Genomic DNA, 50,960 nt, shown 5'->3' with positions numbered 1-50,960 from the left:
CGAGAGGTTGTTCCGGCGGCTCAAGGGCTACCGCCGAATCTTCTCCCGGTTCGAAAAGCTTGATGCGATGTTTCTCGGCTTTCTCAGCTTCGTGCTCGTGGTCGATGGGCTTCGCAGTTTGTGTTAACAGGCCCTACCTGACCCTGACCTCCGAGCCCTGGCGCCTGGTGACCGGCATGTTCATGCACGGCGACTGGATGCACCTGCTCATGAACCTCGCCGTGCTCGCCTATGTCGGGCCGCTGGCCGAGGCCGTCTTCGGTGGCCGAGGCTCGCTGGCCGTGTTCCTGGCAGGCGGGCTGCTCGCAGGGCTGGCCAGCGCCATCGGTGGCGTGGCCATGGCCGAGCAGGTCAACATCCTGGGTCAGGTTCGGTACAACCTGATCGTCGGCGTTGGTGCATCGGGTGCCGTGATGGCGCTGTGCGGTGCTTTGTTCGCGGCCTACATGCTCGATGAGAGCGATCAACGCCATGAACTGCTGCAAGACAAGGCGGCGATCTCCGGCCTGCTGCCGACCGTGGGCCTGACGCTGGCCTTCGGGTTCATCCGGCCCTCGAACGATCAGGTGGCGCACATCGGGGGCCTCGTCGCAGGGGCGATCCTGGGCGGTTGCCTGCTGCAAACCATGCACTCGCCCAAGCGCCTGGTGCGCGCGCTGGGGCACGTGGGCTGCGCGATGCTGGCCATTTTGCCGATCGCCTTGTGGGTGCCGGACCCGGCTGCCGTCGAGCTCAAGGCCATCGCCGAGACGATCGCCGAGCAAGAAAGGCTGGAGGCGGTCAAGCCGGATTTCAGCGAGCCGCCGAGCCGCGAAGAGCCGGCCCAGCCCCTGCTGCCCGAGGCGCCCGCCACGCAAGGCGTTGGCAAGATGTGGAGCAGCCAGGCCGGCGAGTTTTGAGCCTCGCCTCAACCATCTGGCCCCCGCGTCCGCCCTCGTCGAGCGCCATGCCCTTCGCATAAACTACAGCGCAATACGGCAGGGGCCCGAAGCGGGCAGCCACAGCGCCGTGCTTCAAACAGAAGGGGAGAAGGCCGTGAAAGGAATGATGAGCCTGCTCGAGAAGGCTGGCCTGGTCAGCCGTGTCGAGGATGTTTCACACGAAGCAGGCGCGCTGGATGCGTCGCACGAGGCGTCGACCGCAGAGCCGTCCGACTTGGGCGGCGCCTTGCCAGCTGGCACCGACGTGGCCGCGCTGTCGCCCGGTCTGTCGCTGGATCAGGTCTACGAGAACGCGGGGGTGCCCGCCAGCCCGTACCCGGCAGAGCGGCTGCTGCGCCTGCTCGATGGCCTCAAGGCCATGGACGACGGGCTTCGCAGGCAGACCATCCAGGCCATCGACGCCGCCGACGACACCTGGACCATCCAGGACCCGATCTCCGACGCCACGCACAAGGTGCGCGCCATGAACGAGCACGCTGCGGCCCTGCGCGCCGGGGTCTCGGCCTCACAGGCCGAAACCGAAGCGCAATTGGCCGCCATCCGGGCCCGGCAGGAGGACGCGCTCAAAACCATCCGCCAGCAGATCTCCGACCTGGAGGCCCTGATGGCACGGGAGATCGCGCGCGGGGCCCAGGAGTGTGCCGCGCTCGAAGCCGATCACCAGACGCGCCGCCACGCCGCCGAACGGGACCTGGAGCAGCTGTCCCGCACCTCGGCGGACATGCAGGCGCTCATCCATCAATTTGGCCTGGCCAACGGGCAGTAAAGGGAGAACAACATGGCGTATCAGATGACCGGGCTGACCAAGGCCCTTTTGGCGTTGACCGCGCTGGGGGCCATCGGCTCCGCAGCATGGCACCTGGTGGTCAAGGACAAGGTCCAAGGCTCGGCCCAGGACACCGCGATCACCACCCCTGGTCAGGCCAGACCGGCTGCGGCTTCCCGCCAGGGCGCCCTCGGCTCTGCCAGCAACCCGCTGCGGGTCAGCCTGGTGAGCTTTCACGGCTACGCCCCCGCCGTGCTGGCCAACGGCAACAGCCTGAAAACGGCCGCGGGCTCCATTTACGAGCGGCTGGGCTTGCACGTCGAGTTCGTCATCAACGACGACATCCCGACCATCCCGACCTTGTTCGAAGCCAAGAGCGCGCAGTGCGTGTGGCGCACCTCTGACTTCTGGGCGCAAGAGCACCCCAATGTACGCAACGCCGGTCACGACGGCAAGGCCATCCTGATCGTCGACAACACCCAGGGTGGTGACGCCGTCATCGCCCGCGACCCGGCCATCAAGACCATCGAAGACCTGTCCGGCAAGAACGTGGGCCTGGTCCAGTTCACGCCGTCGCACGGCATGCTGATCGACGCCATCGAGAACTCGTCGATGACCGCTCGCGCCAAGCAACAGGTGCGCACGGTCTTCATCAAGCCGGAAGAAGGCACCGCAGGCGTGCGTGCTGCGTTCGTCTCGGGCGACGTGAACGCCGCCGTCCTCTGGGACCCCGACCTTTCCCTGGCCCTGCGCGACGTCAAGGGTGCCCACGTGGTGTACTCCACCAAAACCGCCACCAACCTGATCTACGACGTGATCGTGTGCGATCAGCGCGAGCTCAAGAAGCCCGAGAACGAAGCGGTCTTTCAGAAATTCGTCGATGGCTGGCTGCAAGGCGTGAAGGTGGCGAAGGCCAACCCCGATCAAGCCGTTGAGGGCCTCATCAATTCGATGGAGTTCTTCAAGGTGCTGGCCGGCACCGAAGGCAAGCCCTTCCTCAAGCAACTGTTCGGCAACGTCGTCTGGACCGATCTGTCCGACAACGCCCGCGTGCTGGGCCTGGTCGGTGGCGTGAACCACTACGAGCGCGTGTACACGCGCTTCGACCAGATCTACCGTGGCGCCGGCGCCCTGGCCAACCCCAACTCTCCGGTGATCCCCGCCCAGGAGAGCTTTGACCTGCGCTTCATCAAGGCGGCGCTGGCCAAGGACACGGCGGCCAAGGTCGAGGCCGCCAAGCCCCAGGCCGAGTTCACGGACACGGGCCGCGCCAGCGCCATGGCCAGCCCGGCTGCGGTCACCAAGCCGGTGGCCGTCAACTTCAGCTCCGGCTCGAGCGAGTTGACCAAGCGCGCGCAACGTGTCATCGACACCGAGATGATCCCCTTCATCGAGAACAACGGCAGCGCTTACTTCGAGCTCAGCGGCAACACCGACAGCGTGGGTTCGGCCAACACCAACCAGGCGCTGTCTGTGGCGCGCGCCAAGGCCGTGGCGGAGTACCTGGAAAAGCAATGGGAGATCCCCAAGGCACGGCTGCGCGTCGTGGGCTTTGGCCCCACTCGCCCGCTGTGTGACGAGGCCAACCCTGGCTCGGCCGGCATGAACCTCGACGAGTGCCGTGCCCTGAATCGCTCCACTCGCTTGGCCGTGTTCGCAAAGTAAAGCCTGCGCACGCTGCACGCATGAACGACTTCTGGAACCCCTACCTGCGCCTGCCCCGGGCGCAACAACGCTGGCTCGCGCTCGCCTCGGTGCTGACCGTGCTGCTCGTTTGGGCCGCGGTGTCGGCCTCGGGCCTGCTCAGCAAGAACCAGCTGCCTTCGCCGATGGCCGTGGGCGAAGCCTTCGCCTACCTGGCCTGGTACGAGGGGCGCAGCCAGCTGGGCGTGGCCACGATGTGGTCCGTCGGACGCGTGGCGGTGGCCTCCGCGCTGGTGATGCTGATCGGCATCCCGCTGGGGGTGTTGATGGGGGCATCGCCGCGCATCAACGCCGTGCTGTCTCCATTGATCGACCCCTTCCGCTCGGCCCCGGTGGCAGCCCTGTTGCCCATCATGGTGATGTGGTTCGGCATCGGTGAATTCATGAAGATCGCCTTCCTGTTCGTGGGCTCGATCGTCTACCTGACACCGCTGGTGCGGGACGCGGTGCGCGCCGTTCCCGAGGGCTACCTCACGAGCGCGCGGGACATCGGCGCCACGCCGTGGGAATGCGTGACCAAGGTGCTGCTGCCCCTGGCCATGCCCCGCATCATGGACGCCGTCATCGTGGGCGTGTCGGTCAGCTGGACCTACATCACCGTGGCCGAGTACGTGAACGCCCAGGAAGGCCTGGGACAGTTGATCGCCAACGCCCGGCGCCTGAGCGCCATGGACCAGGTCTTCGCCGGCATCATCGTGATCATCGGCGTGGCGCTGGCCACTTACCAGGCGCTGATGTGGCTCAAGACCAGCCTGTTCAAGTGGGAGACCAAAGCGTGAACGCCCCCGCTGCAACGGCCAAGCTGCCGCCGCCCATGGTCGAGGCCATCGACATCGTTCAGAACTACGCGCAACCCGATGGCTCGACGCTGTGCGTGCTCGACAACGTCAGCCTCAGGTTCGAGCGCCCCGGCATCAACATGCTGCTGGGGCCTTCGGGCTGCGGCAAGTCCACGCTGCTGAAGATGCTGGGTGGTGTGCGCCCCTGGAACGTCAAGACCCCTTCTTCAGGCCAGATCAAGATCGAAGGTGCCTTGTGCGAAGACGCGCACCCGGACACCGTGATGGTCTTCCAGCACTACAACAACCGGCCCGACCTGACGGTGCGCGAGAACGTGCTCTACCCGTTCCAGTTCCATGAGTGGAAGCGCCGGGTCAGCCACCAGGAGGCCGAAGCCCGGGTGGACGCCATGCTGGAAGAGGTGGGCCTGAGCGACAAGCGCGACCAGTACCCCTCGCAGCTCTCGGGCGGGCAGAACCAGCGCGTGGCCCTGGCCAGGGCCCTGGTGCTTCGCCCCAAGGTCTTGCTGATGGACGAGCCCTTTGGTGCCCTCGATGCCCAAACCCGCTCGGCCATGCAGACCCTGCTGGTCAGGCTGCACCAGGCCCACCCCTGCCTGATCGTCTTCGTGACCCACGATGTCACCGAGGCCTTGCTGCTGGGTGACCGGGTCATCGTGTTGTCGACGCAACCGGCCAAAATCATCGACGACTTCCAGATCCCCAAGCTCCAGCCTCGCAGCAGCGAATGGCTGATGGGCGCCGAGGTGCGTGAATGGCATGACCGCGTCGTCGGTCACCTGCGCGCCAGCGGGGGGCGTGGTTCCTTGCGGGTGAGCGTGTGAGCGACAAACCTCGTTACTGGCTGGAATTCCTCAAGCACCCCAGGAACCAGCTGGTGGCCGCTGGCGTTGCCGGCGTGTCGGTGATGCTGTCCTTTCCCTGGGGCGGCGACGCGCTGATCCTCGGCGGGCTGGCCCTGGCGGCCATCGAGGTCCTGGGCCTGGCGGTGGTGCCGGGTCTGCCTTCGTTCCAGCAGGCGGTGAACCGTCGATCGCGGGTGGCGGACCGCGAAGATCGCCGTCAGCGGCTGCTGCGGGAGATCGACATCCACGGCGGCTCGCGCTACCTCTCGCAATACCAGACGATGTGGAACCGGGTGCAGTCGCTCTACCGCACGGCGGGCGACGCCAGCACCCGGCTGTCGCCAGCCGAGGTGGAGCAGCTCGACGACCTGACGGTCAACTACCTGACCCTTTGCCTGAGCGACGCGGTCATGAGCTCGTCGTCCAACGAGCAGTTGCTCGAGGGCGTTCGCAAGAAGTTGGCCGCCGTCGAGCGCCGCCTGGCCAACGCCGAGCCCGGCAGCGACGAAGCGCAGTCGGCCCTCGGGCTGCAGGCCGAGTACGAGGACGTCCTCGAGCGTGGCAGTCGCCTGAGTGCGCGCCGCTCCACGCTGGAGGCCGCGCTGGTGGGCATGCCGGTTCGCTTCGAAGAGGTGTACCAGATGGTCATGACGGCGCCGAATGCAGGCAACCTGGCCGAGATGCTCGAAGAATCGGTCTCCAGGCTCCAGCTCAGCGAAAAGGCCGCCATGGACATCAGCATGTCCACCTCCGACCTGGCGATCGCCTTGTCGCAGGCGGTCACGTCCCCTGAGCCTGGCGCAGAAAAATCCAAGGCCTCCAGGCGAGCGCCAAGACAGGCGGTCGCCAACGCCGCAGGCCGGCGCGAACACCCCGGCGGGCGTTGACCCAGGCCCCGGGCAAGCACCCCAGCAGACACAACACACCAACACAGGAACATCAGATCATGGCAAACCATCAAATCGCAGCCCGTCTGTGGAATCTGGTGAGTGGCTTCGTGGCCCTCTTCGTCACCAACGTCGAAAAAGAGCACCCTGAGATCGCCTACCAGAACGCGATCCAGTCGATGACCGAGAAGTACGGCAAGCTCAAGGCGGCAACGGGTCGCATCATCGCCAGGCGCATGGACCTGGAACAACAGATGGCGACGGCACAGTCCGAGCTGAGCAAGGTGCAGAGTCAGCTCAACGCCGCCCTGGCCACGAACCAGGACGACCTGGCGCTGGTGCTGCTTCAAAAGAAGAACGCCCTGGAAGAACAAATCACCGACCTGACATCGGACCTGGCCGAGGCGCAAAAGGACGCCGAAGAGGCAAAGGACTCGCTGCTGGAAATCAAGAGCGAGATCGACCGCCTCAAAGCCGAGAAAGAGCGCATGCTGGCGAAGTTCCAGAGCGCGGAAGCCCGCATCAAGATCCAGGAGTCGCTCGACGGCCTGTCGATCGATGCCGAGGTGCAAGCGCTGGCCGGCGTGCGCGAGCACATAAAGGGCCGCGTGGCCGAGGCCAAACTGGGCAACGAGCTGAGGTCCTCGGACCTCGACACACGCCTGGCCGCCTTGAACCGCTCGGCCGGCGCCGTCAACGCGCGGGCGCAGCTCGATGCGCTCAAGAAGGAACGCGCGAACGCCGCAGCCGTTGGCAGCAAGACGCTCTGACATGAGCGCGACGCTGAACGAGCGCGATGCCCTGCCGGACTGGGCGGCAGAGCTGCGCGACAAGTACCTCGCGGGCGAAGCCTCCACCTTCGTGCTGTACCGCAACGTCTTCGATGTGGTCTTGCACCAAGGTCAGTTGCTCGACCTCAAGACCTTCGTGGCCAGCGTGCTGGTGGGCGCCACCAAACAGACGGTGGTCGAGATCTCCGCCGAGTTCGGTGTGACGGTCACCCGAGGCGAGTTGCTGCTGCCCGAACAAGGTGACCTGGTCGACAAGCTGCACGCGCTGGAGGTGCAGTTGCGCACGCGCCAGGGCATGGGCCTGATCGTGCCTTATGCGGACCTGCTGATGCCAGGCGAAGGCGGCGGTCTGCTCAGCACGCAGGAGCGCCTGGTCTCGACGGTCTTTCACCGCTGGTCGCTGGACCGGGCCATGATGGCGGCCGACAACATCACCATCCTGATCACCGAAAGCCTGGGCGCGCTGGACCAGGCCTTGCTCAACAGCCCCAAGGTCTCGGCCATCGAGGTACCCATGCCCGAGCTCGCGGCGCGCACGGCCCTGGTCAAGCACCTGGACGCCCAGCTCAGCGAGCAACAGGTCGCGCTCTACGCGCAGCGCATGTCGGGTCTGCGCGCGGTGCAGATCGAAGGCCTGATGAAGGCCTCGGGTGGACACGGCATCGAGGCCAGCGAACGTGAATCGCTGATCCGGCAGTTGCTGGGTCAGGCGCCGGATGCCGAAGAACGGGCCAGGCGCTTTGCCGCCATCACCGCCGGCATGACCCGGTGGGAGATCGTCAAGCTGATCCAGCCCACGCTGGATGTGCCGTCGGCCGACCCTGACGAAGACGTGCTTCGACTGATCCAGGCCCGCAAGCGCGAGCTCATCGAGAAAGAGTGCGATGGCCTGATCGAGTTCGTCGAGCCCAAACATGGCCTGAGTGCGGTGGGCGGTGCACAGCACATCAAGGGCGAGCTCGAACAGGTCGCCAAGAGCCTGCGAGAAGGCGACACGGCGCTCACCCCCATGGGCCTGCTGGCCGTGGGCCCCATGGGCGCAGGCAAGACCTTCGTCATCAAGGCCTTCCTCAAGGAGGCCGGTCTGTCGGCCGTGGCGCTCAAGAACTTCCGCTCCAAGTGGGTGGGCTCGACCGAACGCAACCTCGAGCGCGTGCTGGCCACGGTCAAGGCCATGGGCCCGATCGCGGTGCTGATCGACGAGGGCGATCGCAGCTTCGGCAAAGATGGCGGCGAGGGCGGAGACGATGGCACGAGCTCACGCGTGATCGCGCGCCTCAAGGAGTTCATGTCGGACACCGACAACCGCGGGCGCGTGCTGTTCATCCTGCTGACCAACCGCCCCGACAAGCTCGACACCGACATCAAACGACCAGGCCGACTGGACCGCAAGATCCCCTTCTTCTACGCCGAGACGGCGGCCGAGCGAGCGCAGGTCATGAAGGCCGTGCTGGGCCGCCACACCCGCGCCGATGCGCTGGACGACGCAGGGCTGCAAGCCGTTTGCGAGCCCCTGGCTGGCTATTCCAACGCCGACCTGGAGGCCGTTGCCCTGCTGGGGCTCGAGTTCGCACACCGACGTCAGGGCCTGGCCCTGCTCGATGCGCTCACCGAAGCGCGGGAGGACTTCATCCCTCCGCAAGAGCGGGACATGATCGCTTTCATGGAGATGCTGGCGGTGTCCGAGACCTCGCGCCGCTCGCTGCTGCCGGAGCGCTTTCAAAAGATGCCCGTCCAGGACATTCAACTGCAACTGACGCAAGCGCGTGCACGCGCGCTGATGCGTTGAACCCAAATCAGGAGCCCAACGATGACCGACACAAACAAGCTGAACCTGAGCACCGAACAAGTCCAGGCGCTCGTGGCCGCGATGTTGTCTGTGGCACGCATCGACGGCGTGCACCCGGCAGAGGAAGCCTTGATCGCCTCATTTCACCAGGAGCAGGCGGGCAGCCCGGCAGCCGACCTGAACGCCTTGCTGCCCCTCGTTGAAGGCGAGCAGCCTTTGGCCAAGCTGGCGGCCGATCAAGATTTTGCCGAGACCCTGGTGCGCCTGTGCGTGATGACCGGATACGCCGACGGGCACCTGAGCGAGCCCGAGTGGTCGCACATCCAGGCGCTCGCGCAACGCAGCCAGGTGTCGAGCGAGCGCGCGCAGGAGATCCGCACCGAGGTCAAGGACCTGCTGGTTGCTTCCTTGTCGCACTTGCCCGACCCCGAGTCGGTGGCCAACGTCGCCAAGACGCTCTGACGCGAACGTCGTCACCAGCTCGTGCTGGCGCCTCCGCCACCCGAGCTGCCACCACCCCAGCTGCTCGACGACGAGCTGCTCGATGAGCTGGACGACGACGAGCCGAAGCTCGGCGAGCCCGAGCCGCCGGACGACGACGATTCGGTGCGCGAAATGAGGTAGGTCTCCTTGCGCTGATGCCCGCAGTGACGGCAGACGTGTTTGCGCACGCCCTTGCCTTGCAAGGTGGCCGTGGCACCCGTCAGCACGGTGTCACTCTCCAGGCTCATCGCCACCGTGTGGCACTTCGGGCAGGCCTCGAAGTCGGCGTCGTCGTTGACGAAGCTCACCCTTTGCGTGGCCCCGCACCCGCCGCACAACCAGACGTCGTGGTCGACCGAGCCCAGGCGCTCTTCGGTCTGGCGGGCGGCCGACAGGTGGGCATCCTCTTGCTGCTCACTCAGCAATCGGGTGGGCTGACCGCAGGCCTCGCAGGGCCGCACGCGGCGACGGTAGCGCCAGCGCAAGGTCAGCACCCAGGGCAGGTAGAGCAAAAATGGAAATGGCAGCCAGATGGCCATCCAGACCCAGAAGGCCCGCTGCTGGCCCAGCAGCTGATGCAGGCGCACATGGGCCTGCTCGGCGAACAATGAGCGGGCACACCGGTGCAGGCGCCAGGCCTTGAGCGTCACCATCAGGATGAAGTAGGCATAAAGCAGCAGGGCCGCCGAGCCAACCCGGTGTGCGGGGGGCAGCCAGCCCACCGCGATCACGATGCCCACCGGCATCACCACGAATCGCAGCAGCCAGCCCACTCGTCCGTGCCGCATGGACAACGGGGGCAAGGCAGGGCTGGCGTCATCGTGCTTGAAGTAGCCGCGCACGGTGCGCACGGCAAACAGCACCAGGCCGATGAAGGCAATGGGGATGCCCATGACCCATTGCACCGTGGCCCAGTCGTCGACCTGCTCTGGCACCGAAGCGATCGCCTGCGCCGCAGCCGCCGGGTCGCGCGCCAGGCGGTCGACCTCGATCAGTCCCAGCAGCAAGCCCTCGCCATACCGCCCTTCCTTGAACGCGGGCTTCATGAACTGCGCCTGGATGCGCAGGCACAGCACGTCGGGCAGCAAGCCCTCCAGGCCGTAGCCCGTGTGCATGCGAACCGTTCGCCGATCGCGCACCAGCAGCACGAGCAGGCCGTCGTCGCGCGCGCGGTCGCCAATGCCCCAGAGCTCGAAGAGCCGCTGCGCGAAATCGAACACGTCAGCCGGCGATTCGATGTCGGCCAGGGCCACCACGGCCACCTGGACCCCCTTGTCGGTTTCCAGGCGTGTGAGCAGTTGCTCGATCCGAGCCTGGTGTTCGACGTCGATGATGCCGTCCGGGTTGGCGATGTGCCCCGAACCCGCAGAGCGGGGGTTGGGCACGCTGTCAGGCGCGTGTGCCGCCCACACGCCCAAGCTGCTCGCAAGCAGCAGCCCGCAGGCCAGCCAGCGGGCCAGGGTTCCCCTGATGAAATGGTTCATGGGACGTGAGTCTGCCCGCCTTGCGTGCCCAGAAACCACGTTGCGAAGCAAGCTCCCCGCAATGAGGGGCCTGAGCCCCTCATTGGCCGAATACACGGGGCTGCAACGCTACAGTCACGGCCACAAAAACCATCAGGAAGGCGGGCCCCTTGCGCCCTTTTGCATTCGCCACCACCGTGGGGGTCCTCGAAGGCTTGCTGTGCTTGGGCGGCCTGTCCGGGATGCTCGCGGGCGGCTCCTTCGTTTGGCACAAGGCCCTGCCCTTCATCCTGGGCGTGGCCTTGCCCGTGAGCGCCTTCGTCGGCTGGCAGTCGTTCAAATCGGTGCTGGCGCTGCTCGGCTCTGGTCCGTCCTTCTTCAGAACCCTGGCTGCGGGCATCGTCGGGGGGGCCTTCATCGGGGTCGCGTTCATCTTGGTGATGCCCTTTCTCGCGCAGGAAAAAGGCCCCAGCCTGTCCACCCTGCTCAGCGTGGCCATCCCCAGCTGGCTGGCCATCGGGATGGTGTTGGGGCTGCTCTACGCAGCAGCCACCTGGCTGGTCAACGCCCTGCTGGTCAAGCTGGCCTCGGCCTGGTTCACCACACCCCAGGACGCCGACACGCCGCTTGCCAACCCACCGACACACAAGCCAACGCTGGTGCTGGCCGCGCTGCTGCTCACCGGCTTGGTCGTCGCGACACTCGTTCGCCAAGGCTGGCGAGATGGGGAACCTGTCGAGCTCGAGTTCGTGCCCCAAGCCACCGTCACCACCAACGCGAAGGGCCTGCAAGGCGCGGTTCGCGAGGATGGCAAGGAAATCATCCCGCACCAGTTCGCCTACGTCAGCCAAGTTGGCATGCAATTCTTCCTGGTGCGGGCCGCGCCGCCCGACGAGGACAGCCCACCGCTGTATGGTGTCTGGTCAATCGAAGGGCGAGAGGTGATCGAGCCCCGCTACCAAGGCATCCAGTACCACTCGCTGCACCAGCGCTTTCGGGTCTCGCTGGGCGAGGCCTCACCGAAATTCGGCTACCTCGACGAAGAAGGGCGCGAGGTTCTGCCGCTGGTCTACGACCAGCTTGAGCGCATCTCCAACCAGGGTGATGAGCCGACCAACGTGGCCCGTCAGGGCGATGGCTACGGCTACGTGGACATCCGCTCGGGACAGGTGCTCATCGAGCCGGTGCACGAGTCCATCCACGTCTCAGAGCAACTGGTGGACGCCAACGGCCGGGGCATCGTGCTGGCGCGGCAAGGTGGCAAATGGGGCGTGCTCGACACACAAGGGCGCCCACTCACCGCTTTCCAGTACGACGAGCTCGACGTGCTGGACCACGAGACCCTGCGGGGCCGACAAGGCGAGACCGTGCGGAGCTTGCGATTTCAAGCCGGCAAGATCCTGCCTTGAAGACGCGGCTTCAACGCAGCACGCAGCCTTTGTCGCCACAGTCGAAACGCGCGGCCCGCTGCAACATGTGCTGCTTGCGGTCTGCCAGCGCCTTGATTTGTGCCAGCCGCCCGGCGGCCATCTCGCGCAGGTACTTGGCATCCTGCTTGAACCAGAAGCCGTTGTAGCGTCCCATCTCGTCGATGGCGGCCTCCACCGACAGGCCTTCTTCGATGATCCGGTAGGCCGCCACCATCACGCCCGTGCGGTTCTGACCGGATCGGCAGTGCACGTACACGGGACGGGGCTGCGTGCGCACGATGGCGATGAACTCGGCCACGCTGTCATCCACCCAGCCTGGGGCGATGATGACGTTGGGCTCCCACTCGGGCACCTCGAAGTAATCGACCTGCCGAGACGACGCCACCGTTGCCTGCTGGAAGGAGCCCTTGTCGCTGTGCAGCATCTCGAGGTTGACCACGGTGCCCACCCCTTTGCTCAGCAGCGCCGAGGCACCTTGCTCATCGGGCTTGCCTCCGCGCCACAGCACGCCAGGGCTGACGATGCAGGCGTTGACCACGTCGGTCGTCAAAGCCTGTTTGCAGGCATCGGGATGAGGTTGGGGACCAGCGCAAGCGCTGAGCAAGGAAGCAAGGGCAACCGAGCCAAAAAGGGTTCGCAAATTCATCGATGGCCAGCCTGAAACCAGGCTCCGCAAGAAGGGGTTCTTCACCCAACCCACGACACAAGCTGTCACAGGCAACGGGGGTGGGCGACAGTAACATCGCCCCACTTCAATCCACATTCAGGGACCACCCAATGCGCAACATCTTGTTGCTGGGCGCGTGCGTCAGCGCCTTGTTCGCTCCGCTCGCCGCTTCGGCTGCCGACACCAGCTTTCACTTCACCTTCCAAGGTGGCGCCAATGCCGCCAGCGGGCAGCTGGAGGTCACGGACCTGGGCGATGGCCGCTTCCTGGCCACCTCCGGCGAGATGAGCGTCACGCTCGGTGAGGCCATCGGCTCTTACACCCTGCTGCCTGGTGGCCCCTCTGCGGGCCTGAGCCCCAGCGGCACCTACCTCTTCGACAACATCGTCGAGCCAGGTGCTGCCAGCGTCTTCACCAACGGCGGGCTCGTCTTTGGTGGCGCGGGCTTCGAGATCAACCTCTACAGCGTGGCGCCCGGCGAGTTCAAGTTCGATTACTTCACCGCAGGCGTCAACACCATCGATCCGACCACCGGCACGGTGGTGCTGAGCGCGGTGCCCGAGCCGAGCGCGCTGATGCTGGGTGCGATCGGCTTGTCGGCCCTGGTGGCAGCGCGCAGACGTCAGCGCTGACGCGAGCGCCTGGGCCCGCGCGATTTGAATGCACAGATCGCGCGGCTCAGCAGCCGCTCGTGACGGTGGTGACCACGGGCGGCACGCCCCAACTCATGGACTCGGTGTACTCCACCTTGCAGTTGGACGGGTCTCTCGCACGGTCAAGCCTGAACTGCGTTTTGTAAACCTCGGTGACATGGGCCGAGAAGCCGTTGAGCGTGAGCGCCCCATCGACCTCGCCCGTGCCCACCGCACCCCCGGCATCCAGGTAGCCTCGGTACATGCGGTAGGTGCTGCCATCGGTGGTGAGCATGAAAGCGCCGTTGTGAAAACAGCCCGAGGTGACCATGCACTTCATGAAGAAGATGTTCGAAGCTGACTGCAGCTGACCGGCCATGCCTTCGACGGCGCTGGCAGCGGCTTCGGTGCGCAGGTCCACGAAACGGGGCAAGGCGGAAGCAGACAGCAACCCAGGATCACGATGACGCAGATGAGCTCGACCATCGTGAAGCCCACGGACCGGGGTCGCCCAAGTCGACGCCGGCTTGCTTCAAGCCCGCGCATGGCTGTCAGCTGATGGTTTCCTGCTCGCCGATGTCGGTCGCCTGCCAGGCCGACTTGCGCGAACGGACATGCAGGCCTTGCTCCATCGCCCAGACCAGCAAGCTCGAGCAGGTCATGGCCGGGCCGAAGAAGTCACCCTGCATCATGGGTGCGCCTTGCTGCTTGAGCCAACGCACCTGAGCCAAGGTGTGAACGCCCTGCACGACGATCTTGAGGTCGAGCTTTTGCGCCAGACCGATCATCAGCTCCAGCAAAGCAGGGTTGAAGCCGGGCTGGCCAATGGCCTGCACGAACATCGGGTCGGTCTTGATCTTGTCGACCTTGAGGTCGATGAGTCGGGCCAGCGAAGACTGCCCGGCACCGAAGCCATCGATGGCGATGCGGAAACCCATCTCCTGCAGCTGGCGCAGGGTCGCGTTTTCCTTGCTCACCTGGCCGACCACGGTGGTGCCTTCGGTCACCTCGAACTCGAAGTCGGCCACGCGCAGGCCGTGGCGCTGCAACGTCTCCTGCAGGTCTTCGATGAGGGCCTTGTCGGCCAGCTGGCGGATCGAGACGTCCAGGCTGACGTAAGGCAGGATCAGGCCTTCCTTGCGCAGGCGCACCAGGTCTTCGCACGCCAGGCCGATGATGTGTTTGCCCATCGGCACGATCAGGCCGCTTTGCTCAGCCACCGGCATGAACTCTTCGGGCGGGATCAGGCCGCGCTGCGGGTGACGCCAGCGCACCATGGCTTCGATGCCGCGGACCTCGTCGTTGACATCGAACTGGGGTTGGTAGACCAGGAAGAACTGACCGGCGTCGATGGCGTGCTTGAGCTCGCCCTGGATCTGCGCGCGGCTGCGGGCGGCGTCTTCCATCGACTCGTGATAGAAAACCAGCCGCCCACGACCGGCGCGCTTGGCCTCGTACATGGCCAGGTCGGCGCGGTGCAGCATCTCGCCGACGGTGAGCGTGCCGCGCTTGAGCATGTGCGCGCCGATGCTCAGGCCCACCCACTCCTTGACGTCGTCGATGGGGATGGGCTTGGAGACCTGCTCGATGAGCACGCGGCAGATGGTTTCGATGTTGCCGCGCGAGGACACGTCGGTGATGAGCGCGGCGAACTCGTCGCCACCCAGGCGGCCGATCAGCACGCCGCCACCCAGGGTGTAGCGCAGGCGTTGCGAGACGGTGCGCAGCACGGTGTCGCCAGCGATGTGGCCGTAGGTGTCGTTGATGAGCTTGAAGCGGTCGAGGTCGAAGTACAGAAGGCAGCCATCGACTTCGAGGGCGCTGAGGTTCTCGGCTTCGTTGTGGCGCTTGAGCGCGGTCTCGAAGGCCACGCGGTTGAGCAGGCCGGTGAGCGCGTCGCGCTCGTTGGACTTGGTGGCCGCGCCACCGCTTTCACCTGGCGCGGCGGCGGACTGGCTCGCCGATGCGTTGGGCGCGCGCGAGGTGCGGACCTTGGCGAAGGCCCACAGCACGCCCACCATCATCAGCAGGCAGGCCAGCGACTGTTCGGCCGCCGTCACCCACATCGCGCCGAGCGAGTAACTCACGCGCACGGTGTCCTCGGGCCGCGACAGCGAAGGCACGGCGGTGCACAGGGTCGCGAGGCTGAAGCCCGGCGAGCAGGCCTGGGCCTCTTCGCGGGCAAAGAGGGTTTCGCAGGAGGCCGAGGCAGCGTTGGCGGCGTTGGCTGCACAGAAGGCCACGGCCTGCACGGCCACGTGCGGCTCCACCGCCGCGCCCACGGCCGGCAGCGTGACAGACGTCACACCCTGGGCGGCGTCCACCAGGTTGACCACGGTGGCGCCCACCGCTCGGGCCTGGCGTTTGGCGTCCATCCAGCGCAGGCCGGTCAGGGCCAGGCAGAACACCACGGTCAGCGCGATGCTCACGCGGGTGGCGCGCAGCCAGCTGCGCTTGACCGCCGGGTCCAGCAGGACCGGCGCCGCCGGCGTGGGTTGCTCAGCGGGTGAGGTGGGGGTCGGGTCGGAAGCCATGGGTGGATATCGGCCCCGGTTTGCCGCAAGTTGAGGGCGGCAGGCCCCACGGTGGTACAAATTCGCCCCATGCCTGCCAAGCCGCCTTCGCTCGACTTCCTCAGCTTCGACGCCAGCTCCGACACCGGGGGCGTTCACACCTTCGACGCCATGGCCTCGACCTCGCGCGAGCGCCACCCTGCGGTGCTGGCCGAGGTGGACCAGGTGCTGGCCTGGGCCGAGCGGCGCTTCCCCGATGGCCAGGGCGACCTGGACGAGGGCGCGAGCTGGTGCCACGACCTGCAGGTCATGCCCGAAGGCGACTGGGTGACGGTGAACCTGTCGCTCAGCGGCACGCCCGCTTTCGGCGAGGCCTTTGCCCGCGCCTTCGCTGGCGCGATCGGTCAGGGCGAAGACTGACCTGCCCCCTCGGAGGCGGTGGGGGCGTGCGCCGGCACCGAGCCGGCGCGCAAGGCCGCGTCGTGCTCGTTGAGCAGCGAGACGAACTTCTCCCCCGCTCCGCCCAGGGTGCGACCGCGCAACCAGGCCGCCCCGAAGCGCACGGACTGCGTCAGCGCCGGCACAGACAGGGTCGTCAGGCGGCCCGAGCGCAGGTCGCCCTCGACCATGAAGCGCGGCATGAAGGACAGGGCATCGCTTTCCTGCAGCACCTGGCGCAGGATGCCCGAGCTGTCGCAGGTCACGCCCAGCAGGCCGGGGCGAAGGCGCTCGGGGGGCACGTGGGCGGCAACGGCCAGCGCGGTCAGGGCCTGCAAGGCGGTTTCGGGCAGGTTCGGGCCGGCCAGGGGCCAGTCGAAGAGGTCGGCGGCGCGCAGCTCCCGCTTTGACGCCAAGGGGTGACCGGCGCGGGCCACCACGCAGACCTCGTGCGCGCTCAGCGGGGCGCACTCGAAGTCGGGCAGCTGTTCGATCTCGCGCAGCTCGCCCAGCACCACGTCGACCTCGCGGGCGCGGGCGCGCTCGGGCAGCTCTTGCCAAGGCGCCAGCACGAGTTTGAGCTGCAGTCCCGGGTGCAGGGCGTTCAGGCGCCCGACCACCGGCCCCACGAGCACCTGGATGCTGCGCGTCAGCGCAGGCTGGGTCAGGTGCAGGGCCTCGGCCGCGCGGTGGAAGTTGCCATGCTGGACGAGGGCCGTGAGGTGGCGCAGGCGCTTGAGGTCGATCACGATGCACTCCAGTCATCATGCAAATGAGAACAATGCATTGGACACATTGTGCGCCCGCACCCAGGATGCGGGCAGGGCCTCGGCCGCTTCAGGGCGCCGGCGACCCGCGTGACGCACAACACCTGGAGACACCCATGGCGCTTCGCTCTCAGCACCCCCTCCTTCGCCCATCGCACGCGAGCGGCCGCACCAGGACCAGGCACCCGGCCTGGCACCCGGCCTGGCACCTGGCCTGGCTGAGCGGGCTGTGCCTGCTCGCCGCCGGCTGCGGCACGGTGGGCCAACCCTCTGCCAGCACACCTTCATCGCACGGCGGCCCGGTGCACCCTGCGGTGCAGCGCGCGCAAGCGGAGGTGGCCCACCAGCTCCAGCACGCCGACGCGAGCGACTTCGCCGACGCCCGACGTGGCTTCATCGCCGCCCCCAGCGGGCAGGTGCGCAACGAAGCCGACCAGGTCATCTGGGACCACGACGCTTTTGCCTTCCAGAAAGCCGAGGCGGCACCCGACAGCGTCAACCCCAGCTTGTGGCGCCAGGCCCGCCTGAACAACCAGACCGGCCTGTTCCAGGTGCGCGAGGGCATCTGGCAGCTGCGCGGTTTCGATCTGTCCAACATCACGCTGATCCAGGGCAAGACGGGCTGGATCGTGGTGGACACCGGCACCTCGCGCGAAACCGCTGCGGCGGCGTTGGCCTTCGCGCGGCAGCACCTGGGTGCGCAGCAGGTCTCGGCGGTGGTCTACACGCACAGCCACGTCGACCACTTCGGTGGCGTGCTGGGCGTGATCTCGGCCGAGGAGGCCAAGGCCCGCAACGTGCCCATCGTGGCGCCCGCCGGCTTCATGGAAGAGGCCACCAGCGAGAACGTGCTGATGGGCACGGCCATGGCCCGCCGCGCCATGTACATGTACGGCAGCCGCCTGCCGGCCCACGCCACCGGCGTGGTCGACAACGGCCTGGGCAAGGCCGTGCCGTTCGGGCGCGTCGGCATCCTGCCGCCCACGCTGCTGGTGCACAAGCCCAGCGAAGAGCACGTGATCGACGGCGTGCGCTTCGTCTTCTTCAACGTGCCGGGCAGCGAGGCGCCTTCGGAGTTCACCTTCGCCCTGCCTGACCTCAAGGCCTTCTGCGGCGCCGAGCTCATGGGCCACACGCTGCACAACCTCTACACCCTGCGCGGCGCCAAGGTGCGCGACGCCACGCGCTGGGCCGGCTACCTCGACGAGGCGCTGACGCAGGTGCAAGGCAGCGAGGTGGTCTTCACCCAGCACCACTGGCCGGTGTGGGGCGCCGAGCGCATCCGCACCTTCATCGAACACCAGCGCGACGCCTACCAGTTCATCCACGACCAGACGGTGCGTGGCATGAACGCGGGCCTGACCGCGCCCGAGATCGCCGAGACGCTGAAGATGCCGACCGCCTTGCAGCGCGACTTCGCGGTGCACGGCTACTACGGCACCGTCAGGCACAACGTCAAAGCCGTCTACCAGTTCTACCTGGGCTGGTACGACGCGAACCCCGCCAACCTGGACGCGCTGCCGCCGGTGGCAGCGGCCAAGGGTTACGTGGCGCTGGCCGGTGGGGCCGATGCCTTGCGCGCCACCGCGCAGAAAGCCTTCGATGCGGGCGACTTCCGCTGGTCGGCCGAGCTGCTCAAGCACGCCGTCTACGCCGACGCAAAGGACACCGCCTCGCGCGAGCTGCTGGCACGTTGCTTCGAGCAACTGGGCTACCTGGCCGAGTCGGCGCCGTGGCGCAACGTGTACCTCAGCGGCGCGCTGGAGCTGCGCGACGGCCCGCCTGCGCAAACGCAATCGCGCGTGCTGTTCGCCGACCTGCTGCAGCACACGCCCATCGAGCGCTTTTGGGAATCGATGGCCGCCTCGCTCAACGCCGAGAAGGCGGGCGACGGCAAGCTGACGATCAAGATGGTCTTCTCTGACCTGAAGCAGGCCTACGTGCTGCGCGTGGCCAACGGCGTGCTGCGCCACGAGGCCATCGACCCCGCCAAGCCGGTGGCCGATGCCGACGCCACGCTCACGGTCACGCACCCCTTCTTCATCCGCATGGTCACGGGCCAGGCGGGGGCGATGGCGCTGCTGACCTCGAATGAAACGAGCATCGACGGCAGCCGCCTGGCGCTGGGGCGCTTCTTCGGTTGGCTGGACAAGCCGACGGGGGTGTTCCCGATCGTCACGCGGTGAGTGACGCGGTGGTCACGCGCCCACCGCGCACCGCCACCTGACGATGCACGGCGAACGCGCCTGCAGCCATCAAGCCGGCGTGATCGGCACCACGCCGCGCGCACCGGGCCTGGCCAGCTTGTGCGCCGGCAACACGCTCTCGCGCGCACGCAGCTGGCCGCAGCCGCCATCCACATCCTGCCCAGCCGAATGGCGCAGCTTGGTGAGCACGCCGCGGCGGTGCAGCCAGCGCGCCATCTCGGCGGCGCGCTCCCAGCTCGGGCGCTTGAAGTCCAGCGACTCGACCTCGTTGTACGGGATGAAGTTCATCAGCGCGTACTTGCCCTTGAGCAAGCGCTCGATGCCTTCGAGCTCGTCGTCGCCGTCGTTGATGCCTTCGAGCAGCGTCCACTGGTACTGGATGGGGTAGCCGGTGGCGCGTGCGTAGCGCTCCCCCGCTTCCACCAGCTCTTCGGGCGACATGGGCGTGGCGCGCGGCAGCAGCTCGCGGCGCAGTTCGGCCTTGCTCGAATGCAATGACAGCGCCAACGCAGGCTTGACGCGGCCTCGCAGCAGGCGCTCGAACACGCGCGGGTCGCCCACGGTCGAGAACACCAGGTTCTTGTGGCCGATGTTGCCCACCGTGCCCAGCAGCTCGATGGCTTCGAGCACGTTGTCGAGGTTGTGCGAGGGCTCGCCCATGCCCATGAAGACGACCTTCTTGACCGCGCGGCGCGTGCGCGCCAGGGCCACCTGCGCGACGATCTCGGCGCTGCCGATCTGGCGCAGCAGGCCGTCCTTGCCGGTCATGCAGAACACACAGCCCACGGCGCAGCCCACTTGCGAGGACACGCACAGGCCATCGCGCGGCAGCAGCACGCTCTCGCACGTCTGGCCGTCTTGCAGGCCCACCAGCAGGCGCTCCGATCCATCAGAGCCGGGGTGGGCAGAGCGCAGCGTGGCGAGGTTCATGACCTCGGCCATGAGCGCATCGAGCCCCTCGCGCACGGGCTGGGGCAGGAAGTCTTCGGGGCGGCGCTTGCCGCTGTCTTGCGGCAAGGCCTGGGCCCACAGGCGCAGCACGCGCTGCTCGTGGATGGGCTTGGCGCCGAGCGCGCGCAGGCGCTGGCGGATGTGTTCGATGCGCATGGGGAAAAAGGACGATGCAGGCGCAAGTGTAGTCAGGCGGCCCCGCGCACGCCCAGGGCCCGAGGCGTAAAGTGACTGACCATGACCGCCACGACCCTGCCCTCACCGGCCTCCCCGGACGCCCGCCAGGACGCCACCACCATCGGCCTGATCGGCCTGGCCCACGGCACCTCGCACTTCCACCACATGCTGCTGCCGCCGCTGTTCCCGGTGTTCATCCGCGACTTCGGGCTGAGCTACGCCGAGCTGGGCCTGCTGGTCACCGTGTTCTTCATCATTTCGGGCGTGGGGCAGGCGCTGGCCGGCTTCGTGGTCGACCGCTTCGGCGCACGGCCGGTGTTGTTTGCGGGGCTGGCGTGCTTCGTGGGCGCGGGCTTGAGCGCCTCGCTGGCCACAGGCTACGCGGGGCTGATGCTGGCGGCGGCGCTGGCCGGGCTGGGCAACGCCCCGTTTCACCCGGTCGATTTCACCATCCTGAACAAGCGGGTATCGATGGCACGCATCGGGCACGCGTTCTCGGTCCACGGCATCAGTGGCAACCTGGGCTGGGCGGCGGCGCCGGTGTTCCTGATCGGACTGAGCTCGGCCGCCGGCAGCTGGCGCATCGCCTGTGCCTGCGCGGCGCTGGTGTCGCTGTCGGTGATCGCCTTGCTGTGGTGGCAGCGCGAGGCCATCGACGACCACCATGCGGCGCACCGGGCGGCGGCGGCGCAAACACCGGTGAGCGAGCACCCGATGGCGTTCCTGAAGCTGCCCTCCGTGTGGCTGTGCTTCTCGTTCTTCTTCTTCACGACCGCGGCGCTGAGCGCCATCCAGGGTTTCGCCAGCCCGGCCTTGCAGCAGCTGGCGGGGCTGCCTGAGACGATCACCGCGTTCGTGGTGACGGGCTACATGCTGTGTGGCGCGGCGGGCATGGTGATCGGCGGCTTCCTGGTACAGCGGGCCGAGCGGCTGGAGCGGCTGATCGCGGCGGCGATGTCGCTGGCAGCGGGGCTGCTGGTGCTGGCGGCGACGGGTTGGCTGCCGCCTGTGTGGTGCGCCGCCAGCGTGGCCCTGGCCGGTTTCGGGACCGGGCTGGCCGGGCCCTCGCGGGACATGCTGATCAAGCGGGCGGCGCCACCTGGGGCCACCGGGCGCGTGTACGGCACGGTGTATTCAGGGTTGGACGTGGGCTTCGCCCTGGCGGCGCCGGTGTTCGGTTGGCTGATGGACCACGGGCACCCTTCGGGGGTGTTTGCCGGGGCGGCGCTGGTCCTGATGCTGGGTGTGCTGGCAGCGTCGGCGGTGGGGGGCCGGGTGCATCGGCAGGGACTGCTTGCGTCCACCTGACGGAACGCGAACCCAGGGGTCAAGGTTCAGGGTTGCACCACGTTGCTGACCGCCTCCCCCTCGGACTTGCAACGTTCAGCCTTCTTCTTGACGGCCTCATCGTAGGCTCCATGCCGCTTGAGCTGCTCGGCTGAGACACCCCGGACGAGCACATCCGATGAACAGTAGGCGGCCGGTGGGCCCGCTTCTCCTGAGAAGCCGGTTTCTTTGCCAAATTCATTGGTGAAGACCGCCCCGGACCAGACCACACGGCCCTTGCCGGCATCCCCTCGAATCACGTCGATGCGAACGCGGCCGGTCATGGCGACATCACACACCGCCTTTTTCGCGTGTCTCGCACTGAGCTCGGCGCCCTCTCGCTTCACCGTCTCGTTGTCGAAGCCCGGGAGCCACACCTCCGACTTGCAATAACTTGGCAAGTTGTCCGAACACACTCGGCCGGGCTCGGAGTGTTTGGCTCCCAGCACATTCCAGGTGATCAGGTACCCGCAGACACGGGGTTGGTCTCGCCACGTGTCGGACAGGTAGACATAGGCCATGGCGTCTGCGCAGCTGCCACCACGCCCCAACCCTGAGAACTCGCACACGCTGCCCCCGGATCCGCCGCCATTCATGACGGCCAAACTCTTGGACAGCGGCGCGCACCCGGTCATGGTGAACAGGAGCAGAAGCAGAGACAGAGGCAGAGGCAGCGCATGCATCGCCCTCTGAGCGACCGCACCCACTTCAGATCGAACAGGAGGCATCTCGCGCCTGGGCATGCGCCAGTTGAAACGGTTCAACAAAGAACTCCCGAGGCACGAGCGCCCCTCACTTCGCAACAACCAGAAGGAAGATGCCAAGGCCAGCGATGCAACCCAGCCAGAAGCTGTCGACGGCCAGCCAGGACAAGCCCCCGAAAAACATCGCCACGATGGCCATGTTGACCCCGTAAGCGAGCCCCAAGATGCCCTTCTCGCCCGCCCCAAATTGTTCTTCTTCGTTCATGTTCGATCGCATGTTCGAGATGGTTGGCGCGCCGTGAAAGCGCACCCGACACCCTCCAACCGGCCACGCCCATCAATGCGGCTTGCGCGGCCCCTTGTTGAACGCATCCGGCTTGATCACGTTGCCGTCGCGCTCCACCGTCGTCTTGCGCGCCCGCTCGATCGCATCCCGCGCCAGGCGTTCGGCATCCACCCGGTGACGCCGTCCATGCCGCAAAGCATGCCAGCGACGTCTGACAAGCTGCGGCCCGTCGCGCCACACCCGCTGCAAGCGATGGTCCAGCCGGGCACGGCGCGGCGCCGGCAAGGCGAGCCTCACCAGCATGAACACACACACGGCCACGATCAGCACCGAGGCCCAACGGGTCAGGTCCACCAAAGCCTCCAGAGAGCTTGGACGAAAACGAACAAACGAGACGCCATCATGGTGCCCCAGAAGTCGTCTTCGCGCCACGGGCCACGATGTTGACCCCGGGCGGCACATCGGCTTCCTCCAGGTAGCCAATGGCCCCCGGGTTGGCCTGCACGTGCGCGATCACCTCGGCGACGTTGCCCACTTCCTTCGGTGGCGCGCCCTTGCCCACGTAGCGTCGCACCGTCCAGTACGCCAGGTAGCTGGGCTCGTCGCGCTGCATGAAGTCCTTCAGAAAGCGCTGGCGCCAGGGGTGCTGGGGCGGCAGGTTCACGGGCACCACGGGCTGGCCATCGAGTTCAACGACCTTGCCTGAGTAGATGCGCTCGACCGTGGCCACATCGAGCTTGCGGACCCCGGCATGCGCCACCACCACGACCGCCGCCTGGGTCACCGAGGCCACGAGCCCCAGCGCCACCGACAGCGCGATCAGGACGGGGTGAAGTCGCTTGGGCAACAACGTGGGTCCTTCAGAAGGCAAAGCTGTAGTTCAGCGACCAGACCTGGACGCTGTCGTCGTGAACCCGCTGCCCGCGTGGGCTGTCGATCAACGCCGAGCCCTCGCCGATGCGCGTGTGCACCCACTCGGCCTTCAGCTGGCTGCGCGGGCCCACAGCCCAGGCAGCGCCCACGCCCAGGCTGGTCTGGTCGTAGACCTGCACGGCGGTTTCGGCGGCGGCACGCTGCGCCACCGACAGGGCCGGATCGAGGCCCAGGTCGGCCGCCGCCCGCAGGCGCTTGGCGATCAGGCGCCCCGGACCCATGCTCTGCTGACGGGCCACCAGCACATAGGGCGTGACCTCACCCATGTCATGCAGCACCGCCAGGTAGGCACCGGCCAGGTCGGTGCCCAGCGACGTGCGGCGCTGGAAGACCCGCGCGAACTCGGCCACCACGCGCCACTTCGGCGCCAACTCGGCGTCGACGGCCAGGTTCAGCACCTGGTTGACGATGGCGTCGGTGGTGGGCACCGGCACCGCCCCCGGCAGGGCATCGGACACGCGGTAGTAGCCCAGGCCCCCACCCAGGTCGACAAAGGGGAAGTCCTTGGGCAGCGGCTGGCCATTGGCCAGCTTCGAGCGCGCGTGGTGCGCCCCCAGCCGCCAGGTCAGCGCCGGTGCGCGCCAGGTCAGAACGGCGCCGGCCAGATCGGTGTCGGTCGAGCGGTAGCTGCTGCCGAGGTCGCTGCTGTGGCCCCGAACATTGATTTGCGCACGGCCACCGTAGACGTCGGCCGACAGCTCGCCCGCGCCGCGCTGCCAGGTGCGCGTCAGCGACAGGCCGGTGAAGTCATTGGTGGGCGACAGCGCATACACCTCCACCGGCAGGCGCGCCAGCGCGTAGGTCTGACCCACGTCGAGGTTCTCGGAGTTCAGGAACATGGGCACGCGCTGCTTGCCCGCGCGCACCTGCCAGTCATTGTCGGGACGCCAGGCCGCGAAGGCCCAGGCCACCTCGGCTGCCCACCGGCGGTCGTGGCGCGTGGACGGGGCCAGCGTGAGCTGCAAGGTGGCCGACCAGGTCGGGGTGAAGCGGGCGTCGAGCTGAGCACCCAGCCGCGTGTCACGCCACACGGTGCCGTCGTCGTCGATGTGGCCCTGGTAGGTCCAGTCCTGGTCTGACACGGCGTAGCCCACCGTGCCGAAGCCCGAGACCGTCCAGTCGACGGCCTGGGCCGAGCCGGTGAGGGCCAGCAGGCCGGTGCAGAGCAGTCCTTGGAACGATCGCGCGCGCATCATGGGGCCTCGGTGTCCGCCCAGGTCAGGGCAATGCGCTCGAACTCCGGCAGGCAGGCCTCGAGCGCGGCGACCACGGCCGGATCGAAGTGGGTGCCACAGCCGTCGCGGATGATCTGCAGGGCCTTGTCCAGGTTCATGGGGGGCTTGTAGGGGCGGGCGCTGATGAGGGCGTCGAACACGTCTGCCACGGCCATCAGCCGCGCGGACAACGGGATCTGCTCACCCACCAGGCCGTCGGGGTACCCGCTGCCATCCCACTTCTCATGGTGGTGACGGGCGATGTCCATGGCGTGGTGGAGGAAATCGGCGTCGCCGGCCATGCGGTCGGCGGCGCGCCGGAGCATCTCCCAGCCCGCCTTCGCGTGCTGGCGCATGATGACCGTTTCTTCGGCTGTGTGGCGCCCGGGCTTGAGCAGGATGTGATCGGGCGTGGCCACTTTGCCCAGGTCGTGCAGCGGCGCCGACTTGGCGATGTGGTCGATCGAGGCCGGGTTGAGCACGTCGAGGTGCAACCCACGGTCGTGGAAGTGCTGCGCCAGCGTGCGCACGTACTCCTGGGTGCGGCGCACGTGGTGGCCGGTGGCCTCGTCGCGGAACTCGGCGAACGAGATCATCACGTGCAGCGTGGCTTCGCGCAGCAGATCGACCTGCTGCAGGCGCTGCCCGAGTTCGTCCTGCAGCCAGGCATTGCGGTCGCGCAGCTCGTCCTGGTAGGCCTTGACCTGCAGGTGGGTGCGCACGCGGGCCTGCAGCACCATCGGGTTGATGGGCTTCTGGATGAAATCGGCGGCCCCGACCTGGAAGCCACGGGCTTCGTCTTCGGTCTGGGTCATGGCCGTCAGGAACAGCACAGGGATGGCGCGCGTGGTGACGTCGGCCTTGAGACGGCGGCAGACTTCGTAGCCATCCATCTCCGGCATCATCACGTCGAGCAGGACGAGGTCGGGGGCCGAGCGTTGCACCAGGTCAAGGGCCTTGGCCCCGGAGGCCGCGAGCTTCACGCGGTAGTCGGTTTGCAGCAGACCGGCCAGGAGATTGAGGTTGGCCGGGGCATCGTCGACCACCAGCACGGTCGGCATGTCTTCGGAACGGCTCATGAAACGGGGACTTCCTGAATGGGTTGTTCTGGTTCGTTGCGCGACCATTCTCCCAGCAGGCCGCAGGCCGCATCGAAATCACAGCGTGCAAGGGCGTCGTCCAGCCGGGCGAAGATGGAAGGCGGCAGCCCCCCCGCGAAGGCGGTGCGATGCCGCTGCCACAGCGACAGGGCCTGGCCGTCGGACTCCGCCACCAGCTGACCGAGCTGCGTCATCATGCCTGCATCCAGGCCGCTCGGGGCCGAGGCCGGCGCCGTGCCACCTTGAACGCAGGCACGCAAACGCGGGTTCAGCCGGTGGATGTCGGTCAGCAGCGTGCGCAAGGTGTCGAGCAGGGTCACGGCCGCGTGCTGGATGGCTTCGTTGTCGGGTGAGGCCGGCGGCTGGGCCTGAGCGGCCAGCAGCTCCAGCGCCCGGGCCTGGTCGCTCAGGGTGGCGTGGCCCAGGGTCCGACCCAGGCCTTTGAACGTGTGGGCCTCTCGGTGGATCTCGGGCCAGGCGTGGCGCGCGAGGGCATCCGGCAGCAGGGCCAGCACCGACTGGGCGTGCTCACCAAAAGCGAGCACGGTCTGCGCATACAGGCTGGCGTCTCCCGCGAAGTAGGCCTGCACCTGGCGCAGGTCCAGGCCCGGCACCTGGGGCCAGTCGGCGCCGATCGCCTGCGACACATCGGGCTCCACCACGCGCTCGGCGGCCGGCGCCCCAGCCGGACAGAAGGGCCGCAGCGCCGCGTACAAGGTGCCCGGGTCCAGCGGCTTGGAGAGGTGGTTCTGCATGCCCAGTTCCAGGCAGCGCTCGCGCTCCTCGACCATGGCATGGGCCGTCATGGCCAGCACCGGCAACGTGCGCAGGGCCGGATCCTCACGCATCAGGCGCGTGGTCTGGTAGCCGTCCATCACGGGCATCTGCAGGTCCATCAGCACCACGTCGAAAACCGCACCGGGGGTGCGCAGCCGCTCGAGCGCGGCCTGCCCGTGCGGGGCCACCGTGACGACAGCCCCCTGGCGCCCCAGCAGCTCGCTGGCGAGTTGCTGGTTGAGTGCGTTGTCCTCGACCAGCAGCACGCGCAACCCATCGAGGCGCTGGCGCTCGTCGAGCGGGGTCAAGCGGTGGCGGTCCCGGTGCAGGGCCCCACCCAGCAGGCGCGCCGGCTCGACCGGCAGGGTGATGCGAAAGCAGCTGCCCCGGCCTGGTTTGCTGTCGACCTCGATCTCACCGCCCATCAGGTGGATGAGCCGGCGCGTGATGCTCAGGCCCAGGCCGGTGCCGCCATAGCGCCGCGTGGTCGAGCCGTCGGCCTGCGTGAACTCGCTGAAGAGCTGGCTCATCTGCTCGCGGCTCATGCCGATGCCGGTGTCCTCGACCTCGATCTGCAAGGTCGCTGCATGGGCCTGCCAGGCCAGGAAGCGCACGCGCAGCGTCACGTGGCCGCGCTCGGTGAACTTCACGGCGTTGGACAGCAAGTTGGTGAGCACCTGGCCCAGGCGCAGGTCGTCGCCGTGGATGAGGCCCTGCTCGCCGAGGATCTCGGGCGAGGCGAACTCGCAGCGCAGCTCGATGCCTTTGTCTTGCGCAGGCTGGCGCACCATCATCATCGCGTTGTTGACGACGTCGTCGATGCGCATGGGTGCGAGCTCGAGCTTGAGCTTGCCGGCCTCGATCTTGGAGAAGTCCAGGATGTCGTTGATGACGCCCAGCAGCATGGCCGAAGCCGACTGCACCTTGCCCAGGTAGTCGCGCTGCTGCACGCTCAAAGGGGTTTGCAGCGCCAGGTGCGTCATGCCGACGATGGCGTTCATCGGGGTGCGGATCTCGTGGCTCATGTTGGCCAGGAACATGGACTTGGCGCGGGTGGCGGCCTCGGCCTGGTCGCGCGCTTCCTGCAGCTCGAGCTGGGCGCGCGCTCGCTGGTTGACGTCGTCCTGCACGGCGTGGGCCATGACGTTGAGCGTCACGCCCAGGGTGTCGAGCTCTTCGGCCCATTTGTCGCGGCCACCGGCGCGGGTGGCGTAGTCGCCTCGCGCCAGGCGCCGCGCCACGTGGCCCAGGCGGTCGATGGGGCGCAGCACCCGCGTGCGCACCACGAACATGCCCGCCAGCAAGCCGGGCAGCAGGGCCAGGTCCACCGCCAGGGCCAGCACGATGTAGCGTTGCAGGTCGGCTTCGCTGCGCTGCAGGTGCTCGGCGGTGCGCTGGTCGGTGATGTGGCTGAGCCGGGACAGGGCTCGGGCCAGCTCGGCGGACTGGGTCTCGTAGGCCGGCGAATGCACCAGCTGCGAGGCGTAGGCCAGGTCGGGCACGCCTTCTGAGACGTAGGCCTGGGTGCGCCGGTCATAAAGCCCCTGGGTGGCGGCAAAGGCCACTTGTTCGGTCTTCATGAGGCGCTCGGTCGCGGCCAGCACCACCCCGGCGGCGTCGATCTCGGCGCGGCTGAACGCCAGCGCCTCCATGCGCGCGCGCAGCGACCGACCGGGCACCCCGTCTGGCAGGGCGTGGGGCCGCAGGCCTGCGATCACCTCGTTCCAGTAAAGCAAGGCGTCGCCCGCATCGGGCTGGGGCTTGCTGCCCTCTCGGATGGCCAGCAGGTCGTAGTAGTACAGCAGGTAACGCGGCGCAGCCGTGCCCGTGTAGGCGCTCACCAGCCGGCGCAACAGCAGTGATTCGTTTTGCAAGTCGGAGACGAGGCGCAGGGTTTCGGCCCGCCTCTGGCCCGCCTGCTCGGCCGACAGATAGGCCGTGCGGATGAGCAGCAGGAAGACGAAGTTGGCCACCAGGGCGGCCACCACCAGGACGAAAAACCAGCGCGACACCGTTCGGAGTTTCATCGTGGGGTCGCTACACAGCCCAAGCTGGGCGTTTGACATCTTCAGGGAAAGCAACGGATGCCACCATCCGGTCCCTCCCTGCCTGTTTGGCTTGGTAGAGGTTGCGATCGGCCATCCGCAAGGCCTGGTCCAGGTCCCCCTCCACCACCTGGGCAATGCCCACGCTTTGCGTCACATGGAAGCCCTGGTCGCCCACGGTAAAGCGCTCCTGGCGCAGCCGAACGGCGATCTTCTCGGCAACCAGGCAGGCCTCGTTGACGCCCGTGTCCGGCAACAGCAGCACGAACTCCTCGCCGCCGTAGCGCGCAGCGGTGTCGACCTGGTCGCGCGTGTGGGCCTTGAGCAGCGCACCGATGCGCGCCAGCACCTCGTCGCCTGCCGGGTGCCCCCAGCGGTCGTTGACTTGCTTGAAATGGTCCACGTCGAACAGCACGACCGACATGGGCCGGCCGCTGCGCGCCTGGCGGTGCGCCTCGCGCTCGAGCTGGGTCATGAACTCGCGGCGGTTGGCCAGGCCCGTGAGCGCATCGGTGCGCACCAGGGTTTCGAGCTCGGCGCGGCGGCGCTGCACCGCCACCGCCAGGCAGAACAGCACCAGCGACATCAACACCGCCGCCAGCACGAACAACACCCGCACCCACAGCGCCCACCACGGGTGCAAGGCAGCCCCGGTGAAGACGGGGGCGCTCAGCAAGGGGGCGTAAGGCATGTGCCCGCTGCCCGTCAACCACTCGGAGGCCAGCACCAGCAACACCGACAGGGCCAGCGCCCAGCGCACCTCGCGCCAGGCAAACAGGCCGCGAGCAAACACCAGCACGTTGAGGATCAGCATGGGCACAGGTGTGTCGTGCAGGCCGTGCGCCACGCCCAGCACGACGATGCCGCCCAAGGCAGGCACCAGCGCCAGCTGCACGGCCCACGGGTGCGACGCACGCGCATCACGCGCCCTTTTGCCCCAGGCGGCCATGCCCAGCAACCAGGCGATCAAGCCGGCCTGCCACACCAGCGTGGGGCCCCACCAACCCGGTCGGTACAGGGCGTTCAGGTCCTCGCGCCAGCCGGCCAGCCATTGCAAGCACCAGATCACCGACAGCACGGCGGCAAAGCCCAGGCAGAACACCCGGATGTTGGCCGCGTGGCGACGCTCCACCAGGTGAGCCTCGATCGCATCGATGCCCCGCCACCACCAGCGGTGCAAACGAGCCAGGACATGCTCGTTCGTCATGGCGCCCGCTCCACGGCCTCGACCACGCGGTTGCGGCCGGTTTCCTTGGCGCGGTAGAGCGCCAGGTCGGCTTGCTGCAGCAAGGTCGCCAGGTTCATGTCGCGCGCCACCACCAGGCCAACGCTGACCGTCACCCGCAGGCGTTGGTCCCCGTCCTGGAACACGTGCGTGGCCACCTGCTCGCGCAGCCTCTCGGCCACGCGGCGGGCCTCGTCGAGGCGGGTGTCGGGCAGCACCACGGCGAACTCTTCGCCCCCCAGGCGTGCAGGCAGGTCGGTCGGCGTTCGAACCGACGCCATGAGGATGCGACCCAGGTCCCGCAGGACCGCGTCCCCCGCGTGGTGCCCGTGGCGGTCGTTGACTTCCTTGAAATGGTCCACATCGATCAGCAGCAGGCACAAGGCCTGGCCCTGACGGGCCTGACGCGCCAGCTCCGTGCCCAGCACGTCCATGAAGCGCCGCCGATTGGCCAGTCCCGTCAGGCCATCGGTGTAAGACAGGCGCGTGAGGTTGTCGTGCAGGTGATCGAGGCGGGCCAGCAGGAACAGCAGCAGGCCGATCATCACGACCCAACCCGCGTACAACACGTACTGGCGCCACCAGACGAACCACCAGACCGGCTTGCCGCCTGAGAAAAGGCCCTCGCTCAGGGCCGGCGCATAAGGCAACCAGCCCGCCATCACCGCGACGTCCTGGCCCACCAGCAAGACGGCGCACACCAGGTAGGCCACCACCATGGGCTGCAACTCGAAAAGCAACAGGCCGATCGCCAGCACCCCCACCAGGATCAGGTTGGTGCCCGAGGTGAAGGTGCCCGAGAGCATGCACAGCAGGGTGTAGGCAAGCCCGATCGACAGGCAAGCCAGTTGCGTCAGGTCGTCGGCGGGCTCGTTCACCCAGCGCCTGGGCCACAGCTTCACCCCGATGCCCAGGTTGACGACCGAACACAGCAGGAACAGGGCCTGCAAGCCCACCACGGGGCCGGCGTGAAGCCCTTGGCGGAACTCTTCGTGCCGCAGGGCCATGCCATGCAAAACGAAGTAGACGATCAGGAAAGGCGTGGCCGCACCCACAGCCACCAGGACCCGGGCGTTCGGCGTGAACTCTTCAAAGATGCGTTCGAGCAGCCGACGCATGCCAAGCCTTCAATGGGTGGGACCACTTCAAACGCCCCGACCGCACCCATCCAGCAGCCGGCAGCTTTCATCCTGCATCACCTTCGGCCGGCCCTCCGCAAAGTTGAACCCGACGCGGGTAAACCCGGTCGATTTGCACGGCCCGCAGCCCGCCTGGGCTATCCTTGGGGCATGAAAGTGATCGTCCGCTGGCTGCTGCTGGCAGCCGCCCTCCTCCTGCTGACCCAATGGAACATCGGCATTTCCGTCAGCACCTTCGGCAGCGCGATGTGGGCCGCCTTCGTCATCGGGCTGCTCAACGCCTTCGTGCGCCCCCTGCTCATCGTGCTGACCTTGCCGGTGACGGTGCTGACGCTGGGGCTGTTCCTGTTCGTCGTCAACGCCCTGATGTTCCAGTTCGCCGGCTACCTGCTCGACGACTTCCAGGTGCAGGGCTTCTGGCAGGCGCTGCTGGGCTCGATCCTCTACAGCCTGTGGGGCATGGTCATCGACGTGGCGCTGGAGCGCCTGATGGGACCGCGCCTGCCGACGATGCCGCCTCGGGCCTGAGCCGCGCATCGCAGCCCGCCGGGTTCGCCATCGCGCGCTGGGCGGCTCAACACTTCAAAGTGGCACCAGGCGGTTGCGCACCCCGGCCAGGGCGTGTGCCACGGTGGCACCACGAACGGCCCGGCGGTCCCCCGGGAACCACATTTTTTCGGCGTGCACGGCCACCGTGCCCAGGTTGTCGCCCAGGTTGCCATCTCGGCTTCGCTCGGCCCACGCCAGCCACACGGTGCCCACCGGCTTGGCCTCGCTGCCCCCGGAAGGGCCCGCCACACCCGTGACGGCCACGGCGATGTCGGCGCGCGAGTGAGCCAGGGCACCCGCCGCCATCGCCTTGGCCACCTCTTCGCTGACCGCGCCATGCTCGGCGATGAGGGCCGCCGGCACGCCCAGCAGCTCCGTCTTGGACTCGTTGCTGTAGGTCACGAAGCCGCGCTCGAACCAGGCGCTGGAGCCGGCCAGCTCGGTGCAACTGGCCGCGATCAGCCCGCCCGTGCAGGACTCGGCCGTGGCCAGCAACCGCCCGCGCGCCAGCAACAAGCTGGCAAGGGCCTCGACGGTGACGTGCAGGGATGCGGTGTCCATGGGGCGGTCTCCAGATGAGGTGGATGCGGCTCAGCCCAGCACCCCGGCGGTGACGCCCCCTTGGCGCACCACCACGGCCAAGGCCAGCACGAACAGGGTGCAGGCGGCGGCCACCAGGTCATCGAACATGATGCCCACGCCCTGGCCCCAACCAATGGGCTGGCCCGGCATGGGTTTGAAAAGCCGATCGGCCCAGCCCACCGGCCCGGGTTTGACAGCGTCGAAAAACCGGAAGGCCACGAAGGCCAGCACCTGCCCGGCGACATCCACCGGCGACATCACCCAAAGCACCAGCCAGAAGGCCCAGATCTCGTCAAAGACCACCGAGCCCGGGTCGGCCACGCGCATGGCCTGGGCCGTTCGGGTGCAGGCCCAGCAGCCGATCAACCAGCCCACGGCCAGGATCAAGGCCCAGGCCACGTCCAGCAACGGGCCGGACAGGCTTTGCGCCAGGGCCTGCTGGATGACCAGGAAGCTGACCCAGCCCCAAAGCGTGCCGACGGTGCCGGGCGCGATGGGGCTCAGGCCGCTGCCGGCCCCCAGGGCCAGCACGTGGGCGGGGTGAGCGAACATCAGGCGCACGCTGGCACGCCGAGGCGCCTGGGCCACGCCGAAGTCATCCGTGCTCATGCCTGCTCCTTGAAGTGATCGAAGCTGGCCCAGCGGTCGAGCAAGGCGGGGCCCCCTTCGGCCGACCAGATCGTTCGCCCCACCTCGGCACGGGTGCGCCCGATGCGGCTCAGGGGCAGGCCCAGGTCGACGCCCAGCGCCTCGATGGCCGGGCGGTGGGCAGGCGGCGCCGTGAACAGCAGTTCGTAGTCATCGCCGCCAGCCAGCAGGCAATCGAGTTGTTCGGCTTGCGAGCGCGTGCGCAACCAGTTGCCGCGCGGCAGGTCGTCGGCGAACAGGTCAGCGCCCACGCGGCTGCGCGCCAGGATGTGGCCCAGGTCACCCAACACCCCATCGGAGACGTCGATGGCCGCGCTCGCCAGGCCACGCAAGCCGGCACCCAGCGCCACGCGCGGGTCGGGGGACTCCAGCGCCAGTCGGCAGGCCTCGAAAGCCTCGGCGTCCAGGGGCGGGTGAAGGCTGCCCCGAAAGGCCTCCAGCGCCAGGCGGGCCTGACCCGGCTGACCGCTGACCCAGATGTCGTCGCCCGCCTGCGCACCACTGCGCAAGATGGCCTGGCCGGCAGGGACCTCGCCGAACACGGTGATGCCGATGGCCAGCGGCCCGGCCGTGGTGTCGCCCCCCACCAGCTCGCACTCGTGCTCGTCGGCCAGCTCCAGCAGGCCCCGGGCAAAGCCCGCCAGCCACGCCTGGTCAACGCGCGGCAGGGTCAGCGCCAATGTGAAGCCCAGCGGGCGGGCACCACAGGCCGCGAGGTCGGATAGGTTGACCGCCAGCGCCTTGTGGCCCAGCCGCGCCGGGTTGACGGTGGACAGGAAATGCCGCCCCTCGACGAGGGTGTCGGTCGACACGGCCAGTTGCATGCCGGCGGCGGGCGCGATGACGGCGCAGTCGTCGCCATTGCCCACGATGGCGCGGCGCGGGCCGACGCCGGCAGGGCGCTGGAAGTAGCGGGCGATCAGGTCGAATTCACCGAGGCTCATGCGCGGCATTGTCGCGCCAATGCCGAAGCGGCCACCGGCAGCTCAGGCCGAGGGCTGGGGCGATTCAAAGGGGGGGAAGGGAAAGGGAGGCCTCAAGCCGGGCGCCTGTGCCCGAATCAGCCACCCGCCAGGATTGCCTGGCAGGTGGCTTCACGAGGGCGGCGCAAGCGCCACCATTTCCCTGAGCAGATGCCTTTTTGGTCTGTTTTTGCTTCACAGCGTGAAGAAATTTGCATCTGTCCCGAACGTTACACCCGCACCCGGGATCCCCCCCTCATCGGATGGCTAAACCGACGTTTAGGCCATTTCAGGGATCAGGGCCTTCGGTAACATCCGGTCATGAATTCCGGCATGCGCGTCCTCCTGGTCGATGACCACCCCCTGTTCCGCGAGGGCCTCAAAGGCCTGCTGCTGGGGCTGGACCCTGCCGTTCAGGTGGAACAGGCCGGCTCGGTGGCCGCTGCCGAGGCCCTGCGAGGCCAGGTTTTCGACCTCGTTCTGATGGACCTGAACATGCCAGGCAGCCAGGGCATGGCGGCGCTGTCGGGCATCAAGGCCTTGTTCGAAGAATCCGCCGTGGTGGTGGTCTCGGGCGACGAATCGCCCAGCACCATCCAGCGCGCCATCCAGCATGGCGCGGCCGGCTACGTGCCCAAGACGACCGACCCCAGCGTGACCATCCAGGCCTTGCGGCTGGTGCTCGCCCAGGGCACCTACCTGCCCCCCGAAGCCCTGCGCCAGCCGGGCACCGGCGTTGACGCCGCCCCTGCCGCACCCGAGCCCGCGTCTCACTCGCCCGACTGGCCCCAGGCGCTCAGCCCGCGCCAGCTGGCCGTGCTGCGTTGCCTGCTGCAAGGCAAGCCCAACAAGGTCATCGCCCGAGACATCGGCATCGCCGAGGGCACCGTCAAAGCCCACCTGTGGGCTGTCTACCAGTTGCTGGGAGTGAACAACCGCGCCCAGGCCATGTACCGCGCGCACGAGCTGCAACTGTTCAGCGCGCTGGGCTCGCCGGCGCCCGCCACCCCATCTGCTCCAATGGCCTCTCACCCCTGAGGCCGCGCCATGTCCCCGCAGCACCCGCCGGCCACCCCACCCAGTGGCCACGCCCCCCTCAACGCCGAAGTCGAAGTCCTGGAGCTGATCGCCAGGCAGGTCAACAAAGTGCCCTGGCCCGTCGGGCTCGCGGCGCTGTACGTGCTGGCCATGGCCTGGCACCAGGTGCCGCAATGGGCCTTGCTCACCTGGACGCTGACCGTGATCGGCATCCAGGCCGTGCGCTGGAAGGTGCTGCGCACCCTGCCCACGTCTGCGCTCGCTCATGCCAAGCGCGTGAACGTGGCGGTGTTGCTGAGCGGCCTCAACGGGCTGGCCCAAGGCAGCGCGGTGCTGTTTTTCTACGGCATGACCGACCTGCAGCGCTCCGTGGTGTCCATCCTGCTGGCCGGCATCACGGCCGGGGCGGTGGGCACGACCAACGGTCACCCGCGCATCTTCAAGGCCTTTGCGCTGCCCGTGATGCTGGGGATGTCGCTGGCCTGGGCGTTTGCGCCCCACCAAGGCGCCAGCCTGCTGGTCGATGGCGCCATGTCCTTTTTGTGCCTGGCCTTCCTGGCCGTGCAGAACGGACTGGCTCGGGACAACTACCGCGCCCTGGTCGACTCGGTCGAGATGCGCAACCAGCAGTTCCGCCTCAACGAACAGCTTCGCTCGGCCTTGGCGCTGGCCGAAGACGCCAACGCCGCCAAGACGCGCTTCCTGGCATCGGCCAGCCATGACCTGCGCCAGCCCCTGCACACCCTGACCCTGTTCTGCGCGGCGCTGATGACGCACCCGCTCGATGAGTCGGCGCGGCGCATCCTCACGCACATGGACGCCGCGCTCAGTGCGCTGCGCTCCCAGCTCACCGCCCTGCTGGACATGTCCAAGCTCGATGCGGGCATCGTGACGGTGCGCGCCCGGGCCTGCGACATCGGGCCCATGCTCAGGCGCTTGTGCGACGCCAAACGCGAGGAGGCCCACACCAAGGGGCTGCAGCTGACCTGCGCCGTGGATGGCGCCCTGGTGGTGCACACCGACCCGCTTCACCTCGAACGCATCGTCAGCAACCTGCTGGACAACGCCATCAAGTACTGCGATGCAGGCCAGGTGTGGTTGCTGGCACAGCGCGACGGCGAGCAGCTGCACCTGTGCGTCAAGGACACGGGGCGCGGCATTGCCGAAAAAGACCTGGGCAAGGTCTTCGAAGAGTTCTACCAGGTCGACAACCCGGAGCGCGACCGCACACGTGGCCTGGGCCTGGGCCTGTCGATCGTGCAACGCCTGGGTCGCCTGCTTGAGTTGCCCGTCAAGCTCACGTCAGAGCTGGGCGTGGGCACCACCGTTTCCATGGCCCTGCCGCTGGCGCAGGCCTCCGAGGCCGAGCCGCCCGAAGAGCCCATCGAGTCGGGTGCCATGCCGCTGTGCCACATGCTCGTGCTCGACGACGAAGCCGGCGTGCGCATGGCCATGAAGACGCTGCTTGAGTCGCTGGGTTGCCGCGTGACGCTGGCGGCCTGCACCGACGAAGCCATGCGCCTGGCCAGCCTCGACCCGCCTGATGTGGTGCTGGCCGACTTCCGCCTGCGTGGCGAAGAAAGCGGCATCAAAGCCATCCGAAAACTGCGTCAGCAACAGCCCGACCTGCCGGCCATGCTGATCAGCGGCGACACCGCACAAGACCGCCTGCTGGAGGCCCAACAGGCCGGCCTGCGCATGCTGCACAAGCCCGTCTCGGTGGACGTGCTGCTCAAGGCGGTGATGGACACACTGGAGCAAGGAGTACTGGATGCCCCCGTGGAGTCAAGCGAGGAAAGGCTCGCCTGAGGAACCTGAGACACCCGCACAGCCGACTGCGCCCCCCCAGGCACGCTGGCTCTCACAGGGCTGGGAGAGCGTGCTGCATGGTTTGCGCTCGGGCGAGCTGCCACCCGACGAAGCGGGCTGTCACTGTGATGTGCTGATCCTGGGCAGCGGCTATGGCGGCGCGATGGCGGCCGCCGAGCTGGCCGGCAGCCGCCTGCCCGATGGCCGCCCGGCGCGCGTTTGGGTGCTCGAGCGAGGGCAGGAACACCTGCCTGGCTCTTTCCCCTCGGAGCTGGGCGAGCTGCCCGGGCATGTGCGCATCAGCCGGGCGGGTCGCAGCGGGGTCAGCGGCCGGCGCGACGGCCTCTTCGACCTGCGCATCCAGCCAGACGTGTGCGCGCTCGTCGGCAATGGGCTCGGCGGCGGCTCGCTCATCAACGCCGGTGTGATGGACTGGCCCGATGCCGCCGTCTTCGCGCAGGCGCATTGGCCCGCCGCCATCCGCGCAGAACGAGCAGAGCTGGCGCAGCAAGCTGGCGAGATCGCACAGCGGCTGGGTGCCCGCGTGGCCGGGCAGCCCAATGGCGTGGCCTCGGCGGGCTGTGCCCCACAGCGCTTTCGGGCGTTCGAGGCGCTGTCGGGCCCAGGCGCCTTGCGCGAGGCCCCGATCACCGTGGCGCTCAAGCCCCAGGCCAGCGGCGATGGTGTGCAGCTCGATGCCTGCCTGCATTGCGGCGACTGCGCCACCGGCTGCAACCACAACGCCAAGGTCTCGCTCGACACCAACCTGTTGGCCCGCGCCAGGCGCCTGGGCGCCCGCGTGGTGACCGGTGCCACCGCCTGCCAGCTGAGCCCTGCCGCAGGTGCTTGGGACGTGGCCGTGGTCCACACCGACGAGCAGGCACAGCGGCGCGAAGGCCGGCCGCACACCCTGCGCGCCAGGCGCGTGATCGTGGCCGCCGGCACCCTGGGCTCCACCGAGCTGTTGCTGCGATCGCGCAGCGCCGGGCTGCCACTGTCGCCACGGCTGGGCGAGCGCTTCTCAGGCAATGGCGACATGATCGCCGTGCTGCACGATGTGCACGACCAGCACGGTCAAGGCGTCCAAGTCAACGGCGTGGCCGACGAATCCAGCGCTCCGCTCTCGCGCTGTGTGGGCCCGACCATCACCGGCATCCTCGATCAAAGGGCAGCTGGCGACTTGCCTCAGGTGATAGAGGACCTGGCTGTGCCTGGGCCGCTGCGCCGCGTCTTCGAGGAGGTCTTTCAGACCGCGCACGCGCTGCACACGCTCGGCGAGGGCGACCACAGCGAACACACCGGCCACGCTGAAGAGCCCGACCCCCTGGCCCCATCAAAGGCCGTGACCCAACGCACCATGGCGGTGGCCATGATCGGCCACGACAGCGCCGACGGGTGGTTGCGCCTGCGGACACCCACTCCCGAACCCACCGCAGCAGACGGCCAACTCGACATCGCGTGGCCCGCCTTGCGCCACGACCCGCGCTTCGAAGCGCGCCAGCGGGCCCTGCAGGCGCACTGCGAGCAAAGGGGCTGGCGCACCCGCGTGCTGCCCAACCCCGCCTGGCGCCCCCTGCCCGACACCCTGGAAGACCTGTTCGGCCGGCAACGCGGCCCGCTGCTGACGGTGCACCCCTTGGGCGGCTGCGCCATGAGCGAGGACGCGACGCGCGGCGTCGTCAACGACCTGGGCGAGGTCTTCGACCCACGCGTGGACGGAGGGCGAGGGGTGCACGCAGGCCTGGTCGTGCTCGATGGCGCCATCGTGCCGGGCTCGCTGGGCACCAACCCTGCGCTGACCATCGCGACCCTGGCGCACCGCGGCGTCACCCGGCTGCGCGAGCGCTGGGGCTGGCAGCCCGCCGACGCCGCACCCGGCCCCTTGCGACAACGCCCTCGCCTGCGAGCCATGCCCGACCCGGTGCCGCACGAGCGCACTCGGGTCGAACTCGGCGAGCGACTGCGCGGTTGGTGGGGCGACACCGGCATCGAACTCACGCTGCGCTTCGGCCCCCAGGACCTGCAGGCCCTGGTGCGAGGTGAACCCGGTGCCCGCACCCTGCGCGTGAGCCCGGGCCACAGCGAAGTCAGGCGCGTGCGCCGCGCGCCCCAGGCCGAGCTCGATGCCCTGGGCGGCGACCCCTGGCACGACGCCTTCACCATCGATCGCCAGGCCCTCCAAGGCAGCCTGCGCGTGCTGCACCGGGAGCCCAGTGGGCCGCTGCGCCGCACCGCACGCGGGCTGTGGGCCTGGTGGCTCAACCGGGGCTGGCGTGACGTGGGTCAGCAGGTGGTCGAGCGCCTGCGCGGCGAGCACCCAGACGCGAGGTCGACGCGCCCGCTGCTGGCCGACCTCGCCCGCCGCACCCGAGGCGCCTGGCGACTGGCCAGCCACGCTGGCGAAGTGCGGCGCTTCGCCTACGACCTGCAGGTGATCGGCGACGGCCCCTGGTCGGGACAGCGACTGTGTGGACACAAGCGCCTGACCTTCAACGTGGCCGCCAACCCCTGGCACCAGCTGATGAGCGTGACGCTGACACAGGCCCCGGGCCTGCCCCGCCGCACCCCAGGCCCGCAGCTGCAACTGGATTTGGCCCACCTGGCACAAGAAGGCCTGGCGCTGATGCGCGTGAGCCACCAGCATCACCTGCCCGACACCTGGGTCGAGCTCATCGGCCTGGGCCTGTGGGTGGCGCGCGTGCTGCTGCACACCCACGCCTGGAGCCTGCGCCTGCCCGACGCGCCCCGCCCGGGCCCCATCGACCGATTGCCGCGCAGCACCCCGTCCACATCGACCGGCATGCCCCCGCACGAGGTCACCGAGCTGAGCGTGGCCCCCGACCTGCCCGATGGCACCCCGGTGCGCCTGCGCCTGAGCCGCCTGCGTGGTCGCACCGCCCAGGCCCAACCCATCGTCTTGCTTCACGGCTACAGCGCAGGCGGCACCACCTTCCTGCACCCTTCGGTGCCGCAGGGCCTGGCCCGCACGCTGTGGGACGCGGGCTTCGACGTCTGGGTGGCCGACCTGCGCACCAGCCCGGGCCTGCCCACCGCCACCCACCCCTGGTCCTTTGACGACGTGGCCCACCAGGACATCCCCATCGCCATCGACCACATCTGGCGGCACACGGGTGAACGGCCCATCGACGTCTTCGCCCACTGCATGGGCTCGGCGATGCTGTGGACGGGCCTGCTGACCGACCCGCTGCCAGGAGGCAACGAGCACGAAGCCTTGCGCCTGCTGATGCCCGAGCGCATCCGGCGCATCGGCATGAGCCAGGTGGCACCGTTGGTGAACTTCGCCCCAGACAACCTGTTTCGCGCCTTCGTTGCGCGCCATGCCCTGGCCCTGCTGCCGCAAGGCCCCTTCCACTTTCGCCCGCCATCGCAGGCCAGCTTCGCCGACACCTTGCTCGATCGGCTGCTGTCGACCCTGCCTTACCCGCGCGACGAGTGGCGCCGTGAGAACCCGCTGTGGCCGCCCGCCGCGCGCACCCCATGGGCCGGCAGCCGCCACCGCATGGACCTGCTTTACGGACGCGACTTCAAGCTGGCCAACCTGCCACAAAGCGTGCTCGACGACATCGACGAGCACTTCGGACCGCTCAACCTGGGCACGCTGACCCAGGCCCTGCACATGGCCCGAGCAGGTGGGCTGGCCAGCCCCGAAGGTCTGGCCTGTGGACTGCCTCCCGAGCGCCTGGCCAAAGTGCTGCAACGCACCCCGGTGATGGGCCTGCACGGGCGCGACAACGCGCTCTCCAGCGTCTCGGGCCTGCTGCGCTTTCGAGCCACGGTCGACGAGCTGGGGCCTGAGTTGGCGGCCCGCTTCACCCACCACATCATCGAAGGCCACGGCCACCAGGACTGCCTCATTGGCGTTCACGCGCCACAGGTGGTCTTTCCGCTCGTGCTGGACTTCTTCCAACGTGAAGCCCTGACAGACAGCCCCCTCGCCAACGCAGGCCCCGCCCCCGCGCCTGTGCCCGCGCCTGTGCCCTGGCTCCCCAAGGTGCGCCCGGTGGCCCTCGGCCCCTTCCTGGGCACGGCATTTTCGGCTGCCAACTGGCAAGACGGTGCCCCGCATTGGCCGCTGAACATCGGCCACGAGCCGGCCGAGCCGGAACCCGCTCTCGTGGCCTGCGTGCCTAGACGCCCAGATGGGCAACTGGGCAAACCCCACCTGCTGACCTGGCCCGCCCAACGCCCTTTGCAGTCGCTGCCCGCCAGCGTCATGCGCACCCTGGCCCTGCCTGCCGATTGGTGGCCTGGCCCTGGCCACGCATTGGGTGTCTTCCTGGTTCAGGGCCCGAAGCGCACGCCGAACCAGGCCGAGCGCGACCGCATCGTGGCCGCCGTGCTGGCAGCGGCCGACTCGAGCACCCCGGCGATGCCAGGCCACCCCACATCGCTCGGCGAAGGCCATGTCGACGCCCCCTGGTGGGTGCCCTGCCCACCGCAGGCCTGCCTGGCCGATGCCCTCGGCTCGCCCTCCACCGGGACACCCCAGCCTGCGGACTCGGCCTGGGTGCTGGCGCTGGGCAGCTGCCTCTACCCCGGCAGCCTGGCCGAGCGCACACCTGGCGGGGCCGACTGGCAGGCCGGCCCGCCCGATCAAGCCTGGCAAGGCCTGATCCGATGGCGAGCCCAGCCCGGCCACCCACCACTTGAGCTGGCCATCCTCTCGGGCGACCAGGTCTACGCCGACGCCACTGCCGGCCTGTTCGACCCGCGCACCGTCAGCGGCCGGTTTCACCAGCCCCACCAAGCCATGCTCGCCCAACGGCTGCTGCGCCAGGCGCTGGCCGGCGTGCCGGTTCACACCCTCATCGACGACCACGAAATCGTCGACAACTGGAGCTGGCAGGATGGCGACCACCGCCCCGCCGATGCCCCATGGCACGACAACCGCCAGCGCCGATCAGACGGCCTGCGCGCCTACCGGCAGCACCAGCGGTTCGCCCAACCGGTTCGCCACCCCGTCGACCCGCGCGACCCCACCTCGCGATCGGCCCGCCTGTGGTACGCCTTCACCCACCGCAGCCTGCCCTTTTTCGTGACCGACACGCGCACCCAGCGCGAACCACGTGCCATCGCCCGCTTCGAGCAAGCGCACATCATGGGCCGCGCCCAATGGGCCTGCCTGCTGCACTGGCTGGCCCACCACGGCCCCGACGATCGCCCCACCTTCGTCGCCAGCCCATCCATCCTGCTGCCGCGCCGGCTGCTGTCCGACACCCTCTGCCCGGCCAGCGCCGCCCTCGCCGACGCCTGGGAGGCCTACCCCCGCAGCCTGCACGCCCTGCTCGCCCACCTGTGCCGCACGCAGGCCCGCCACGTCGTTTTCCTCTCTGGCGACGAGCACCTCTCGTGCATCGCGCGGGTGCGCATCCGCCGCGAGGGCGACGGCCCCGAGCGCGAGGTGCTGGCCCACTCCGTGCACAGCTCGGCCCTGTACGCGCCTTACCCCTTCGCCAACAGCCGCCCGCACGACTTCCGCGCGCACGACGCCTTCACCTTCACCGACCAGCACGAGGGCCGGCTGGAACACTTCCATTGCCGCATCGAGACCGATTTCGCGCCCTCGGGCGACGGCATCGCCCTGATCGAAACGCGACAAGGCGTGGGCGGTGGCTGGCACGTGAACGTGGCCTGGCAGCGTGAAAACGGCCTGCAGCACCAGGTGCTGTTCTGACACAGACCCCGTTCGTTGCGGACATCCGCACGCCCAGGCGATGCGAAGTTCCTAGAATGGACACATTGGCGCGCCCGCGCCCTGGAAGGCCGCAAGCACATGACCACCCCTGAAGAAAAACGCGCCGAGCTGAAAAAGGCCGCCCTCGAGTACCACGAGCGCCCCACCCCCGGCAAACTCGCCATCAGCGCCACCAAGCAGCTCACCAATCAGCGTGACCTGGCCCTGGCTTACTCGCCCGGCGTGGCCGCGCCCTGCGAAGAAATCGTCGAGAACCCGGCCAACGCCTTCAAGTACACCAGCCGCGGCAACCTGGTGGCCGTCATCACCAACGGCACGGCCGTGCTGGGCCTGGGCGACATCGGCCCGCTGGCCGCCAAGCCCGTGATGGAGGGCAAGGCCGTCCTCTTCAAGAAGTTCTCCGACATCGACGTCTTCGACATCGAGATCAACGAGAAGGACCCGGACAAGCTGGTCGAGATCATCGCCAGCCTGGAGCCGACGTTTGGCGGCATCAACCTCGAAGACATCAAGGCCCCCGACTGCTTCTACGTCGAGCGCAAGCTGCGCGAGCGCATGAAGATCCCCGTCTTCCACGACGACCAGCACGGCACCGCCATCGTCGTGGGCGCTGCCCTCATGAACGGCCTCAAAGTCGTCGGCAAAGACATCAAGAACGTGAAATTGGTCACGTCCGGCGCGGGCGCGGCGGCCCTGGCCTGCCTGCAACTGCTCGTCAAGCTGGGCATCCCGCGTGAAAACATCTGGGTCACCGACCTGGCCGGCCTGGTCTACGAAGGCCGCGTCGAGCTGATGGACCCGGACAAGGCCCAGTTCGCCCAGAAAACCGATCAGCGCAAGCTGTCCGAGGCCATCGAAGGCGCCGACATCTTCCTGGGCCTGTCCGCCGGCGGCGTGCTCAAGCCCGAAATGGTCGCCAAGATGGCGGCCAAACCCATCATCTTCGCCCTGGCCAACCCCACGCCCGAGATCCTGCCCGAAGAGGTCAAGGCCGTGCGCGACGACGCCATCATGGCCACCGGCCGCACCGACTACCCGAACCAGGTCAACAACGTCCTGTGCTTCCCGTACATCTTCCGTGGCGCGCTCGACTCGGGCGCCACCACCATCACCGATGAGATGGAGATCGCGGCCGTGCACGCCATCGCCGAGCTGGCCCAGGCCGAGCAAAGCGACGTGGTGGCTGCCGCCTACGTGGGCGCCAACCTCAGCTTCGGGCCCGAGTACCTGATCCCCAAGCCGTTCGACCCGCGCCTGATGATCAAGATCGCGCCGGCCGTGGCCATGGCGGCGGCGGCCTCCGGCGTCGCCACCCGCCCGGTCACCGACTTCGTCGCCTACACCGAGCGCCTGCAAAGCTTCGTCTACGCCTCCGGCCACACGATGAAGCCCATCTTCAGCGTGGCCAAGCGCGCCAAGAACAAGCGCATCGCCTACGCCGAAGGTGAAAACGAAGGCGTGATGCGCGCCGCCCAGATCCTGGTCGATGAAGGCATCGCCCGCCCGATCCTGATCGGCCGCCCCGGCGTCATCGAGCAGCGCATCGAGCGCTTCGGCCTGCGCCTGCGCCCCGGCGTCGACATCGACCTGGTCAGCACCGAAAACGACCCCCGCTACCGCGACTACTGGCAGACCTACCACCGCCTGACCGAGCGCAAGGGCGTGACCGAGCAGATGGCCAAGATCGAGATGCGCCGCCGGCTCACCCTGATCGCCGCCATGCTGGTGCACAAGGGCGACGCCGACGGCCTGATCTGCGGCACCTGGGGCAACACCGCCCTGCACCTGCACTACATCGACCAGGTCATCGGCCGCCGCCAGGGCGTGAAAACCTACGCCGCCATGACGGGCCTGATCCTGCCGGGTCGCACCGTGAACATCCTGGACACGCACATCAACCACGAGCCCACGGCCGAGCAGCTCTGCGAAATCACCATCATGGCCGCCGAGGAAATGATGCGTTTCGGCCAGCGCCCGAAAGCCGCACTGCTGTCGCACTCGAATTTCGGATCGAGCAACCACCCCTCGGCCGTGAAGATGCGCGAGGCCCTGGCCCTGATCCAGCAGCAGGCCCCCTGGCTGGAGATCGATGGCGAAATGCACGGCGACACGGCCCTGGACGCCGCCTACCGCCAGCAGCTGATGCCGCGCAGCACGCTCACGGGCGAGGCCAACCTGCTGGTCTGCCCGAACATCGACGCCGCCAACATCTCGTACAACCTGCTGAAGGTGGCTGCGGGCAACAACATCGCGCTGGGCCCAGTCCTGCTGGGTGCGGCCAAGCCGGTGTGCATCCTCACGCCCTCGGCCACGGTGCGCCGCATCGTCAACATGACGGCGATGACGGTGGCGGACGCCAACGCGCTGCGCTGAAACCGCGCTGAATCAGCGCGAAAAGCGCCCGAAAGTGCCCTGAACAAGCCCTGACACAGGTCAGGCAGGCTTGTCAAACGGCCCCAGTACCCGCTTTCCCCGGGGCTGGGGCCTTGAGCTTTTTGGGCTCTTTCTCTACCATACCGCCTTTAACGAAGAAGCTGCAGTGCTGAAAAAACACCGGTTCGTTCAAACCTTGACCCGAACTGCCCTTCGCAACTTCACGCTGGCCCTGGCGACATCGCTGGCGGTGCTGGCGGCGCCCCCGGCCCAGGCCTTCACCCGCCAAGGTGAGGCCGAAACCCAGGTGGCGCAGCGAAGTCAGGTCATTGCCTTGAGCGAGCTGCCCGTGCAGGCACAGGATGTCCACCGGCGCATCCACGAAGGGGGTCCGTTCCGCTACAGCAAGGACGGGTCGGTCTTCGGCAACCGGGAACGCCTGCTGCCACGTCGGCCACGCGGTTTCTATCGTGAATACACCGTGCCAACGCCTGGCGAACGCGATCGTGGTGCACGACGCATCGTCTGCGGAGGTAAAGAAGTCCAACAACCTGAAACTTGTTTCTACACGCGGGATCACTATGCAAGCTTCAAGCAGATCGACCCCCGCCGCTGACCTTCGCTGACGGGCCCGAACCAGCCCCGAAGCCCACGCTCTTTCTCTGACCCTCACACAGCCCGACCGGACGCCGAGAACCTTCGACGCACCACGGGCCCCAAGCGATCATGTTGTTGCAATCCGTTCGACCCAACATCGTTCAATCCATCCGCGCCTACCGCCCGGAAGACTTGCAACAGGCTGCCAACGCCGCAGGCCACCACTTCCTCTACACCAACCTGGGCGGCGCCCGGGACAAGCAGGACGTGCTGGACATCATCGCGCGTGACTTCCTGTTCCCGGACCACTTCGGCAAGAACCTGGACGCCCTGTACGACTGCATCACGGACATGGTGCACAAGTCGGGCCCGCAACCCGGTTTCGTCGTGGTGCTGGAGCTGATCCCCGGCGGCAACGTCGACCGCGAAACGCGCGAGCAGCTGCTTGACGCCTTCCGCGACGCTGCCGACTTCTGGGGCGAGCGCAAGATCGCCTTCCGCGTCTTCTACTCGATCGCCGTGTCGGGCAAGGAGTCGGCGGGCAACTGGGACAAGGCCGAAGTCGCCCAGAACGACGCCAACGTCAAGCCGGTGAAGGTGTCGAAAAACGCCCCGGCCCCGATGATCATGAACCTGCCCCCGATGAGCAGCGTGTTCGACACGGCTGCCCTGCTGGCTGCGGCCTGATCCTCGGCTTTCCCCTGAAAAGGCTCGCCAGATGGCGGGCCTTTTTGTTTGGCCCGGCGCTTTGTCAGGGGGCCTGGTCGGGACGGGGCAACCCTGCTTCGCATGGCAAAGCGCCGAGCTGCGCTCAGCGCCGCGCAGCCGCCCGCCACACGTCCAACTGCTCGGCCCAGTTGCGCTGAGCGCCCAGGTAGGCGGGCACCACCGCCGACATCGCCGACGCCGACACGCCCAGCGCCGCCAGTCCCGGCAGCTTGCCGCCCAGCACGTTGGGCACCTTCATCGAGTCCAGGTTGTCGGCCGACATCAGCGGCTCGCCCGGCAAACAGGCCATCGCCGCCGCCTGCAAGCGCCCCGCCACCATCGGCAGCGGCAGCACCGGCCGAGCGTGACCGCTCCAGCGGCCTGCCATTTTGACGATGTCCGCCAGGGTGCAGACATCCGGGCCACCCAGCTCGAAGGTCTGCCCTGCGGTGGCGGCCGGGTCGGCCAGGCAACGCACGATGGCCGCCGCCACGTCCTCCACCCACACCGGCTGAAAGCGCGCATCACCACCGGCCAGGGGCATCAGCGGGAACACGCGCTGCAGGGCCGCGAACAGGTTGAAGAAACGGTCGTGCGCCCCGAAGATCACGCTGGGGCGCAGCACCGACAGCTCCAGGCCCTGCACGCGCAAGGCCTGCTCGCCCTCGGCCTTGGTGCGCAGGTAATGCGAGGGCGCGGCCGTCGGGTCGTCGCCCACGCCCAGCGCGCTGACGTGCACCACCCGCTTGACGCCCAGCTGCATGCAGTCTTCGGCCAGGCGCTGGCACAGGTCCACATGGGCGCGCTCGAAATCATCCGGTCGGCCGTGCAGGATGGCCACCAGGTTGACCACGGCGTCCGCACCCTGGAGCAGGCGCTGCAGCGCACGGTCCTGGTTGATGTCGGCTTCGATCACGTCCACCTGCGGCAGGGGCAGCAGGTGCCTGGCCCGGGCGCGGCGGCGGGTCGGCACCACGATGCGGGCCGCGCCCAGCACAGGGTGCGATGCCAGCTGCTCGCACACGGCCCGGCCCACGAAGCCGGAGCCACCAAGGACAAGGATGCGCTTCATGGGGAACCTCCTGTGGCGAGCCTACCCCACCCAAGGGGCGCGGCTCCAGGGCAAATCAGGGTCAGGGCAGGTCGGTGTCGGACGACGGGGCGCCGGCCGCGCGAGGGCCCACGGTGGCGCCCAGTCGATTCTTGAGCGAGAGCGGCTTGCCGTGCAGCAAATGCCCGTAAACCACGGCGTTGGACAGCACTTTTTTGACGTAATCGCGGGTTTCGGTGAAGGGCACGTTCTCGACCCAGGCGGCAGCGTCCACGCGGGCGCCTTCGCGCCAGCGACGAGGCCGCCCAGGGCCGGCGTTGTAGGCCGCGGCCGCCAGGGCCTGCGCACCCTGGAAGTCGTCGAGCACCAGCTTGAGGTAACCGGCGCCAATGCGCAAATTGGTGTCGCGGTCGGTGATGAGGTCGGGCGTGTAGGCGATCTTGAGCTTGCGCGCCGTCCAGGAGGCGGTGGCGGGCATGACCTGCATCAGGCCCGATGCCCCCACGGTGGAGCGCGCCGAGAGGATGAAGCGCGACTCCTGGCGGATCAGGCCGTACATGTAGGCCGCGTCCAGGCCCACCTCGCCGGCCGCGCGCAGCACGTCCTGGCGAAAGGGCGTGGGGTAGCGCTGGTTGAGGTCGATCTCGGTGCGGGTGCGGTCGCTGGTGTTGATGCATCGGTCCCAGATCTCGCGGCGGCAGGCCTCTTCGGCCACGGCCAGCAGCTCGCGGTCGCTCAAGCCGCCGGGCTTGGACATGCTCAGGGTGAAGTTCCACTCGCGCACGCCTTCGCTGCGCCAGCCCAGGGCCATCATGCGCAGGGCGCGGTCGATGCCCGGGTTGGCGCGGGCCTGGGCCTGCTCGGCGTCGGTCAAAGGAGCGGGGCGGGCGGGCTCGCGGGGCGGCGCCTGGTTCAGCTCTTCAGCGGCGAGCTGGCCATAGAAGGTCAAAGGGTTCGCCACGCGGGCCAGCAACTGACGGGCCTGCTGGCGCATGGCTTCGTGTGCCGCCGCGGAGCCACCTCCGGCGCGGGCATGCGCCTGCAGCGACTTGGCCTTCCAGTACTGCCAGGCGCCGTCTTGCTGCAACTCGGGGGGCATGGCCTCGATGGCCTGCTCGACCAGGGCCCAGCGCGAGGCATCGCCCGAGGTGGCCGAGCGCAGGCCCGCGCGCGCCATCCAGGTCAGCACATCGGGTGACCAGGCGGCCGCACCCCGGGTGGCGTCGCCCCGGTTGCGGGTGCCAGCGGCCAGCGCGGCTTCGGCCAGCGCGCGTTCGTAGTGGGCAGGTGCCTCGGCTTGCAGCTTGCCGGCCGACCAGCGGCCCACCACGGCCCAGGCCCAGGCCATGTCTTCGGCGCGCAGGTGCCAGCGTTCGCGCGCGCCGCTTTGGCTCAGCGCCGCGGCGGTGGCGTCGGGGTCGATGGCAGCCCAGCGCACCAGGGCCAGCAGGTTGAGCGGGCCCTCCACCTCGGGCGGGAAGGCCACGGGCATGGGGGCCAAGTTGGGCTTGGCGGGCTTCTTCTTGGCGTCTTTGGCTTTCGACTTGGCTTTGGCGGCCTCGGCCTTCTTGCCCTTGGCCTGGCTGGCGGAGGCCGCGCGGGGGCCGATGCTGGCGCCAGGCGAGCCGGCCTTGTCGCCCGAGTCGACCAGGCTGCTGGCCCCCTTGGGCTGCAGGAAAGCCTGGGGCTGGCTCATGAGGCGGTTGACGGCCTGGGCCGCCGCGTCGCTGAGCAGGCGGGCCGACTGCTGTAGCGCTCGGGGCTTGTCGCCCTCGATCGAAAACCGCAGCTTGCGCCAGACGTCGCCCTGGGTCAGCACGCCCGCGTCCAGCAGCGCACGCGCCATGGTGTCGCAGCCGTTGTCGGCGTCCTTCTGGGCCCACCAGAACTGGCGGGCCTGTTCGCGCAAATCACTCGGCCCCTCCATGGGGGCGCCGGTGCGGTGGCGGGCCAGCACACCCAGACAGCTGACCTCGCGGTCGTCGTTCATGCGGAAGGCGGGCTGGATGCGCAGGAAGTTCGCCCAGTCCTGGCGGCGGCCGAGTTCGAGCAACCAGTCGTTGCGGGCCCGATCGGCCACGTAGCTGTCGGGCCAGCGCGCCAGGAACTCGTCGACCTCGGCCGGCGGGGCTTCACTCAGGCGCGACATGAAGTACCAGTAAGCAGCCCAGGGCGCCAGCGGGTGCTCCTGCGCGATGAGCTGGTTGCGCAGCGCCAGCAGACGCGGGCGGTCGCGCTGGCGCCAGGCCTCGCGGGCGTCACCCAGCAGGCGGTCGTCGCTGGCGGCGCCCTGCCCCGGCTGAGCCTGTGCCGCGCCATGCGTGAGCAGCAGGGGGGCGCCCACCAGCAAGGCCGCAGGGCTCATCGCCGTCGGCAACCCGGCCGTGATCAGGCAGGTCGCACCAGCCACCAGGGCGAGCGCGCGATGGCGGACTCGGGACGCATACTTGCGCGCAGTTCTCACTTGTCAGACCTTTTCTTGTTGTTGTCGACCATGTCCGAAGCCCCCACCAGCGGCGATGACCGCACCACCTGGCGACGCCAGCTGCTCCAGTCTCGTCGGGACTGGGCCACCACGGAAGCCGCTGTGGCAGCACAGGCTGGGCTGGAGGCGCGATTGTGGGCCGTGCTCGAGCAATTGGAGCCCATGTGCCTGGGCGTGTACTGGCCGATTCAAGGCGAATTTAACCCAAGGAACATCGCCTGCCAGGCGCAGCGGGCTTGGGGCACACGACTGGCCCTGCCCGAGGCCAGCAAGTCCCCGGTGGCCATGCACTTCCTGCCCTGGGACGGCGCCGAGCCCACACGCCGCGACGGCTGCGGCATCCCGACCGGCGAAGGCAAGCCCCTGGTGCCCGACGTGATCCTGGTGCCCTGCGTGGGCTTCACCGAAGACGGCCACCGCCTGGGCTACGGCGGCGGCTACTTCGACCGCTACCTGGCGGCCCACCCTGAGGTGACGGCTTTGGGCGTGGCTTGGGGCCAGGCGAAACTGCCGAGCGGGGCCCTGCAACCCGCCGCGCACGACCAACCCTTGGTCGCCGTGGTAACAGAACACGACACGTGGCCCGTTTGACGGCCCTCAGTCACGGGGGGATCCCGTGTGAACCCTAGTCGCGCAAAGGGAATCGGCAGGGAAGATAGGTCATGCCTGAACAGATCGCCTCCAGAGCGGTCCCCCTTCAAACGAAACAAGGATCCCTGAACATGACGTACCTCAAGCACATTGCAGCCGTCGCCGTTGCCGTCGCCGCCAGCAACGCCTTTGCTGCCGCTCAGTCCTTCAACGCCATCAGCGCCACCGTCACCGTCGACAAGGCCGCTGTCTCCGCCTCCTTGAACGGCTACACCCCGTCGGGTGTGGGCGGCGCCACCTACAGCAGCACCACCGGCGTGCTGTCTGGCGTGGCTGTGCAGGGCGTGGACCTGCCGGTCAACAACGGCCCCATCGACATCGACTTCGTCGACGCCGCCGGCCTGAAGTTCACCAAGACGCTGAACCCCAGCATCACCCTGAGTAACTTCAGCTTCGACGTGGGCACCAGCACCCTCTCAAGAAACACACCATAAGTGATTGATTTGCCAAGGGGTGTTCATGCGACCTCCATCGGCACCAAGCGCAAGCCCAGGCTCTCGGCTCGTTTGCGCAGGTGGTACTCGACCCGCTGTCGGTAGCGTTCTTCGTAGTATGCCTGCCCCTTGTCCACATACTCCTCGCCGTTTGTGATCATCGAGTAGATCAGCCGCGCCAGCTTGTGCGCTGCCGCCGTGATCGCCTTGGGCTTGTCCATCTCTCAAGAAACACACCATAAGTGATTGATTTGCCAAGGGGTGTTCATGCGACCTCCATCGGCACCAAGCGCAAGCCCAGGCTCTCGGCTCGTTTGCGCAGGTGGTACTCGACCCGCTGTCGGTAGCGTTCTTCGT

The 50,960-nt window shown here is 68.1% G+C and carries 44 protein-coding genes and 2 pseudogenes; 24 read left to right on the top strand and 22 right to left on the bottom strand.

What is annotated here, in order from left to right; all coding sequences use genetic code 11:
- The 10 genes and pseudogenes from ABG80_RS05860 to ABG80_RS05815 all read left to right on the top strand — a co-directional run.
- A pseudogene (locus tag ABG80_RS05860) lies at positions 1-127 on the top strand (IS5-like element ISCARN85 family transposase); the annotation flags it as partial.
- Positions 105-899, top strand: a complete 795-nt coding sequence (locus ABG80_RS05855; RefSeq protein WP_268760936.1) for a rhomboid family intramembrane serine protease — start codon at positions 105-107, stop codon at positions 897-899. The pseudogene ABG80_RS05860 and the gene ABG80_RS05855, both read left to right, overlap by 23 nt.
- A 136-nt stretch (positions 900-1,035) precedes the next feature.
- Positions 1,036-1,707: a methyl-accepting chemotaxis protein gene (locus tag ABG80_RS05850; protein WP_160322455.1), complete on the top strand. Its 672-nt coding sequence runs from the start codon at positions 1,036-1,038 to the stop codon at positions 1,705-1,707.
- A 12-nt stretch (positions 1,708-1,719) separates the two neighbouring features.
- Positions 1,720-3,372: a phosphate ABC transporter substrate-binding/OmpA family protein gene (locus tag ABG80_RS05845; RefSeq protein ID WP_058086822.1), complete on the top strand. Its 1,653-nt coding sequence runs from the start codon at positions 1,720-1,722 to the stop codon at positions 3,370-3,372.
- A 20-nt stretch (positions 3,373-3,392) separates the two neighbouring features.
- Positions 3,393-4,190, top strand: coding sequence for an ABC transporter permease (locus tag ABG80_RS05840; protein WP_058086821.1), 798 nt, complete (start codon positions 3,393-3,395; stop codon positions 4,188-4,190).
- Positions 4,187-5,035 carry an ABC transporter ATP-binding protein gene (locus ABG80_RS05835; protein WP_235513757.1) on the top strand — a complete coding sequence of 283 codons (849 nt, stop codon included), beginning with the start codon at positions 4,187-4,189 and terminating at the stop codon, positions 5,033-5,035. The genes ABG80_RS05840 and ABG80_RS05835 overlap by 4 nt, the downstream gene beginning before the upstream one ends.
- Positions 5,032-5,943, top strand: coding sequence for a hypothetical protein (locus ABG80_RS05830; protein WP_058086820.1), 912 nt, complete (start codon positions 5,032-5,034; stop codon positions 5,941-5,943). Before ABG80_RS05835 ends, ABG80_RS05830 begins: the two co-directional genes overlap by 4 nt.
- A gap of 59 nt (positions 5,944-6,002) precedes the next feature.
- Entirely contained in the window at positions 6,003-6,713 is a 711-nt protein-coding gene (locus tag ABG80_RS05825) for a PspA/IM30 family protein (RefSeq protein ID WP_058086819.1), read from the top strand.
- Position 6,714: 1 nt separating this feature from the next.
- Entirely contained in the window at positions 6,715-8,523 is a 1,809-nt protein-coding gene (locus ABG80_RS05820; RefSeq protein ID WP_058086818.1) for an ATP-binding protein, read from the top strand.
- A gap of 21 nt (positions 8,524-8,544) precedes the next feature.
- A complete protein-coding gene (locus tag ABG80_RS05815) occupies positions 8,545-8,985 on the top strand; it encodes a TerB family tellurite resistance protein (RefSeq protein WP_058086817.1) in 441 nt (146 codons plus the stop codon).
- Positions 8,986-8,996: 11 nt separating this feature from the next.
- Here the strand turns inward: ABG80_RS05815 and ABG80_RS05810 are convergent, their stop codons facing one another.
- A complete protein-coding gene (locus ABG80_RS05810; RefSeq protein ID WP_058086816.1) occupies positions 8,997-10,490 on the bottom strand; it encodes a TPM domain-containing protein in 1,494 nt (497 codons plus the stop codon).
- Positions 10,491-10,639: 149 nt separating this feature from the next.
- Between ABG80_RS05810 and ABG80_RS05805 the strand changes: the two genes are divergently transcribed.
- Positions 10,640-11,878 (top strand): WG repeat-containing protein, encoded by a 1,239-nt coding sequence (locus ABG80_RS05805; RefSeq protein ID WP_058086815.1) that lies wholly within the window; start codon positions 10,640-10,642, stop codon positions 11,876-11,878.
- Positions 11,879-11,888: 10 nt separating this feature from the next.
- Here ABG80_RS05805 and ABG80_RS05800 read toward each other — a convergent pair whose 3' ends face one another.
- A complete protein-coding gene (locus tag ABG80_RS05800; protein ID WP_058086814.1) occupies positions 11,889-12,449 on the bottom strand; it encodes a fused DSP-PTPase phosphatase/NAD kinase-like protein in 561 nt (186 codons plus the stop codon).
- 227 nt (positions 12,450-12,676) lie between these two features.
- On the opposite strand from ABG80_RS05800, the gene ABG80_RS05795 reads away from it, so the two are divergent.
- Positions 12,677-13,198: a PEP-CTERM sorting domain-containing protein gene (locus ABG80_RS05795; protein WP_058086813.1), complete on the top strand. Its 522-nt coding sequence runs from the start codon at positions 12,677-12,679 to the stop codon at positions 13,196-13,198.
- 46 nt (positions 13,199-13,244) lie between these two features.
- Here the strand turns inward: ABG80_RS05795 and ABG80_RS05790 are convergent, their stop codons facing one another.
- From ABG80_RS05790 to ABG80_RS05785, 3 genes are read right to left on the bottom strand one after another with little or no spacing between them, the layout of a single operon-like run.
- Positions 13,245-13,631, bottom strand: a complete 387-nt coding sequence (locus ABG80_RS05790) for a hypothetical protein (protein WP_235513756.1) — start codon at positions 13,629-13,631, stop codon at positions 13,245-13,247.
- Positions 13,535-13,744: a type II secretion system protein gene (locus tag ABG80_RS24040; RefSeq protein WP_083505854.1), complete on the bottom strand. Its 210-nt coding sequence runs from the start codon at positions 13,742-13,744 to the stop codon at positions 13,535-13,537. Before ABG80_RS24040 ends, ABG80_RS05790 begins: the two co-directional genes overlap by 97 nt.
- Positions 13,745-13,749: 5 nt before the next feature.
- The gene (locus ABG80_RS05785; RefSeq protein ID WP_058086811.1) at positions 13,750-15,732 is read right to left on the bottom strand and encodes a putative bifunctional diguanylate cyclase/phosphodiesterase; all 1,983 of its coding nucleotides are present in this window, start codon (positions 15,730-15,732) and stop codon (positions 13,750-13,752) included.
- A 69-nt stretch (positions 15,733-15,801) separates the two neighbouring features.
- Here ABG80_RS05785 and ABG80_RS05780 point away from each other — a divergent pair, with 69 nt between their 5' ends.
- On the top strand, positions 15,802-16,131 hold the full coding sequence (locus ABG80_RS05780; protein ID WP_058086810.1) for a hypothetical protein: 330 nt from the start codon (positions 15,802-15,804) through the stop codon (positions 16,129-16,131).
- Here the strand turns inward: ABG80_RS05780 and ABG80_RS05775 are convergent.
- Positions 16,116-16,898: a LysR family transcriptional regulator gene (locus tag ABG80_RS05775; RefSeq protein ID WP_058086809.1), complete on the bottom strand. Its 783-nt coding sequence runs from the start codon at positions 16,896-16,898 to the stop codon at positions 16,116-16,118. The two genes, ABG80_RS05780 and ABG80_RS05775, sit on opposite strands and share 16 nt — an antisense overlap.
- Before the next feature lie 134 nt (positions 16,899-17,032).
- On the opposite strand from ABG80_RS05775, the gene ABG80_RS05770 reads away from it, so the two are divergent.
- Positions 17,033-19,102 carry an alkyl/aryl-sulfatase gene (locus tag ABG80_RS05770; protein WP_083505858.1) on the top strand — a complete coding sequence of 690 codons (2,070 nt, stop codon included), beginning with the start codon at positions 17,033-17,035 and terminating at the stop codon, positions 19,100-19,102.
- Between the two features lie 69 nt (positions 19,103-19,171).
- Here ABG80_RS05770 and ABG80_RS05765 read toward each other — a convergent pair whose 3' ends face one another.
- Positions 19,172-20,230, bottom strand: coding sequence for an RNA methyltransferase (locus tag ABG80_RS05765; protein ID WP_058086807.1), 1,059 nt, complete (start codon positions 20,228-20,230; stop codon positions 19,172-19,174).
- Between the two features lie 81 nt (positions 20,231-20,311).
- Here ABG80_RS05765 and ABG80_RS05760 point away from each other — a divergent pair, with 81 nt between their 5' ends.
- Complete coding sequence (locus ABG80_RS05760; protein ID WP_200964268.1) at positions 20,312-21,559, top strand: MFS transporter; 1,248 nt, start codon at positions 20,312-20,314, stop codon at positions 21,557-21,559.
- A gap of 26 nt (positions 21,560-21,585) precedes the next feature.
- On the opposite strand, the gene ABG80_RS05755 is transcribed toward ABG80_RS05760, so the two are convergent.
- From ABG80_RS05755 to ABG80_RS05720, 9 genes are all read right to left on the bottom strand, one after another.
- Positions 21,586-22,098 (bottom strand): hypothetical protein, encoded by a 513-nt coding sequence (locus ABG80_RS05755; RefSeq protein ID WP_152987481.1) that lies wholly within the window; start codon positions 22,096-22,098, stop codon positions 21,586-21,588.
- Positions 22,099-22,369: 271 nt separating this feature from the next.
- Positions 22,370-22,546, bottom strand: a complete 177-nt coding sequence (locus ABG80_RS22485; RefSeq protein WP_160322453.1) for a hypothetical protein — start codon at positions 22,544-22,546, stop codon at positions 22,370-22,372.
- A 72-nt stretch (positions 22,547-22,618) separates the two neighbouring features.
- Complete coding sequence (locus ABG80_RS05750; RefSeq protein ID WP_152987480.1) at positions 22,619-22,921, bottom strand: hypothetical protein; 303 nt, start codon at positions 22,919-22,921, stop codon at positions 22,619-22,621.
- Positions 22,922-22,967: 46 nt separating this feature from the next.
- The gene (locus tag ABG80_RS05745) at positions 22,968-23,417 is read right to left on the bottom strand and encodes a type 2 periplasmic-binding domain-containing protein (RefSeq protein WP_200964267.1); all 450 of its coding nucleotides are present in this window, start codon (positions 23,415-23,417) and stop codon (positions 22,968-22,970) included.
- A 10-nt stretch (positions 23,418-23,427) separates the two neighbouring features.
- Positions 23,428-24,693, bottom strand: coding sequence for a porin (locus ABG80_RS05740; protein WP_160322452.1), 1,266 nt, complete (start codon positions 24,691-24,693; stop codon positions 23,428-23,430).
- The gene (locus ABG80_RS05735) at positions 24,693-25,793 is read right to left on the bottom strand and encodes an HD-GYP domain-containing protein (protein WP_058086802.1); all 1,101 of its coding nucleotides are present in this window, start codon (positions 25,791-25,793) and stop codon (positions 24,693-24,695) included. The genes ABG80_RS05740 and ABG80_RS05735 overlap by 1 nt, the downstream gene beginning before the upstream one ends.
- Entirely contained in the window at positions 25,790-28,618 is a 2,829-nt protein-coding gene (locus ABG80_RS05730; RefSeq protein WP_160322451.1) for a hybrid sensor histidine kinase/response regulator, read from the bottom strand. The genes ABG80_RS05735 and ABG80_RS05730 overlap by 4 nt, the downstream gene beginning before the upstream one ends.
- Before the next feature lie 10 nt (positions 28,619-28,628).
- Entirely contained in the window at positions 28,629-29,843 is a 1,215-nt protein-coding gene (locus ABG80_RS05725; RefSeq protein WP_058086800.1) for a GGDEF domain-containing protein, read from the bottom strand.
- Positions 29,840-30,979, bottom strand: coding sequence for a GGDEF domain-containing protein (locus ABG80_RS05720; protein WP_058086799.1), 1,140 nt, complete (start codon positions 30,977-30,979; stop codon positions 29,840-29,842). The genes ABG80_RS05725 and ABG80_RS05720 overlap by 4 nt, the downstream gene beginning before the upstream one ends.
- 171 nt (positions 30,980-31,150) lie before the next feature.
- Here ABG80_RS05720 and ABG80_RS05715 point away from each other — a divergent pair, with 171 nt between their 5' ends.
- Entirely contained in the window at positions 31,151-31,528 is a 378-nt protein-coding gene (locus ABG80_RS05715) for a phage holin family protein (RefSeq protein ID WP_058086798.1), read from the top strand.
- A 54-nt stretch (positions 31,529-31,582) separates the two neighbouring features.
- Here the strand turns inward: ABG80_RS05715 and ABG80_RS05710 are convergent, their stop codons facing one another.
- From ABG80_RS05710 to thiL, 3 genes are read right to left on the bottom strand one after another with little or no spacing between them, the layout of a single operon-like run.
- A complete protein-coding gene (locus ABG80_RS05710) occupies positions 31,583-32,110 on the bottom strand; it encodes a CinA family protein (RefSeq protein WP_058086797.1) in 528 nt (175 codons plus the stop codon).
- A gap of 30 nt (positions 32,111-32,140) precedes the next feature.
- Complete coding sequence (locus ABG80_RS05705) at positions 32,141-32,740, bottom strand: phosphatidylglycerophosphatase A family protein (protein WP_058086796.1); 600 nt, start codon at positions 32,738-32,740, stop codon at positions 32,141-32,143.
- Positions 32,737-33,723, bottom strand: a complete 987-nt coding sequence (gene thiL, locus ABG80_RS05700; protein WP_058086826.1) for a thiamine-phosphate kinase — start codon at positions 33,721-33,723, stop codon at positions 32,737-32,739. The genes ABG80_RS05705 and thiL overlap by 4 nt, the downstream gene beginning before the upstream one ends.
- A 351-nt stretch (positions 33,724-34,074) precedes the next feature.
- Here thiL and ABG80_RS05695 point away from each other — a divergent pair, with 351 nt between their 5' ends.
- From ABG80_RS05695 to ABG80_RS05670, 6 genes and pseudogenes are all read left to right on the top strand, one after another.
- A complete protein-coding gene (locus ABG80_RS05695) occupies positions 34,075-34,779 on the top strand; it encodes a response regulator (RefSeq protein WP_160322450.1) in 705 nt (234 codons plus the stop codon).
- 9 nt (positions 34,780-34,788) lie between these two features.
- The gene (locus ABG80_RS05690) at positions 34,789-36,588 is read left to right on the top strand and encodes an ATP-binding response regulator (RefSeq protein WP_058086794.1); all 1,800 of its coding nucleotides are present in this window, start codon (positions 34,789-34,791) and stop codon (positions 36,586-36,588) included.
- Positions 36,589-36,658: 70 nt separating this feature from the next.
- Positions 36,659-42,283, top strand: coding sequence for an alkaline phosphatase D family protein (locus ABG80_RS05685; protein ID WP_058086793.1), 5,625 nt, complete (start codon positions 36,659-36,661; stop codon positions 42,281-42,283).
- 99 nt (positions 42,284-42,382) lie between these two features.
- Positions 42,383-44,677: an NADP-dependent malic enzyme gene (locus tag ABG80_RS05680; protein ID WP_058086792.1), complete on the top strand. Its 2,295-nt coding sequence runs from the start codon at positions 42,383-42,385 to the stop codon at positions 44,675-44,677.
- A gap of 196 nt (positions 44,678-44,873) precedes the next feature.
- The gene (locus tag ABG80_RS05675) at positions 44,874-45,293 is read left to right on the top strand and encodes a ribonuclease domain-containing protein (protein ID WP_407638732.1); all 420 of its coding nucleotides are present in this window, start codon (positions 44,874-44,876) and stop codon (positions 45,291-45,293) included.
- A gap of 110 nt (positions 45,294-45,403) precedes the next feature.
- Positions 45,404-45,787 (top strand): annotated as a pseudogene (locus tag ABG80_RS05670) (barstar family protein); the annotation flags it as partial.
- A 298-nt stretch (positions 45,788-46,085) separates the two neighbouring features.
- Here ABG80_RS05670 and ABG80_RS05665 read toward each other — a convergent pair.
- The gene (locus tag ABG80_RS05665; RefSeq protein ID WP_058086790.1) at positions 46,086-47,054 is read right to left on the bottom strand and encodes a complex I NDUFA9 subunit family protein; all 969 of its coding nucleotides are present in this window, start codon (positions 47,052-47,054) and stop codon (positions 46,086-46,088) included.
- A gap of 61 nt (positions 47,055-47,115) precedes the next feature.
- Positions 47,116-49,443, bottom strand: a complete 2,328-nt coding sequence (locus ABG80_RS05660; protein WP_160322449.1) for a lytic transglycosylase domain-containing protein — start codon at positions 49,441-49,443, stop codon at positions 47,116-47,118.
- Between the two features lie 84 nt (positions 49,444-49,527).
- Here ABG80_RS05660 and ABG80_RS05655 point away from each other — a divergent pair, with 84 nt between their 5' ends.
- Both ABG80_RS05655 and ABG80_RS05650 read left to right on the top strand, forming a co-directional pair.
- Entirely contained in the window at positions 49,528-50,109 is a 582-nt protein-coding gene (locus tag ABG80_RS05655; RefSeq protein WP_058086788.1) for a 5-formyltetrahydrofolate cyclo-ligase, read from the top strand.
- Between the two features lie 131 nt (positions 50,110-50,240).
- On the top strand, positions 50,241-50,603 hold the full coding sequence (locus ABG80_RS05650) for a hypothetical protein (RefSeq protein ID WP_058086787.1): 363 nt from the start codon (positions 50,241-50,243) through the stop codon (positions 50,601-50,603).
- A gap of 23 nt (positions 50,604-50,626) precedes the next feature.
- Here the strand turns inward: ABG80_RS05650 and ABG80_RS05645 are convergent, their stop codons facing one another.
- Positions 50,627-50,824, bottom strand: a complete 198-nt coding sequence (locus tag ABG80_RS05645) for a hypothetical protein (RefSeq protein WP_058086786.1) — start codon at positions 50,822-50,824, stop codon at positions 50,627-50,629.
- Between the last annotated feature and the right edge of the window lie 136 nt (positions 50,825-50,960).

This window comes from Aquabacterium parvum, assembly GCF_001447195.1.
Classification (GTDB): Bacteria; Pseudomonadota; Gammaproteobacteria; order Burkholderiales; family Burkholderiaceae_C; genus Aquabacterium; species Aquabacterium parvum.
Note: the sequence above shows the minus strand (reverse complement) of the source record. Positions and strands in the feature narration are given on the sequence as shown.

Bases quoted from the DNA above. Each gene is read 5' to 3' on its own strand.
- ABG80_RS05855 (WP_268760936.1), top strand. From the start codon at position 105: ATGGGCTTCGCAGTTTGTGTTAACAGGCCCTACCTGACCCTGACCTCC.
- ABG80_RS05845 (WP_058086822.1), top strand. From the start codon at position 1,720: ATGGCGTATCAGATGACCGGGCTGACCAAGGCCCTTTTGGCGTTGACC.
- ABG80_RS05840 (WP_058086821.1), top strand. From the start codon at position 3,393: ATGAACGACTTCTGGAACCCCTACCTGCGCCTGCCCCGGGCGCAACAA.
- ABG80_RS05825 (WP_058086819.1), top strand. From the start codon at position 6,003: ATGGCAAACCATCAAATCGCAGCCCGTCTGTGGAATCTGGTGAGTGGC.
- ABG80_RS05820 (WP_058086818.1), top strand. From the start codon at position 6,715: ATGAGCGCGACGCTGAACGAGCGCGATGCCCTGCCGGACTGGGCGGCA.
- ABG80_RS05815 (WP_058086817.1), top strand. From the start codon at position 8,545: ATGACCGACACAAACAAGCTGAACCTGAGCACCGAACAAGTCCAGGCG.
- ABG80_RS05810 (WP_058086816.1), bottom strand. From the start codon at position 10,490: ATGAACCATTTCATCAGGGGAACCCTGGCCCGCTGGCTGGCCTGCGGG.
- ABG80_RS05795 (WP_058086813.1), top strand. From the start codon at position 12,677: ATGCGCAACATCTTGTTGCTGGGCGCGTGCGTCAGCGCCTTGTTCGCT.
- ABG80_RS24040 (WP_083505854.1), bottom strand. From the start codon at position 13,744: ATGCGCGGGCTTGAAGCAAGCCGGCGTCGACTTGGGCGACCCCGGTCC.
- ABG80_RS05785 (WP_058086811.1), bottom strand. From the start codon at position 15,732: ATGGCTTCCGACCCGACCCCCACCTCACCCGCTGAGCAACCCACGCCG.
- ABG80_RS05780 (WP_058086810.1), top strand. From the start codon at position 15,802: ATGCCTGCCAAGCCGCCTTCGCTCGACTTCCTCAGCTTCGACGCCAGC.
- ABG80_RS05770 (WP_083505858.1), top strand. From the start codon at position 17,033: ATGGCGCTTCGCTCTCAGCACCCCCTCCTTCGCCCATCGCACGCGAGC.
- ABG80_RS05765 (WP_058086807.1), bottom strand. From the start codon at position 20,230: ATGCGCATCGAACACATCCGCCAGCGCCTGCGCGCGCTCGGCGCCAAG.
- ABG80_RS05760 (WP_200964268.1), top strand. From the start codon at position 20,312: ATGACCGCCACGACCCTGCCCTCACCGGCCTCCCCGGACGCCCGCCAG.
- ABG80_RS05755 (WP_152987481.1), bottom strand. From the start codon at position 22,098: ATGGCCTATGTCTACCTGTCCGACACGTGGCGAGACCAACCCCGTGTC.
- ABG80_RS22485 (WP_160322453.1), bottom strand. From the start codon at position 22,546: ATGAACGAAGAAGAACAATTTGGGGCGGGCGAGAAGGGCATCTTGGGG.
- ABG80_RS05740 (WP_160322452.1), bottom strand. From the start codon at position 24,693: ATGCGCGCGCGATCGTTCCAAGGACTGCTCTGCACCGGCCTGCTGGCC.
- ABG80_RS05735 (WP_058086802.1), bottom strand. From the start codon at position 25,793: ATGAGCCGTTCCGAAGACATGCCGACCGTGCTGGTGGTCGACGATGCC.
- ABG80_RS05730 (WP_160322451.1), bottom strand. From the start codon at position 28,618: ATGAAACTCCGAACGGTGTCGCGCTGGTTTTTCGTCCTGGTGGTGGCC.
- ABG80_RS05725 (WP_058086800.1), bottom strand. From the start codon at position 29,843: ATGACGAACGAGCATGTCCTGGCTCGTTTGCACCGCTGGTGGTGGCGG.
- ABG80_RS05720 (WP_058086799.1), bottom strand. From the start codon at position 30,979: ATGCGTCGGCTGCTCGAACGCATCTTTGAAGAGTTCACGCCGAACGCC.
- ABG80_RS05715 (WP_058086798.1), top strand. From the start codon at position 31,151: ATGAAAGTGATCGTCCGCTGGCTGCTGCTGGCAGCCGCCCTCCTCCTG.
- ABG80_RS05710 (WP_058086797.1), bottom strand. From the start codon at position 32,110: ATGGACACCGCATCCCTGCACGTCACCGTCGAGGCCCTTGCCAGCTTG.
- ABG80_RS05705 (WP_058086796.1), bottom strand. From the start codon at position 32,740: ATGAGCACGGATGACTTCGGCGTGGCCCAGGCGCCTCGGCGTGCCAGC.
- thiL (WP_058086826.1), bottom strand. From the start codon at position 33,723: ATGAGCCTCGGTGAATTCGACCTGATCGCCCGCTACTTCCAGCGCCCT.
- ABG80_RS05695 (WP_160322450.1), top strand. From the start codon at position 34,075: ATGCGCGTCCTCCTGGTCGATGACCACCCCCTGTTCCGCGAGGGCCTC.
- ABG80_RS05690 (WP_058086794.1), top strand. From the start codon at position 34,789: ATGTCCCCGCAGCACCCGCCGGCCACCCCACCCAGTGGCCACGCCCCC.
- ABG80_RS05680 (WP_058086792.1), top strand. From the start codon at position 42,383: ATGACCACCCCTGAAGAAAAACGCGCCGAGCTGAAAAAGGCCGCCCTC.
- ABG80_RS05665 (WP_058086790.1), bottom strand. From the start codon at position 47,054: ATGAAGCGCATCCTTGTCCTTGGTGGCTCCGGCTTCGTGGGCCGGGCC.
- ABG80_RS05655 (WP_058086788.1), top strand. From the start codon at position 49,528: ATGTCCGAAGCCCCCACCAGCGGCGATGACCGCACCACCTGGCGACGC.
- ABG80_RS05650 (WP_058086787.1), top strand. From the start codon at position 50,241: ATGACGTACCTCAAGCACATTGCAGCCGTCGCCGTTGCCGTCGCCGCC.
- ABG80_RS05645 (WP_058086786.1), bottom strand. From the start codon at position 50,824: ATGGACAAGCCCAAGGCGATCACGGCGGCAGCGCACAAGCTGGCGCGG.